Source organism: Microbulbifer hainanensis, assembly GCF_014904735.1.
GTDB lineage: Bacteria > Pseudomonadota > Gammaproteobacteria > Pseudomonadales > Cellvibrionaceae > Microbulbifer > Microbulbifer hainanensis.
Genome location: NZ_JACZCR010000021.1, coordinates 1 through 57,671, shown reverse-complemented (window position 1 = coordinate 57,671; position 57,671 = coordinate 1). Strand labels below are relative to the sequence as shown.

General features: G+C 60.8%; 57 protein-coding genes (1 of these 57 running past the window's edge). 18 read left to right on the top strand and 39 right to left on the bottom strand.

Features of this window, described 5'->3' with window-relative positions:
• The 3 genes from IG168_RS07960 to IG168_RS07950 all read right to left on the bottom strand — a co-directional run.
• On the bottom strand, positions 1-1,714 hold the beginning of the coding sequence (locus tag IG168_RS07960; protein ID WP_193163690.1) for a non-ribosomal peptide synthetase. Its footprint begins 4,088 nt before the window's first position; the window shows 1,714 of its 5,802 coding nt (coding positions 1-1,714); it begins with the start codon at positions 1,712-1,714; its stop codon lies beyond the left edge, outside the window.
• Positions 1,711-2,520 carry a CheR family methyltransferase gene (locus tag IG168_RS07955; protein WP_193163689.1) on the bottom strand — a complete coding sequence of 270 codons (810 nt, stop codon included), beginning with the start codon at positions 2,518-2,520 and terminating at the stop codon, positions 1,711-1,713. The genes IG168_RS07960 and IG168_RS07955 overlap by 4 nt, the downstream gene beginning before the upstream one ends.
• A gap of 244 nt (positions 2,521-2,764) precedes the next feature.
• On the bottom strand, positions 2,765-3,619 hold the full coding sequence (locus IG168_RS07950) for a DUF533 domain-containing protein (protein WP_193163688.1): 855 nt from the start codon (positions 3,617-3,619) through the stop codon (positions 2,765-2,767).
• Between the two features lie 242 nt (positions 3,620-3,861).
• Here IG168_RS07950 and IG168_RS07945 point away from each other — a divergent pair, with 242 nt between their 5' ends.
• Complete coding sequence (locus IG168_RS07945) at positions 3,862-4,845, top strand: calcium/sodium antiporter (RefSeq protein ID WP_193163687.1); 984 nt, start codon at positions 3,862-3,864, stop codon at positions 4,843-4,845.
• Between the two features lie 14 nt (positions 4,846-4,859).
• Here IG168_RS07945 and IG168_RS07940 read toward each other — a convergent pair whose 3' ends face one another.
• Positions 4,860-5,168, bottom strand: a complete 309-nt coding sequence (locus IG168_RS07940) for a chaperone modulator CbpM (RefSeq protein ID WP_193163686.1) — start codon at positions 5,166-5,168, stop codon at positions 4,860-4,862.
• 2 nt (positions 5,169-5,170) lie between these two features.
• The gene (locus IG168_RS07935; RefSeq protein ID WP_193163685.1) at positions 5,171-6,136 is read right to left on the bottom strand and encodes a DnaJ C-terminal domain-containing protein; all 966 of its coding nucleotides are present in this window, start codon (positions 6,134-6,136) and stop codon (positions 5,171-5,173) included.
• 132 nt (positions 6,137-6,268) lie between these two features.
• On the opposite strand from IG168_RS07935, the gene IG168_RS07930 reads away from it, so the two are divergent.
• On the top strand, positions 6,269-7,285 hold the full coding sequence (locus IG168_RS07930; protein ID WP_193163684.1) for an alpha/beta hydrolase: 1,017 nt from the start codon (positions 6,269-6,271) through the stop codon (positions 7,283-7,285).
• Between the two features lie 70 nt (positions 7,286-7,355).
• On the opposite strand, the gene IG168_RS07925 is transcribed toward IG168_RS07930, so the two are convergent.
• From IG168_RS07925 to IG168_RS07910, 4 genes are all read right to left on the bottom strand, one after another.
• On the bottom strand, positions 7,356-9,056 hold the full coding sequence (locus IG168_RS07925) for a flotillin family protein (protein ID WP_319024673.1): 1,701 nt from the start codon (positions 9,054-9,056) through the stop codon (positions 7,356-7,358).
• 17 nt (positions 9,057-9,073) lie between these two features.
• A complete protein-coding gene (locus IG168_RS07920; protein WP_193163683.1) occupies positions 9,074-9,733 on the bottom strand; it encodes a YqiJ family protein in 660 nt (219 codons plus the stop codon).
• Complete coding sequence (locus IG168_RS07915; RefSeq protein WP_193163682.1) at positions 9,733-10,395, bottom strand: PspA/IM30 family protein; 663 nt, start codon at positions 10,393-10,395, stop codon at positions 9,733-9,735. Before IG168_RS07915 ends, IG168_RS07920 begins: the two co-directional genes overlap by 1 nt.
• Before the next feature lie 176 nt (positions 10,396-10,571).
• Positions 10,572-11,027 carry a hypothetical protein gene (locus IG168_RS07910; RefSeq protein ID WP_193163681.1) on the bottom strand — a complete coding sequence of 152 codons (456 nt, stop codon included), beginning with the start codon at positions 11,025-11,027 and terminating at the stop codon, positions 10,572-10,574.
• A 173-nt stretch (positions 11,028-11,200) separates the two neighbouring features.
• Between IG168_RS07910 and IG168_RS07905 the strand changes: the two genes are divergently transcribed.
• From IG168_RS07905 to IG168_RS07860, 10 genes are all read left to right on the top strand, one after another.
• On the top strand, positions 11,201-12,583 hold the full coding sequence (locus IG168_RS07905; RefSeq protein ID WP_193163680.1) for a nicotinate phosphoribosyltransferase: 1,383 nt from the start codon (positions 11,201-11,203) through the stop codon (positions 12,581-12,583).
• 283 nt (positions 12,584-12,866) lie between these two features.
• Complete coding sequence (locus IG168_RS07900) at positions 12,867-14,498, top strand: TldD/PmbA family protein (protein ID WP_193163679.1); 1,632 nt, start codon at positions 12,867-12,869, stop codon at positions 14,496-14,498.
• A 52-nt stretch (positions 14,499-14,550) separates the two neighbouring features.
• Complete coding sequence (locus IG168_RS07895; RefSeq protein WP_193163678.1) at positions 14,551-15,882, top strand: TldD/PmbA family protein; 1,332 nt, start codon at positions 14,551-14,553, stop codon at positions 15,880-15,882.
• A 28-nt stretch (positions 15,883-15,910) separates the two neighbouring features.
• Complete coding sequence (locus IG168_RS07890; RefSeq protein ID WP_193163676.1) at positions 15,911-17,542, top strand: TldD/PmbA family protein; 1,632 nt, start codon at positions 15,911-15,913, stop codon at positions 17,540-17,542.
• A 97-nt stretch (positions 17,543-17,639) separates the two neighbouring features.
• On the top strand, positions 17,640-18,365 hold the full coding sequence (locus tag IG168_RS07885) for a DUF4159 domain-containing protein (protein WP_193163674.1): 726 nt from the start codon (positions 17,640-17,642) through the stop codon (positions 18,363-18,365).
• 6 nt (positions 18,366-18,371) lie between these two features.
• Positions 18,372-19,379: an AAA family ATPase gene (locus IG168_RS07880; protein WP_193163672.1), complete on the top strand. Its 1,008-nt coding sequence runs from the start codon at positions 18,372-18,374 to the stop codon at positions 19,377-19,379.
• Positions 19,380-19,392: 13 nt separating this feature from the next.
• Positions 19,393-20,277, top strand: a complete 885-nt coding sequence (locus IG168_RS07875; protein ID WP_226876686.1) for a DUF58 domain-containing protein — start codon at positions 19,393-19,395, stop codon at positions 20,275-20,277.
• A 1-nt stretch (position 20,278) separates the two neighbouring features.
• On the top strand, positions 20,279-21,463 hold the full coding sequence (locus IG168_RS07870; protein WP_193163668.1) for a BatA domain-containing protein: 1,185 nt from the start codon (positions 20,279-20,281) through the stop codon (positions 21,461-21,463).
• The gene (locus tag IG168_RS07865; protein WP_193163666.1) at positions 21,460-23,640 is read left to right on the top strand and encodes a hypothetical protein; all 2,181 of its coding nucleotides are present in this window, start codon (positions 21,460-21,462) and stop codon (positions 23,638-23,640) included. The genes IG168_RS07870 and IG168_RS07865 overlap by 4 nt, the downstream gene beginning before the upstream one ends.
• Entirely contained in the window at positions 23,637-25,328 is a 1,692-nt protein-coding gene (locus tag IG168_RS07860) for a hypothetical protein (RefSeq protein WP_193163664.1), read from the top strand. Before IG168_RS07865 ends, IG168_RS07860 begins: the two co-directional genes overlap by 4 nt.
• A gap of 57 nt (positions 25,329-25,385) precedes the next feature.
• On the opposite strand, the gene IG168_RS07855 is transcribed toward IG168_RS07860, so the two are convergent.
• Positions 25,386-25,916, bottom strand: coding sequence for a lipocalin family protein (locus IG168_RS07855; RefSeq protein ID WP_319024672.1), 531 nt, complete (start codon positions 25,914-25,916; stop codon positions 25,386-25,388).
• A gap of 350 nt (positions 25,917-26,266) precedes the next feature.
• Positions 26,267-27,043: a ferredoxin--NADP reductase gene (locus IG168_RS07850; RefSeq protein ID WP_193163662.1), complete on the bottom strand. Its 777-nt coding sequence runs from the start codon at positions 27,041-27,043 to the stop codon at positions 26,267-26,269.
• A gap of 124 nt (positions 27,044-27,167) precedes the next feature.
• On the opposite strand from IG168_RS07850, the gene IG168_RS07845 reads away from it, so the two are divergent.
• Positions 27,168-28,049, top strand: a complete 882-nt coding sequence (locus IG168_RS07845; RefSeq protein ID WP_193163660.1) for a LysR family transcriptional regulator — start codon at positions 27,168-27,170, stop codon at positions 28,047-28,049.
• 33 nt (positions 28,050-28,082) lie between these two features.
• On the opposite strand, the gene IG168_RS07840 is transcribed toward IG168_RS07845, so the two are convergent.
• Positions 28,083-29,558, bottom strand: a complete 1,476-nt coding sequence (locus IG168_RS07840) for a RimK family protein (protein WP_193163658.1) — start codon at positions 29,556-29,558, stop codon at positions 28,083-28,085.
• Positions 29,559-29,705: 147 nt separating this feature from the next.
• On the opposite strand from IG168_RS07840, the gene IG168_RS07835 reads away from it, so the two are divergent.
• The 3 genes from IG168_RS07835 (at position 29,706) to IG168_RS07825 (ending at position 32,070) form a co-directional block, all read left to right on the top strand.
• Complete coding sequence (locus IG168_RS07835) at positions 29,706-30,842, top strand: GNAT family N-acetyltransferase/peptidase C39 family protein (protein ID WP_193163656.1); 1,137 nt, start codon at positions 29,706-29,708, stop codon at positions 30,840-30,842.
• A 114-nt stretch (positions 30,843-30,956) separates the two neighbouring features.
• Positions 30,957-31,562 carry a hypothetical protein gene (locus IG168_RS07830; RefSeq protein ID WP_193163654.1) on the top strand — a complete coding sequence of 202 codons (606 nt, stop codon included), beginning with the start codon at positions 30,957-30,959 and terminating at the stop codon, positions 31,560-31,562.
• Between the two features lie 109 nt (positions 31,563-31,671).
• Positions 31,672-32,070, top strand: coding sequence for a hypothetical protein (locus IG168_RS07825; RefSeq protein ID WP_193163652.1), 399 nt, complete (start codon positions 31,672-31,674; stop codon positions 32,068-32,070).
• A gap of 45 nt (positions 32,071-32,115) precedes the next feature.
• On the opposite strand, the gene IG168_RS07820 is transcribed toward IG168_RS07825, so the two are convergent.
• From IG168_RS07820 to IG168_RS07725, 20 genes are all read right to left on the bottom strand, one after another.
• Complete coding sequence (locus IG168_RS07820; protein ID WP_193163650.1) at positions 32,116-32,760, bottom strand: sulfotransferase family protein; 645 nt, start codon at positions 32,758-32,760, stop codon at positions 32,116-32,118.
• A 41-nt stretch (positions 32,761-32,801) separates the two neighbouring features.
• Positions 32,802-33,335, bottom strand: coding sequence for an acyloxyacyl hydrolase (locus tag IG168_RS07815; protein WP_193163648.1), 534 nt, complete (start codon positions 33,333-33,335; stop codon positions 32,802-32,804).
• A 116-nt stretch (positions 33,336-33,451) separates the two neighbouring features.
• Positions 33,452-34,678, bottom strand: coding sequence for a beta-ketoacyl-ACP synthase (locus IG168_RS07810; RefSeq protein WP_193163646.1), 1,227 nt, complete (start codon positions 34,676-34,678; stop codon positions 33,452-33,454).
• Complete coding sequence (fabG, locus tag IG168_RS07805) at positions 34,678-35,406, bottom strand: 3-oxoacyl-ACP reductase FabG (protein ID WP_193163644.1); 729 nt, start codon at positions 35,404-35,406, stop codon at positions 34,678-34,680. The genes IG168_RS07810 and fabG overlap by 1 nt, the downstream gene beginning before the upstream one ends.
• Entirely contained in the window at positions 35,407-35,868 is a 462-nt protein-coding gene (locus tag IG168_RS07800; RefSeq protein WP_226876675.1) for a hotdog family protein, read from the bottom strand. It abuts the gene before it with no gap.
• Positions 35,868-37,034 (bottom strand): beta-ketoacyl-ACP synthase, encoded by a 1,167-nt coding sequence (locus IG168_RS07795; RefSeq protein ID WP_193163642.1) that lies wholly within the window; start codon positions 37,032-37,034, stop codon positions 35,868-35,870. The genes IG168_RS07800 and IG168_RS07795 overlap by 1 nt, the downstream gene beginning before the upstream one ends.
• A 6-nt stretch (positions 37,035-37,040) precedes the next feature.
• On the bottom strand, positions 37,041-37,535 hold the full coding sequence (locus IG168_RS07790) for a DUF3261 domain-containing protein (protein WP_193163640.1): 495 nt from the start codon (positions 37,533-37,535) through the stop codon (positions 37,041-37,043).
• A 53-nt stretch (positions 37,536-37,588) separates the two neighbouring features.
• On the bottom strand, positions 37,589-38,821 hold the full coding sequence (locus IG168_RS07785; RefSeq protein ID WP_193163638.1) for an NAD(P)/FAD-dependent oxidoreductase: 1,233 nt from the start codon (positions 38,819-38,821) through the stop codon (positions 37,589-37,591).
• Positions 38,818-41,088 (bottom strand): MMPL family transporter, encoded by a 2,271-nt coding sequence (locus tag IG168_RS07780; protein WP_193163636.1) that lies wholly within the window; start codon positions 41,086-41,088, stop codon positions 38,818-38,820. Before IG168_RS07780 ends, IG168_RS07785 begins: the two co-directional genes overlap by 4 nt.
• Before the next feature lie 5 nt (positions 41,089-41,093).
• Positions 41,094-41,696, bottom strand: a complete 603-nt coding sequence (locus tag IG168_RS07775) for an outer membrane lipoprotein carrier protein LolA (protein ID WP_193163634.1) — start codon at positions 41,694-41,696, stop codon at positions 41,094-41,096.
• On the bottom strand, positions 41,696-42,127 hold the full coding sequence (locus IG168_RS07770) for an acyl-CoA thioesterase (protein WP_193163632.1): 432 nt from the start codon (positions 42,125-42,127) through the stop codon (positions 41,696-41,698). Before IG168_RS07770 ends, IG168_RS07775 begins: the two co-directional genes overlap by 1 nt.
• On the bottom strand, positions 42,117-43,679 hold the full coding sequence (locus tag IG168_RS07765; RefSeq protein WP_193163630.1) for an HAL/PAL/TAL family ammonia-lyase: 1,563 nt from the start codon (positions 43,677-43,679) through the stop codon (positions 42,117-42,119). Before IG168_RS07765 ends, IG168_RS07770 begins: the two co-directional genes overlap by 11 nt.
• Positions 43,676-44,599, bottom strand: a complete 924-nt coding sequence (locus IG168_RS07760) for an LpxL/LpxP family acyltransferase (protein ID WP_193163628.1) — start codon at positions 44,597-44,599, stop codon at positions 43,676-43,678. The genes IG168_RS07765 and IG168_RS07760 overlap by 4 nt, the downstream gene beginning before the upstream one ends.
• Positions 44,596-45,336: a glycosyltransferase family 2 protein gene (locus IG168_RS07755; protein ID WP_193163626.1), complete on the bottom strand. Its 741-nt coding sequence runs from the start codon at positions 45,334-45,336 to the stop codon at positions 44,596-44,598. The genes IG168_RS07760 and IG168_RS07755 overlap by 4 nt, the downstream gene beginning before the upstream one ends.
• Entirely contained in the window at positions 45,329-47,032 is a 1,704-nt protein-coding gene (locus IG168_RS07750; RefSeq protein WP_193163624.1) for an AMP-binding protein, read from the bottom strand. Before IG168_RS07750 ends, IG168_RS07755 begins: the two co-directional genes overlap by 8 nt.
• Positions 47,033-47,037: 5 nt before the next feature.
• Positions 47,038-47,601: a COG4648 family protein gene (locus tag IG168_RS07745; protein ID WP_193163622.1), complete on the bottom strand. Its 564-nt coding sequence runs from the start codon at positions 47,599-47,601 to the stop codon at positions 47,038-47,040.
• A complete protein-coding gene (locus tag IG168_RS07740) occupies positions 47,598-47,852 on the bottom strand; it encodes an acyl carrier protein (RefSeq protein ID WP_193163601.1) in 255 nt (84 codons plus the stop codon). The genes IG168_RS07745 and IG168_RS07740 overlap by 4 nt, the downstream gene beginning before the upstream one ends.
• Positions 47,853-47,863: 11 nt before the next feature.
• A complete protein-coding gene (locus IG168_RS07735) occupies positions 47,864-48,121 on the bottom strand; it encodes a phosphopantetheine-binding protein (RefSeq protein ID WP_193163599.1) in 258 nt (85 codons plus the stop codon).
• The gene (locus IG168_RS07730; RefSeq protein ID WP_193163597.1) at positions 48,118-48,906 is read right to left on the bottom strand and encodes a lysophospholipid acyltransferase family protein; all 789 of its coding nucleotides are present in this window, start codon (positions 48,904-48,906) and stop codon (positions 48,118-48,120) included. The genes IG168_RS07735 and IG168_RS07730 overlap by 4 nt, the downstream gene beginning before the upstream one ends.
• Positions 48,896-49,639 carry a beta-ketoacyl synthase chain length factor gene (locus IG168_RS07725; RefSeq protein WP_193163595.1) on the bottom strand — a complete coding sequence of 248 codons (744 nt, stop codon included), beginning with the start codon at positions 49,637-49,639 and terminating at the stop codon, positions 48,896-48,898. Before IG168_RS07725 ends, IG168_RS07730 begins: the two co-directional genes overlap by 11 nt.
• 72 nt (positions 49,640-49,711) lie before the next feature.
• Here IG168_RS07725 and IG168_RS07720 point away from each other — a divergent pair, with 72 nt between their 5' ends.
• Both IG168_RS07720 and IG168_RS07715 read left to right on the top strand, forming a co-directional pair.
• Positions 49,712-50,380 (top strand): hypothetical protein, encoded by a 669-nt coding sequence (locus tag IG168_RS07720; protein ID WP_226876673.1) that lies wholly within the window; start codon positions 49,712-49,714, stop codon positions 50,378-50,380.
• A gap of 75 nt (positions 50,381-50,455) precedes the next feature.
• Complete coding sequence (locus IG168_RS07715; protein ID WP_193163593.1) at positions 50,456-51,094, top strand: 4'-phosphopantetheinyl transferase family protein; 639 nt, start codon at positions 50,456-50,458, stop codon at positions 51,092-51,094.
• Positions 51,095-51,125: 31 nt separating this feature from the next.
• Here IG168_RS07715 and IG168_RS07710 read toward each other — a convergent pair whose 3' ends face one another.
• From IG168_RS07710 to IG168_RS07680, 7 genes are all read right to left on the bottom strand, one after another.
• The gene (locus IG168_RS07710) at positions 51,126-52,754 is read right to left on the bottom strand and encodes a M28 family metallopeptidase (protein WP_193163591.1); all 1,629 of its coding nucleotides are present in this window, start codon (positions 52,752-52,754) and stop codon (positions 51,126-51,128) included.
• 119 nt (positions 52,755-52,873) lie between these two features.
• Complete coding sequence (locus IG168_RS07705; protein ID WP_193163589.1) at positions 52,874-54,220, bottom strand: SLC13 family permease; 1,347 nt, start codon at positions 54,218-54,220, stop codon at positions 52,874-52,876.
• A 78-nt stretch (positions 54,221-54,298) separates the two neighbouring features.
• Positions 54,299-55,045, bottom strand: coding sequence for a hypothetical protein (locus tag IG168_RS07700; protein ID WP_193163587.1), 747 nt, complete (start codon positions 55,043-55,045; stop codon positions 54,299-54,301).
• Positions 55,046-55,065: 20 nt separating this feature from the next.
• Positions 55,066-55,476 carry an ACT domain-containing protein gene (locus IG168_RS07695; protein ID WP_193163585.1) on the bottom strand — a complete coding sequence of 137 codons (411 nt, stop codon included), beginning with the start codon at positions 55,474-55,476 and terminating at the stop codon, positions 55,066-55,068.
• An 88-nt stretch (positions 55,477-55,564) separates the two neighbouring features.
• A complete protein-coding gene (locus IG168_RS07690) occupies positions 55,565-56,287 on the bottom strand; it encodes a hypothetical protein (protein WP_193163583.1) in 723 nt (240 codons plus the stop codon).
• 92 nt (positions 56,288-56,379) lie between these two features.
• Positions 56,380-56,931 carry a hypothetical protein gene (locus IG168_RS07685; RefSeq protein ID WP_226876671.1) on the bottom strand — a complete coding sequence of 184 codons (552 nt, stop codon included), beginning with the start codon at positions 56,929-56,931 and terminating at the stop codon, positions 56,380-56,382.
• 261 nt (positions 56,932-57,192) lie between these two features.
• Positions 57,193-57,671, bottom strand: a 479-nt coding sequence (locus IG168_RS07680) for an ecotin family protein (RefSeq protein ID WP_226876668.1), incomplete at its 5' end; no start/stop codon positions are given.

Below are 57,671 nucleotides of genomic sequence, written 5' to 3'. Positions count from 1 at the left end.
GCGTGGCACTCAGCGAGTGGCCGCCCAGATCAAAGAAGTTCTGGTTGATACCGACAGTGTCGCGCTCAAGCAGTTGCCGGCAGAACTCCACCAGGCGGGATTCGGTTTCGGACTGCGCCGGCTGCGCCTCGACGCCCGACAGTTCGTTGCGGGCATCCGGATCCGGCAGCGCGTTGCGATCCACTTTGTTATTCGGGGTTTTTGGCAGGCATTCGAGCTGCACCATGACCGTCGGGATCATGTAATAGTTGAGGTGTTCGCCGAGGGCGCTACGCAGCGATTCCACGGTCAACTCTGCCCCCTCGACTGCGACGAGGTAGGCAACCAGCTGTTGTTCTCCGTGAATTTCCCGCGCGACCACCACCGCGTCAGCGACGGATGGCTGGTCGAGAAGTCGCGCCTCGACTTCACCGACCTCGACGCGGAATCCGCGGATTTTGACCTGGAAGTCCTTGCGCCCACGGTGGTGCAGCAGACCGTCTTCCTCCATCTGGCCGAGGTCGCCGGTGTGGTAGAGGCGCAGCTCAGGATTTTCCGCATCGGTGGTAAATACTTTGTCGCTCGCCTCGCGGTTATTCCAGTAGCCCAGTGCCAGGTAGCGGCTGCGCACGGTGATCTCACCGACTTCCCCGGGCGCCACCTCGTTGCCGTTTTCATCCAGCAACAGGACTTCCATTCCCTCTACCGGGTACCCCAGTGGCACCACTTCGCCCTGTAGTTCCGTTTCCGGATCGATGGGGAAGTAGCGCATGGTGCCCGTCTCGGTAGAGCCCAGGCCGGTGTAGAAGGAGATATCGCGGGAGAATGTACGGCGTGCGAGTTCGACGTCGCTGGTCAGTACCCGCTCCCCACCGAAAGTCACCAGGCGTATATCAAACACGTCATCGGGGCCGCTGTAATCCCTCGCAAATTCGCGAAAGACCGATGCAATCGAGTGGTAAATCGTGATGCCACGGGAACGCAGCCAGTCGGCCAGATTGTCCACACCCTGGACGCGGAAGTCGTAAGGGAAAAGCGCGGCACCGTTGAGCAGCGCACCGAAGATGCAGTAGACGGACGCTATAACGCTGCAGGAATAAAACAAGGTCATGCGATCGCGGGGCGATACCTTCTGCAGGTTGGTGCGCCGCATGCAGCCGTGCAACAGGTTGCGGTGATTCTGGATCACCCCCTTCGGCTGCCCGGTGGAGCCGGACGTATAGATGATGTAGGCGAGCGCGTCCGCGCTTACCCTGACGTCCAGATTGTCGCCGGAAACACGTTCGGGCAATTCGTCCAGATTCATGATTTGCCCATCATCGCCGGCCAGTTCATCGGCCGTTCTAAGATGCGCGTCGTTGGTCAACAGCAGTTCCGCTTTCGTCTCGCGGTAAATGTGTCGATTGCGCGCCGAGGGGAAGTCCGGATCGATCGGCACATAGGTATGGCCACACTTGAGAACAGCGAGAATCGCCGCGATATGCTGGATGCCCTTTTCCATGCAAATGGCGATGCGCGCCGGGCGAGTGACGGGCACCGCCTCGAGGATGGTGCGCGCCATCCGGTTGGCAAGCTGATTCAGTGCGCCGTAGCTGATCGAGGCGTTGCTATCGGTAATTGCCAGCCGTTCGCCGTGCAAAAGGGCAATTTTTTCAAAGCGCTGGCCGACCGACTGCTCCGTTTCCTCGAGGGTGAAGCGGCTAAAAGTACTGTAAATCTGTTCGAGGAGTGTCATATCTGGGCCTTGCTGTAGATGGTGCAGTGCTCGCGAATCCATTCCCGTGACACCCGGCTGAACGGCTTCCGTCCCCAGTAGGCGGATGCCCAGCCATTGCCGCGATCGACCCTGGCATCGTTATGGATTTCTTCAATCAGGTATTCCACCGGGTCCAGGTAGAATTTCCGCGTCAACTTGACCCGCATATCCACGTCCATGCCGTTGATAAACAGCGCCGAACCCGGTTGCAGGAGCAGATTCAGATTGGCAAAAGCGAGTCGCGCATTGGTGGCCGGGAGGTGGAAGAGGACGTTCTGTGCGAAAACCAGATCGAATTTTCCAAGGCTGGCCATAAACGTCCTATCGAGCAGGTCCCCCACAGCGAAGGTAATGGTCGCCATGATCTCCGGCTTTACCCGAAAGCGCTCGCCCTCGACGACGAAATTCTCACGGACAAAGTCTTCTGTAACGAAAGGTCCCTGATAGACCTCTTCGCGGCTGTACGTCGGTTTTTGCGCCCGCTCGATGACCTCCGGCACTATGTCGTAAGCGGAAATATGAAAATCGAGCTCGGGAAAATTTTTGCGCAGTACAGCCGCAAGCGAAATTGGTTCGGCGCCGCTGCAACAACCGAACACCACGATATTCATCGGGCCCCGGCCACTCTCAATCAGCTTTGGCACGACTTTCTCGACGAGCGCGCGATATTGGTGCGGGAAGCGATAAAACTGTGTGTAAACGCGATTCTTACGCGGCGCTGTTTTCAGAATGAGCCAGTGTTTGATATGGCGTAGAAAATTTTTCAGGCGAGACGGCTTTTCCATTTCCTGAGAACGTCCTTGTTAAAGCTCTTGTGGTCGAACGGGATTGCAGTGCTGTGAATCGCGCCGCCCAAGGACCTTCACCGTCGGCGGAAGTCGCCGAAGGAATTGCCACAGAAAATTGTGCGACGTGCGGAGTTCCTTTCTCCGCCCGCCGACGAGACGCTTTTCACAGCGAAAAAATTATAGATAGCCAGCGTGATCTTTCCGCCGTGGGCAATGAATAGCCGGACATTAATTCAACTATTCACCGCGGGATCTGCTGTTCGATGACTTGTGCCGCCTGCTCGGAAATTCCGAGCTTCTGCGCCAGCCGATCCATATATTGTTTTTCGCGCGGATTATCTTCGTTGATGGTCATCGCGGATACCAGGTACAGGTTGAAGGCAGTGGCGGGATCATTGACGCCGGCCACCACCTGATCCAAATCGACAGGCGTGGTCAGGAACTGCTTGAATTCCTCCAGGTCGGTGCTGTCCAGTTGCCCTTCCAGGGCCTTGGCGATATTGCGCTGTTCGTCCGCATCAATGCGGCCGTCCGCCTGGGCGGCAGCGACCATACCGCGCAGCATGACGTCGGCCTGCTCCTCCCCGTGGGCGCCTGTGCGGCTTTCGGCGAAACCGAACAGCTGGCCGGAAGCGGCGGACCAGCCACCCGAACTGCCGCCGGGCCCGGCGGGGGCCTGCTGTCCGAATTTGCCGCTGGCACGGCCAAAGATCTGCCCGAGAATGTTCGCCAGGTCGCCGGCGGGCGCGCCGGCCCTTCCGGCACCCTGCTGCTGCATCTGCTGGAAAATGCGCCGGGCAATTTCAATCAACGCACCCGCGCCGGCACCCGCTGGAACTGCGCCACCGAAAATATCGCCGCCGGTGGCGCCTCCCCCTCCGGGGCTGGCGCCTCTCCGCTGCCCGGCGCGGGCGAGAATATCGTCAAGCTGGGTGTTATCCGGCCCTCCGTGACCGGGATCCGGCGGCGGCACACGGGAAAAATCTGGCGGCGGAATATCTGGAATCGGTGATTTTTGCGGTTGCTGCCGCAACTTCTTGTTGAGCATCGACATTCCGGCGCCAATCAGGGCGCCGAGCAGCAGTTTCTTGTTCATGGGAGTGTCCCTCGCTGACTCGGTCGGGTCTGTCTTCACTGTAGTCCAGCGCTGGCGGCAAATCCGTCTGACTGCGTGGACGGCTTCACGGCCGTGGCCCATTGCAGCCATTCGCTCTTCACGCCGGCTCGCAAGCCGGTACAATTCGCCCCCTTTGTCTCCACTGCTGCGCGGCAGCTGGCCGACGCGCTAGAATCCGCTGCTAGAGCATTGCCTATTCAAGCTGTACTTAAGGACAGAACATGATTCTCGCCGTACTCGCCATCATCGCCGGTTTTGCCCTGCTGGTCTGGAGCGCCGACCGTTTCGTCGAGGGCGCCGCCGCCACCGCCGGGCACGCGGGCATGCCGCCGCTGCTGATCGGTATGGTGATTGTAGGCTTTGGTACCTCGGCACCGGAGATGGTGGTGTCGGCCATGGCCGCACTGGACGGCAGCCCCGGCTTGGCGCTGGGTAATGCCTATGGCTCCAATATTGCCAATACCGGCCTGATTCTGGGCATCACCGCGCTGGCGATTCCGCTGACGGTGCACTCGAAAATCGTGCGCAAGGAACTGCCGCTGCTGCTGGCCATCAGCTGCCTGACCGGAGCCTTCCTGTGGAACGGCAGGCTGGATCGCTGGGAAGCATTCGTGCTGCTGGCGGGATTCTTCGGCCTGATCGGCTGGTCCATCGTGTCGGCGCTGCGCGGCAAGGGCGACGTGCTGGAAGGTGAAATGTCTGGGGAGCTGGAACAGCACACCATGCCCCTCAATCGCGCACTCTTCTGGGTTGCCGCCGGGCTGGCACTGTTGATCGTCAGTTCCCGCATTCTGGTGTGGGGCGCGGTGACCATCGCCCAGGCGCTAGGGGTCAGCGACCTGGTCATCGGCCTCACCATCGTGGCCCTGGGCACGTCACTGCCGGAACTGGCGGCAACGGTCATTGCCGCGCGCAAGGGCGAGCACGATATCGCCATCGGCAATGTGGTGGGTTCAAATATGTTCAACCTGCTAGCAGTGGTAGGTATTGCCGGCGCCATCGCCCCCATGTCCAACGTGCCGCCGGAAGTGCTGTCGCGGGACTGGCCGACAGTCGTCGGCCTCACCGTAGCGCTGTTCGTATTCGCCTACGGCTTTCGCGGCCAGGGACGCATCAATCGCTGGGAGGGCGGAGCACTGTTGCTGGCCTACATCGCCTACAACGCTTACCTGGTGATGCACATTACCCGCGCAGTTGCACAGTAGTGCGGCCAGGCGCGCTATTTGTGCTCCAAACGCGCCAGGCGCGCGCGCAGCTGTTCAATCTCCTCCAGTAACTCGATCGCCAGGGCCGCACCGGCAAGATTTACGCCCAGATCCCGCCTCAGGTGATAGACCCGTCGCACCCGGCGCACGCAGATACCGCTGAAACGCCAGTGTGCCTGGGGCCCGCGGGGCTCAATGATCCCCTCTTCCACCAGTGCCAGAATCTGCTCGGCGGGAATCCCGCAGGCACGGCACAGTTCCTTCAGCGTCAGCTCACTGTCCTCATCCAGGATAGTGATGTCCCCGTTCTGATTCTGTTGCATCACTATCCTCCCATGCCGCTACGCGGATCGAATGAAAAGGCCTGGCTGAACTGGCGGTAGGCTTCTTTTTCCTCGTCGCTGTTGGCCGGTGGCGTGACGATATTCAGCACCACGTAAAAGTCGCCGGGTTCCTTCGCGGGAATGCCACGGCCCTTCAGCCGCAGCTTGCCACCATTCCGGCTGTTGGGCGGAATAGTGACATTGACCGTGCCGTCCGGCGTCGGCACCGCCACCTTGTCGCCCAGCGCCGCCTCCCACGGTGTCAGGGGCAGGTCCAAATAGACGGTCTTGCCCTCGGCGTGATACAGCGGGTGCGGGTTGAAGGTGATTTCCAGGTACAGGTCACCGGGCTTGCCCTCGCCGATTCCGGGCTCGCCCTGCCCGGCCAGGCGGATCTGCTGGCCCTCGGTGACGCCCTTGGGAATCTTCACATTGAGCTTGCGCTCCTTGATCTCCGGCCGGCCATCCGCCCCCAGCACCGAGTGTTTGAGCGTGATCTGGCGCGTCGCGCCGCGATAGCTGTCCTCGATATTGATGGCAATTCTGGCGTGGGTATTCTCGCCCTCGGCGTGGAACTGACGGCGGGTGCCGGCGCCAAAACCCTGTGCGTGGGCGCCGCCAAACCCGCCGCGACCGAACAGGCTCTCGAAGAAATCGCTGAAGGCCTCCGGGTCCGCCTCGGTGTAACCACCGCCGTGGAACTCGAAGCCCTGGTCCCAGTTTGGCGGTGGACGGAAATCCTCCCCGGTGTGATAGCTGCTGCCGAGCTGGTCATAGGCCGCGCGTTTCTCCGGGTCCTTAAGCACCTCGTAGGCCTCGCTGACCTCCTTGAAGCGGTCCTCGGCCTGCTCCTCCTTGCTGACATCCGGATGGTATTTGCGCGCCAGCTTGCGGTAGGCGCGCTTGATCTCCGCCTGGTCGGCAGTGCGCTCCAAACCGAGTATCTGGTAGTAGTCCCTGTATTCCATAGGCCGCGGAATCCTTTCTCTCTACCGCCGTCCAGTGTCCCACTTTGCGCCCGGCAACAACGAAACTGGTGTCCGGCGGACGCGGTTTGTAGAGTCAAAAGTTCCTATAACTCTACAACACGACTGAGCCACATGTTCCGTATTCTCGTTTTCACCCTAATGGTGATGTTCGCCGGCCCACTTTGCGCCGTCGAAAACGCCAACGAAGTCCAGGTTCACAAAGCTGTTCCCTGGGCGAAGACTGCCGCCAAGACGCTGACGATGGATATTTACACGCCGCAAAACGGCCGTAGCCGCCTCCCGGTCGTGGTGATGGTGCACGGCGGGGGCTGGCTGATCAACGACAACCACATCATGGATTCGGCCGCCCGCTACCTGGCTGAACATGGCGACTTCGTTGTGGCTAACCTGAACTATCGACTCCTCGGTGACAACCACAATCGCACGACCATGAACAAGATCGTCGAGGACGTATTCGGTGGCGTACTGTGGGTCAAGGAGCATATCGCCGACTACGGTGGCGATCCGACCGAAGTGGCGGTCACAGGTGATAGCGCTGGCGGACACCTGAGCGCCATGGTGCTGACCGCCGGCCGGCGCCTGAGCAGTGAAGGGTTTCGCAGCGAGCCGCGTGGATTCAAGCCCACCTACCTGCCGTCGGGCAAAACGGCAGAGGAGGTGGCGGCAGAAGACGGACTGGCGGTACAGGCGGCCGCACTCAGCTACGGCGCTTTTGACTTGTATAGCGAGGCACAACATGGTTATGAAACGCCGGACAATATTTTCTGGAAGCTCGGCGGCGCCACCCCGCGGGGTATATTTGGCAACGACATAACGGCACAGGCGCATCCCGATTATTACCGCGCAGTATCTCCCCTCTACCTGATTCCGGCGAGATCCGACTACCGGCTAGCGCCCACCCTTGCGTTTGTCGGCAGTGAAGACAAGACCACACCGCCAGCGGCGGTGAAGCAGTTTGTGGACAAGATGCGCGCGGCCGGCCAGCCCATCACCTTCAAGATCTACCAGGGTAAAAACCACGCTTTTCTCGATAGCGGCTGCAACGAATTTCTCGGCAACTGTTTTGGCAGAGATGCGCCGGATACGCTGGACGACATGATCGCTTTCTTCAATCAGCACCTGCGCTGAGTCGCTGTTGTCTATTTGACACTCATAAAAAAGCCGCCCATCGGGCGGCTTCGACTTTTGCTGGTTAAACTCAATTTTCGGTTTCCGGCACCTTGGTGAAGTCGCCGACGCCGGCCTCCTTCAGCAGGGAATCGACCAGCGGTGCCATCGCGCGGTGCTTGAGCGCGCTGCCCACCAGCGCTTCTGGCAGGCTCTGTCCCTGGGCTTCGCTGTCGCCGTTGAGGATACCGCCGGGGGCACGGCCGTCGACGCCGCTCAGGCCCTCGACGGAAATGATCTTCATGCCCTCGATACTCTCCAGCGGCTTGACGCTCTCGCGGATGATGCCCGGCAGGTTCTCGTGCAGGCTGAGCACTTTCTTCAGTGCAATCTGCGCTTCGCTGAGGCTGTTGAAGGCCTCGTTCATCAGGCGCTGACCCTCGGCGTCCACGGCGTATTTCTCGCGGTCTGCTTCCACCTTGATACGCACGGCTTCGGCCTCGGCGCTGGCTTGCAGGCGCAGGGCCTCGGCCTTGTCTTCAGCCGCTGCCTTTTCCGCTTCGGCCGCCACCTTGATCGCGGTAGCCTGGCGCTCGGCTTCCTTCTGCGCCTCGATGATCTCGATACGCTTGTCGCGCTCGGCCACTTCCACATCCTTGGCGGTGCGCACCTGCTCTTCCGCCTTCACCGCTTCGGCCAGTGCCACGTGTGCCTGCTGATCGGCCACGGACTGATCCTTGGATTTTTCCGCTACCGCAATTGCGCGCTCCTGCTCGGCAATTTCCAGCGACTTTTGCTTGGAGATGCGCTGCTCCTCGAGAATGCGCTCGCGCTCGATCTCCTGCTCCTGCAGGCGTTTCTCTTTCTCGATTTCCAGCAGTTTGGTGGCCTGCTCGGCGGCGATGCGCGACTGGTCCACTTCGCGCTGGGCCTCGATTTCCGCCTGGCGCGCGGACCTTTCCTGTGCGGCCAGTTCCTTGGCCATATCCGCCTTCTGCGCCGCCTCGCGGTTTTCGATCTCGCGCTGCTGCTCGAGGTGGGCGTAGCGTTTCTCTTTTTCAATCTCCAGCCGCTGGCGCTCCGCCTCGAGGTTTTTTGTCTCAATCTGTACGCGGGTTTCCTGCTCGACGTCGTTCACTTCCTTGCGCCGCGCCTCGATGGAGCGGGTCATGCTGGCCAGACCCTCGGCGTCGAACACATTGTCCTGGTTGAAGAATTCCTTGTGGGTCTGGTCGAGACCAGTCAGGGAAACCGATTCCAGTTCCAGGCCGTTCTTCAACAGGTCTTCGGACACCACCTGCTGCACTTTCTGCACGAACTGGCTGCGCTGCTCGTGCAGTTCCGCCATCTCCATTTCTGCCGCCACCGAGCGCAGCGCGTCGACAAACTTGCCCTCGATCATGTCCTTGAGCGCTTCCGGATCCAGGGTGCGCACGCCGAGGGTCTGCGCCGCGTTGGCGATGGCATCGGTATCCGGCTTCACCCGCAGGTAGAATTCAGCCAGCACATCGACACGCATACGGTCTTTGGTAATCAGTGCCTGGTGCTCCTTGCGCGATACGGCGAGGCGCAGGGTATTCATGTTGACCGGAATGATTTCGTGCAACACCGGCAGCACCAGAGCGCCACCGTTCATGATGACTTTCTGCCCGCCCATGCCGGTACGCACAAAGGAGCGCTCCTTGGAAGCGCGGGTATAGAGGCGTGCGAAGATAGTGCCGATCACGATCAGGCCCACCAATACCGCGCCGGCCATAAATAAAATCGTGGATAAGTTTTCGATCAAATTCACTGTAATTAACTCCTTTTTTAATGGTTTCCTACCAGGTGCTTGCTGGTCGGGCGAATCGCGCGGAAACTGGCTCCGCGTTCCTCCACCAGCAGGACCTGCTCTCCCTGGCTGAAAGTTTCATCGTCTTCCGGCTCCACCATCACATAGTGGGTAGTTCCGAACTCATCGCTGAAGCGCGCCTCCGCCGGCGAACCGGCGGCGGCCTCGCCAATGGTGATGGTCGCCACGCGACCGATAAAAGATTTGCGCCCGACTGCTTCGGTTTCATCACCGATGGCAAAGCGCCGCAGCAGGTTGCCGACAAAACGTACCTGCGGCAGCGCCAGCAGCAGTACCGGAATCGCCAGCAACCAGGACGGCAGTAGGAAGCCGACCAGCCCAAGCACCAGCATCTGCAGCAGCAGACCGGTAATGCCGAAGGCGACCAGAAACGCGACCAGCAGAATTAGCGCCGGCACTTCACCGAAACGCAGCCAGCCGAGAAAGCGGGTCAACACGCCGCCGGCCTCGGTGTCCGGCGCGTCGAGATCGATATCTGTATCCGGCAGCAGATTGTCGAGCAGATCGGAGATACCGACTCCGATCAGCGTCATGACACCTTCCAGCGCCGCGATCATCAGCATCAATACCAGAGCGCCGGTGTACAGCAGGTTGCCGTCTTGAAGCAGGAAAGCCATTAAGCCTCCGACTTGATTTTGGCCAGCCGCTCCTTGATGCGGTTGCTGCGCGCCAGCTCTTCCAGCTCGGCAAGTTTGCTGGCATCGGCGTTGGACTGCGCAGTGGGCACACCGGCATTTTCCAGCACGCGATTGAAGGCGCCCTCGGCGTGGTCGACCTTGTCGGCGGTGGTGCGGCTGCTGCCGCGCTCTTCGCCACTGGCACCGTTGCTGACATGGTCACTGGCCTTGGCAAACTCGCGCAGCTGCTCGCGCATATCGCGTTTCTTACCCTGCAGTGCGCTGATGTAGGCGTTCAGTTCACTGATTTCTGCATCCGCTTCGGCAATGGCCTTTTCCAACACCGGCAGCTGCGCCTCGATATCCATCTGCTTGGCGATGGCGACTTCGGCCAGATCATCGCGGTTTTCTTTCACCGCGATATCGATCTGCTCGGCCAGCGCACTGTGGCGATTATTTTCACTGTTGAGAGTTTTACTGCTGAGATATTTGGCCGCTTCGGCCTTGCCCAGCTGATCGCGCACTTCGGCAATGGCGTCGTCGATCTCGCGGATCGCCTGCTCCATCACCATTTGCGGGGTGGCGTTTTCCACCGAATCCACCAGCGCGTTGGCGGAGGCGGATATCAAGCGGGAAATGCGTTTTACCAGTCCTTCTTTCATTGTTTTCTCCTTCCTTTCCGTTGATTTAACTATGGACACTTCTATAAATCTACTGTGCGGGCGCCTAGTGGCATCCGGCGGTGCTCGGAATGCTCAGGTACTACGTGTACATTCCGCTTCCTGTGCTCCGGCGGCTACCACCAGCCACCCGCTCGCTACGATTTTTAGAGGCGCCCCTATTTATTCAGCAGGCTATCGAGCTGTTTTTTAATTCGTGTGGCAGTGGCGGAATCGGCAGTACGGGGGCTGTCCTGCAGCGCGAGCAGCAGAATTTTTTCCAGAAAGGCCTCGATCGCCGGCAGTGACTTTTGCTCCAGCTGCGGCGCTATCGGTTCGTTATCCGCGCAGCTCTGCACGGCCGCGGCACTTTCTGCCAGCAGTTCCAGCAGCGCCTCCACCAGCAGGCTGCGGTTATCTTCTTCCACATAGCGGGCCTTGATCGGTAGCACCGCTTCGGAGGAGGAGATATAGGCACGTGCAAAGCTGTGCATGCCGACGGAATCGCGGGCTATGGCGATCAGCTCACGCACTTTTTCGCTCTGGGTAACCGCACCGTTGCGGTCGATGGACATCAGGTAGGCATAGTCGTCCGCTGACAGGCGCGCCGATATGGATTGGCTTTTATTGAGCATGACATTCCCTTCTCTGCGATGTATACAAAAGTACACACGCATATATGGGCGGTCAACGCTATCGGACGATAATATTTTCCTAAAAATGATTTATGCGCCAGGGCGGCAGCTTCTGGTCCTTGTGCTTTGCTTTCTAGATGAGCAATTGCAATTACCGGCAAGCGCCCGATTGAATGACCGCTCACAACCTGATCCTCAACGTCGACAGCTACAAGGCCAGCCACTACCTGCAATATCCGCCGGGGGCCGAAGCCGTCAGCAGTTATATCGAGTGCCGCGGCGGTGAGTTTGCGGAGGCGGTCTTTTTTGGGCTGCAGGCCTTTATCCGGGAATACCTGCTGACACCGATCCATATGGGGGATATCGACGAGGCGGAGGAAATGCTGCACGCCCACGGGCTGCCGTTTCACCGCGCCGGCTGGGAGCATATCCTGCAGGCCCACGATGGTCTGCTGCCGCTGGAGATCTCCGCGGTCCCCGAGGGCACGGTGGTCCCGCTGCACAACGTGATGCTGCAGGTCGTGAATACCTGCCCCAGCTGTTTCTGGCTGACCAGCTATATCGAGACGGCGCTGGTGCGCGCCATCTGGTATCCGATGACAGTCGCCACCCAGAGCCGTGAAATCAAAAAAGTCATCGCCCGCTACCTGGACGAGACCGCGGATTCCCGCGATAGCCTGCCCTTCAAGCTGCACGATTTCGGCGCCCGCGGCGCCAGCAGCCTGGAGAGCGCCATGCTCGGCGGCATGGCCCACCTGGTGAATTTCCAGGGCACGGATACGGTATCGGGATTGGTGGCGGCGCGGCGCTACTACGGCGCGGATATGGCCGGCTATTCGATTCCGGCCGCAGAACACAGCACCATGACCGCCTGGGGCCGCGAACGCGAGGCGGAGGCCTACGCCAACATGCTCGATCAGTTCGCCGGCCCGGACAAACTGGTGGCCGTGGTCAGCGACAGCTACGACCTGTGGTACGCGATCGAACAGATCTGGGGTGGCACGCTCAAAGAGCGGGTGACCAACAGCGGCGGCACTTTAGTCGTGCGCCCGGATTCCGGCGATCCGGTGGCGATCGTCACCGAGAGCCTGGAGCGACTGATGCGCATTTTCGGCGCCACTACCAATAGCAAGGGTTATCGCGTGCTGCCGGACTTTATCCGCGTGATCCAGGGGGATGGGGTCACGCGCCACTCGATCCCGCAGATACTGCAGGCGATGAAGGAACAGAAACAGAGCGTCGACAACATCACCTTCGGCATGGGCGGAGCCCTGCTGCAGAAACTCGACCGCGACCTGATGAGCTTTGCCATGAAGGCCAGCGCCATCCGCATCGACGGTCACTGGCACGACGTCTACAAGGACCCGGTGACCGGACCGGAAAAGAAATCCAAACGGGGGCGGCTGGCACTGATCCGGCAACCGTCGGGGGGATACGCTACGGTGCCGCTGGAACAGGTGAACCCGCAGCAGAACCTGCTGCAGCCAGTGTACCGGGACGGCCGCCTGCTGGCCGAGATCCACTTCGACGAGGTGCGCAGGCGGGCCGATATCTGATCCCGGTGCGCATTCCCGAAGCCATTGCCGGCGGCAGCCAGTTGAATAAGGCGCCAGTGGCCGGCGCCTCCATTCGCCTCCGCCACCGCTCCACTCAACGCCCAACCACTTTACAAGCCTCCCGCGGCGCGATTTGCTGTTGTGATCAGACGGCTGCATACCGGCGGCGCCAAGCGTGGTAGATTTAATCGCCACAGGCTGCCCAGGCAGCGAACAATAACAATAATCAGTCTCCCGACCCCCGCCCATGGCGGACCCTCGGCTCGGGACCTGGGGGAGGACAATGGATAGAAGACATTTCCTTAAAATGACCGGCGTCGGCGCCGGTGGAATCCTGTTGCCCATCTATGGCACACCGGTAACAGCCGCACAGCTCGTCAACAACGGCATGGATGTGCGCCGTAAAAAGACCCTCGCCGACGTGGTGCTGAATACCGCGCGCAAGGCGGGCGCCAGCTATACCGATGTGCGCATCGGCCGCTACCTGAACCAGTTCGTGCTGACGCGCGAGACCAACGTCGAAAATATCGTCAACACCGAGTCTCTCGGCGCCGGTATTCGCGTGATCGCGAACGGCACCTGGGGCTTCGCCGCCACCAATGATCTGACGCCGGATGGCATTGCCAGAGCCGCGCGCCAGGCCGTGGCCGTGGCCAGGGCCAACGCCAAATACCAGAGCGAGCCGGTACAGCTGGCGCCGGTAAAAGGCGTGGGAGAAGTAGCCTGGCAGACGCCGATCGAGAAGAACGCCATCGAGGTGCCCATCGGCGAGAAGGTCGACTTCCTGATGGACGTGAACAACAGCGCGCTGAAAGCCGGCGCCAGTTTCATCAATTCCGCGTTGTACCTGGTCAATGAGCAGAAATACTTCGCTTCCAGCGACGGCTCCTATATCGACCAGGATATCCATCGCCTGTGGGCACCGATGGAAGTGACCGTGGTGGACAAGCAGACCGGTGCTTTCAAGACCCGTGAAGGGCTGAGCACGCCGGTGGGTCTCGGTTACGAGTATCTGGACGGCCGCGAGGAAGACAAGATCCCAGGCCAGACCACGCTGTACCGGAACTCCTACGATATGGCCGAAGATGCGGTGCTGGCCGCCAAGCAGGCCAAGGCCAAACTCACAGCCAAGTCGATCGAGCCGGGCAAGTACGATCTGGTGCTCGAGCCGCTGCACCTGCGACTCACCATCCATGAATCTGTCGGTCACCCGCTGGAACTGGACCGCGTACTCGGCTACGAAGCCAACTACGCCGGCACCTCCTTCGCCACACTCGACAAGTGGCGCAGCGGCAAATTCAAGTACGGCAGTGACAAGGTCAATATTTTCGCCGACCGGGTGCAGCCGGGTTCCCTCGGTGCCGTGGGCTACGATGACGAGGGCGTGAAAGCCAAGCGCTGGGACCTGATCAAGGACGGCGTGCTGGTGAACTACCAGGCCACGCGCGACCAGGTGCATATGATCGACCAGAAAGAGTCCCAGGGTTGCTCCTATGCCGACAGCTGGTCCAGCGTGCAGTTTCAGCGCATGCCCAATGTGTCCCTGGCGCCGGGCGAGGAGAAATACTCGGTCAAAGACATGATCGGCGACGTCGAGAAAGGCATCTACATCGTCGGCCGCGGTTCCTATTCCATCGACCAGCAGCGCTACAACTTCCAGTTCGGCGGTCAGCTGTTCTACGAGATCAAGGACGGCGAGATTGTCGGCCAGGTGGAAGATGTCGCCTATCAATCCAACACCCAGGAATTCTGGAATTCCTGCACGGCGATCTGCGACAGCAGCGACTACCGCCTCGGCGGCACCTTCTTCGATGGCAAGGGACAACCGAGCCAGGTGAGCGCCGTGTCCCACGGCTGCGCCACCAGCCGGTTCGACAAGGTCAACGTCATTAACACCAAACGCAAAATCTCCTAATCAGGGAAGCCGGTGCGCAAGCGCATAACAATAATTTTTGGGAGCAGAAAACATGGCCATTTTATCCAGAAGTGAAGCGAAACAGATTCTCGACAAGGTGCTGAAATACAGCAAAGCCGAAGCGGCCAGCGCGCAGCTGAGCGGTGCCGAAACCGGCAATATCCGCTACGCCCGCAACAGCGTCTCCACCAGCGGTATCGTCAATGATATCGAACTGGCGGTAGAGGCGCGCTTCGGCAAGAAGTCCGGGGTCGCCACCATCAACGAATTCTCCGACGCATCGCTGGAAAAAGTCATGCGCCGCGCCGAAGAACTGGCCAAGCTGTCGCCGGACAATCCGGAGGCGATGCCGCTGCTGGGTGAACAGAAATACCTCCCGGTAGATGGCTTCGCCAAGTCCACCGCCGAAATCACCCCCGATGCACGCGCCAAGGCCGCGGCGGATTCCATCATCGCCGCGAAAGAGAAAAAAGTGATCGCCGCCGGCTACCTGGAGGACGCGCGTTCCTTTGCCGCCGTGGCCAACACCAAGGGCCTGTTCGGCTACCACGTTTCCACCTCCGCCAATTTCACCGTGACCATGCGCACCGAAAACGGCCTGGGCTCCGGCTGGGCGCAGTCCGACGTGACCGACTTTGCGGCGATGAACACCGGCGCGACCTCGAGTGTCGCGATCGACAAGGCGGTACTGTCACAGGAGGCGCGCGCCCTGGAGCCGGGCAAGTACACCGTCATCCTCGAGCCGAGCGCGGCATCCGGCCTGATCGGTTTTATGATGTGGAATTACGATGCGCGCAGCGCCGATGAAGGCCGCAGCTTCATGAGCAAGAAAGGCGGCGGCAACCGCATCGGCGAGCAGATGTTCGACAAGCGCGTGCATCTCTACTCCGATCCGGCGGACGCGGATGTGCCCGCACAGCCCTGGGCCGATGACGACCATATGGCGCTGGGTCGCGTCGACTGGATCAAGGACGGCATGGTGCAGAACCTGCCGCGCAGCCGCTACTGGGCCACCCAGTCCAAGGATCCGGCAATTCCCCAGCCCAACAACCTGATCATGGTAGGCGGCGACAAGTCCACCGCCGACCTGATCAAGAAAACCCGCCGCGGCGTGCTGGTGACGCGCACCTGGTATATCCGCATGGTGGATCCGCAGTCCCTGCTGCTGACCGGCCTGACCCGCGACGGCACCTTCTATATCGAAAACGGCAAGATCAAATACCCGATCAAGAATTTCCGCTTCAACGAGAGTCCGGTGATCATGCTGAACAACATCGAGGAACTCGGCCGGCCGGAACGCGTGGGCATGTGGGGTTATTCCGCGATGATCCCCGCACTGAAAGTGCGCGACTTCACCTTCAGCAGCCTTTCCGACGCCGTATAACGGCCACAGCGAACTCGAGGAACTCGATATGGACAGAAGAAAATTTCTCCAGCTGAGCGGCGCCGGCCTGGGCATTTCCATGCTGCCGCTCTCCGGCATTGTCGTGGCGGAAAGCAAACTCACGCAAAGCGGCATCGACCTGGCCGTCAAAAAAGAACTGGCAGACGCGGCGCTGAATACCGCCACCAAACTGGGAGCGAGTTACGCCGACGTGCGCATCGGCCGCTACCTGAACCAGTATGTGATCACCCGCGAACTGAAAGTGCAGAACGTCGTCAATACTGAATCCATTGGTATGGGTGTGCGGGTCATCGCCAACGGTACCTGGGGTTTCGGTGCTACCAACGACATGACCGTCGACGGCATTGCCCGCGCGACAGCACAGGCAGTCGCCACCGCCAAGGCCAACTCAAAGCATCAGAAAGAACCGGTACGGCTGGCGGAGCAGAAAGGTTTCGGTGAAGTCAGCTGGAAAACACCGATCCAGAAAAATGCGATGACGGTTCCATTGGCGGAAAAGGTCGACCTGCTGATGGAAGTGAACAAGTCGGCGCTCGATGCCGGTGCCAGCTTCGTCAATTCCATGCTGTATCTGGTTAACGAACAGAAATATTTCGCCTCCACCGACGGTTCCTATATCGACCAGGATGTGCACCGTCTGTGGTCACCGTTCAATGTTACTGCGGTAGATAAGAAAGACGGTGGCTTCCGCACCCGCCGGGGTCTGAGCCAACCGGTCGGACGCGGTTTCGAATATCTCGACGGCCGCGCGGAAGACAAGATCCAGTCGCAGACAGTGCTGTATCGCGACTCCTACGACATGGTCGAAGACGCCCGTCTGGCCGCACAGCAGGCACAGGAAAAGCTCAAGGCAAAATCGGTCAAGCCCGGCAAATACGATCTGGTGCTGGACCCCAGCCACCTGTGGCTCACCATCCACGAATCCGTCGGCCACCCGCTGGAACTCGACCGCGTGCTCGGTTACGAAGCCAACTATGCCGGCACCTCCTTTGCGACCATCGACAAGTGGCGCAGCGGCAAATTCCAGTACGGCAGCGACAAGGTCAACATCTTTGCCGACAAGATTCAGCCCGGTTCCCTCGGTGCAGTCGGTTACGACGACGAGGGCGTGAAAACCAAGAGCTGGGATCTGATCGAAGACGGCGTACTGATGAACTACCAGGCCATCCGCGACCAGGTCAGCATGCTCGGCCAGAAGGAATCCCACGGTTGCTGTTACGCGGACAGCTGGTCCAGCGTGCAATTCCAGCGCATGGCCAACGTGTCTCTGCTGCCCGGCAAGGAAGAGCTGAGTGTCGACGACATGATCAAGGATGTGGAAAAAGGGATCTACATTGTCGGCGACGGTTCCTTCTCCATCGACCAGCAGCGCTACAACTTCCAGTTCGGCGGGCAGCTGTTCTACGAAATCGAGGACGGCAAGATCACCGGCATGCTGGAAGACGTTGCCTACCAGTCGAACACCCAGGAATTCTGGAATTCCTGTGCGCAGATCTGCGACAAGCGGGATTACCGCCTGGGCGGCTCCTTCTTCGACGGCAAGGGCCAGCCGAGCCAGGTCAGCGCCGTGTCCCACGGCAGTTCGACGTCGCGTTTCAACGGTGTGAATGTGATCAATACGAAGCGCAAGCTTGGTTGATTATTGATGCCGATGACTCTTTCGCCATGCCGGCCCCGGCCGGCATGGCGATTGCATTTACTGAATTATCCACCCACGTAGTTCCAGAGCTGTAATCGTGTCCCTCACCCGCAAACAATTTCTGCAGAGCCTGTTGCTGGCCGGTTGCGGTATCGCACTGCCGGGTGGCCTGCGCGCGAAAGAGCGGGAGCGGGGACGAGAGAGGGAACACTTCGACTTCTATTTCACCCGCCTGATGTACGAATCCGGCGACTGGGATGTCGACCAGCGCATGCCGTCCAACCTGCTCAATTCCCTGGTGGAATACACCAACCTCAAGGTGGATCCCGAGGAGCACATTGTGCCGCTGGCGGATGCGGAAATGCTGCTGGCCCCCTTCTGCTACCTGGCCGGCCACAAGCTGGTGGAATTCACCGAGGCGGAGGCGCGCAATTTCCGCGACTACATCAATCGCGGCGGCTTTGTGTTCGTGGACGACTGCAACCACGATATCGACGGCCTGTTCGCCAAATCGTTTGAGGCGCAGATGGTGAAACTGTTCGGCGAGCAGTGCCTGCAGAAGCTGCCGGACAACCACGACCTGTACCGCTGTTTTTTCCAGTTCGACGATCTGCCGGTGACCAGTTTCGAACTGAACGGCTGGGGCGACGACCTGGTGCACGACTACCTGAAAGCCATCGTCGTCGACGGTCGCATCGCGCTGCTCTACAGCAACAAGGACTTCGGTTGCGAGTGGGATTACGACTACCGCAACAAGCGCTGGCTGGCCACCGACAACACGAAATTTGCCGTAAACATCGTTATCTACGCACTGACAAGCTGAATCGCCATGTCCAACACCACTGACAGCACCATTGAAGAAACCATCGAACAGCGCCTGAGCGGGCTGGCAACACTGAAGCGGGAGATCGGCAAGGTCATCGTCGGCCAGCACGAGGTGGTCGAGCAGATGCTGATCTGCCTGCTCGCCCGCGGCCATGTGCTGCTGGAGGGCGTGCCCGGCCTCGGCAAGACCCTGCTGGTAAAAACCCTCGCCGATGCGACGGACCTGGCCTTCAAGCGCGTGCAGTTCACCCCGGACCTGATGCCCGGCGATATTCTCGGCAGCGAGATTCTCGAAGAGGATCACTCCACCGGCAAACGCTTCTTCAAATTCCAGCGCGGGCCGATTTTCACCAATATCCTACTGGCGGATGAAATCAACCGCACCCCGCCGAAAACCCAGGCGGCGCTGCTGGAATCCATGCAGGAATATGCGGTGACCGTGGCGGGTGAAACCATGGCACTGCCGACCCCCTATTTCGTGCTGGCGACACAGAATCCGATCGAGCAGGCCGGCACCTATCCGCTGCCGGAAGCGCAGCTGGACCGCTTCCTGCTGAATATCCATATCGATTATCCGGACGAGGCGGACGAGGTCGCCATCCTGCGCGCGACCACCGGCGCCGCCGGTGCCGCCGCCGCGGCCTGCATGGACGCGGCGCAGCTACTGGAAATGCAGCAGCTGGTGCGCGAGATTTCCGTCAGCGACGACCTTTACCACTATGTCGCGCAGCTGGTGCGCGCCACCCGCGGCGGCGATGGCAGCGGCGAGTTGCAGCAGTGGATCAAGTGGGGCGCGGGCCCCCGCGCCGGCCAGGCGTTGATCCTCGCCGCCAAGGCCCGCGCGTTCCTGCACCAGCGCCTGGCAGTGACCCGCGCCGATATCCGCGCACTGCTGCTGCCGGTACTGCGCCACCGGATTCTGCTCAGTTTCCAGGCACAGGCCGACGGCGTCTCCATCGAGCACGTACTGGAGACACTGATCGCCAGTGTGGCGGAGCCCGGCCGGGACTGACACCGTGGAGCTGATGGATGCGCTGACGCTCGCGAGTACACGCGACCTGGTATGGCTGTCCCGGCATATTGCCGAGGGCATGCTGCTCGGTGCGCAGCACAGCCAGCGCCGCGGCGCCGGACTCGAATTCCAGCAGTACCGCAGTTACCAGGCCGGCGACCCGATTCGCCATATCGACTGGAAACTGTTTGCACGCTCTGACCGCTATTTCGTGCGCGAGGCGGAACAGGAGAGCCAGATGCACGTGTGCATCCTACTCGACACCAGCGCATCCATGGCCCAGCCGAGTTTCACCGTGCCGCAGCTGAGTAAACTGCAGTATGCCCGCTGCTGGATAGCCACCCTTTGCTGGCTGCTGCACAGCCAGGGCGATCGCTTTTCCCTGATCGCGCTGAACGACCGCGGCCCGCGCCGGGTGCCAGAGGGCCAGGGAGAAGACCACCACCGCCGCGTGGCACTGGAACTGGCGCGACTGGAGGCCGCCGGCCACTGGCCCGACCGGGCACAGATAGCCCCGCTCTGGTCTCTGTTCGAGCAACCCTGCCAGGTGGTGCTGGTGAGTGATTTTTTCGAGGGTGAGTCCGCGGACATCACCGGCTTTGCTGCGCGGCTGCACGCCGCCGGGCGCCCGTGCCTGCCGCTGCAGTTACTGGTGGACGCCGAACGTACTTTTCCCTTTGACGGCGAACTGAAAATCCACGATCCGGAAAGGCCCGGATTCACCGAACTCGCCGCCGGACCGCAGCGCGCGGATTACCTGCGCGCTTTCGCCGCCGCGCAGCGCACGCTCGCCAGCCGCTTTGCCGCGCAACAGTCGCCGCTGACCAGCGTTGCGGTAGAGGAACCGATCGAACTGTCCCTGCGCCGCTTTATCGACGCCCACGGGAGGATCGGCTGAGATGCAGTGGTTCACACAGCTTTCCAGTTCGCTCTGGCAGTCGCCGCAATGGCTGTGGGCACTGGCCGCCCTGGCGATTCCGCTGGTCATCCACCTGTTGCGGCGCAGCAACCCGCGGGAAATCACCTTCGCGGCGGTGTACTGGCTACAACAACAACCGGCGCAGGACTGGAAACGCGTACGGCTGCGCGACCGCCTGCTGCTGTTGCTGCGCCTGTTGCTGCTGACACTGCTGGCGGTGATGCTGGCGCGACCGTTGTTGCAGCAGGAGGCGCCGGCGACGAGCGCCACCCTGCTGGTGGATCCGCGCATCGAGCAGGCGGCCCTCGACCACTTTCTCGGCGAGCACAATGCATTTACCCGGGTTTTCTGGCTGCTGTCCGAACCGGTGCCGATCGATACACCGCGCCCCGCGGCGCCGGATCTCTGGCGCACCCTGTCCGCACTGGCGGATCGGGCCCGCTTCCGCGACGCCGACATCCTGCTGGCGTATGCGCGCAACCCGAGTGGTCACAGCGCGCTGCGAGTGAGTCCTCACTGGCGCTGGCACGCGCTGGAAAGCGGCGCCCCGCCGCCGGCATCACCTACCCTGGCACAGCTCGGTGACGGCCCGCCCTGGCTGGCTGTGGCTATCCGCTCCCTCGCGGAGGCGTCGCTGCCAGATATCGAACTGAAAAAATTATCCAACGCGAATAGCGTCGACGCTCAGCAGCTGGACTGGCTGATCTACGACACACCGGGGCGCCTGCCCGCCGCGCTGCAGGCATTTGTCGCCGATGGCGGCCTGCTGATCAGCGACCGGCGCGTCCACCCCCACGGCCAGCTGCCGTTCGCCGACATCGCCGGCAACGAGCCGCTGGAGGCCGCGGCGATCGGCCGCGGCAGCTGGCTGCGCTACAAGCGCGACTGGCATAGCGCGGCATTTTTCCGCCGCGCCGACCTGCCCCAGCAGCTGTGGCAACAGTGGGCCGCACAGGACTGGGCACTGCAGGCGCGCAACCGCGCCGAATGGTCGATCGACGCGGTGCCGGGTTTACCGGTGCCCGATAGCGCCGTGCAGTATGCCCGCTGGTTTTCGCCCGATCGCATATTGCTGTGGGTGTTCGCATTGTTGCTGGCACTGGAGCGCGGCATCGCGCTCGGCCGCCGGGCGGTGGCGCCAGCCGCGGGGGAGCAGCGCGCGTGACGAATTCGATTTCACAAAACCTGCGCCGCGCCCGGCGCCAATGGATTATCGGCGGCCTGCTGCACCACGGCGGGCTGGCGCTGGCTGCCGTTGCGGCCTTTGTCGCCTTCACCGCGCTGGGGCCGCTGCCGACCTGGCTGGCACCGGCGTTCGGCGTCATTGTGGTAACCGCGCTGGTGCTGGACGGGCACTGGCGCCCCCGCGCGCAAACCCTGTGCCGCTTGCTGGACGGGCGTTATCCGCAGTTGCAGGACAGCAGTCAGCTGCTACTGAGCGCACCCGAATCCCTCAAGCCCATTGAACGGCTGCAGCGCCAGCGCACGGTTGCGGCACTCGGGGCGCTGCTCGACAGCGGCGCTCTGCGATCTTTTCGCCCGCGCTGGCATCGCAGCCCGCTGGTGAACGCCGCCGGGGCCTGTCTCGGTCTGCTGCTGTTTACGCTGTGGCCGCAACTGCCGGACAAGTCCGCCACTGCTGCGCCCACCGCTGTTAGCGGCAACCCGGCAGCAGCGCTCGCCGTTGCGGCTGCGGTCACGCAGATAGCGCCGCCCGCATATACCGGCCTGCCGCCGCGCACCCAGGCGCTGCAGGTCAGTGCGCCGGAGGGATCCAGCATCACCTGGCAGGTCGACCTGAACGCGCCGGTGGACGGGCTCACGATGCTCGCCGCGGAAAGCGAATTCGGCTTCCGCACCGACGAAGCTCTGCCGAGCCGGCGCTGGTCGCTGACGCGCAGGGTCAACGCGACGGACTTTTACCAGTTGTCGGCCAGACGCGGCAGCGACGATGTATTGCTGCCGGAAATGCACAATATCGACATCGCCGCGGACCGTGCACCGGAATTCGCCTTCCGGGCGCCGCGCGACAACGTCACGGTGGTCAATGTGGATCGGGACCACCAGGCTGCATTGCTGCAGGTCAGCGTCGATGTCAGTGACGACTTTGCCGTGGCCGGCACTGACCTGCTGATTACCGTTGCCAGCGGCAGCGGCGAGAACGTGCAATTCCGCAACGACCGTATTGCCCTGACGCCAGAAAAGCGCGGTAGCGAGCGCCTGCGCCACTACCAGTTCGCGATTCCGGTGCACCGCTACCGCATCGAGGCCGGCGACGAGCTCTACTGGTTCCTGCAGGCCCGCGATAACCAGGCCCCGCAGGCCAATGTCAGCAAGAGCCAGCACTTTATCGTGCGCTGGCCACAGGAAGAGATTTTTGGCCTCAGTGACGCCGAAGGGATAGCCGTCAAGGTGTTGCCGGAATACTTCCGCAGCCAGCGCCAGCTGATCATCGACACCGAAGCACTGCTGGCGGAGCGCGAACAGATCAGCGATTCGGAATTCCGCAAGCGCTCGCAATCCCTCGCCTACGAGCAGAACCTTCTGCGCATGCGCTATGGACGCTTCCTCGGCGAGGAAGACTCGGCCATGGAACACCACGATACCGATGAAGATCACGGGGCGACCGGCGGTGATCACCATGACGGTCCGGCGGATCACCAGCAGCACGAGTTCGGCGACGCCACCGGCGTGGTCGCGGCAGCCGGTCACCAGCACGACAGCGCCGAGAACGCGACGCTGTTCGATCCGCAGACCAAGGAGCTGTTGCGCAGCGCGTTGAACGCTATGTGGAGCGCGCATCGGGATTTATCGATCGTGGAGCCGCGCGCTTCGCTGCCCAGTCAGCACACGGCTCTGCGCTACATCAAGCAGGTACAGCAGGCCACGCGCATTTACCTGCAGCGGGTCGGCTTTGAACCGCCGCCGCTGGACGAGCGCCGGCGCCTCAGCGGCGAACACGATGCGCTGACCCCGCCGCGTGTCAGCGCCGCCCGCGCGCCGGGCGAGCGGGGCGTCCTGCTGGAACTGCTCGCGCGTCTGCGCGGCGGCGCAAATCCGAGCGCCGAGGACGCCATGGCCCTGCGCGGACTATCCCTGGTCCGGGAGCAATCGCAGTTGCAGGTGCAACTGTCGAAGGCGTTGCGCCTGGTAAAACAACGGCCCGACTGCGCCGACTGCCGGCGCGAATTGACCGCACTGCTCTACCAGCTGACCCCGGCGCCGGCGGCGCAACCCTCCCTGCCGAGTGAGCGCGCAGCGGGCGGTCGCTTTGTCGACTGGCTGACAGCACAGCGCGATGCGGCGGACGACAATCCCGACAACAGCGGGGTGCAAAAATGAGCCCGTGGATGGCAATGCTGTGCGCAGCCGCGGCGACCGCGTCCGTACTGCTGATCCTGCGCGCGCGCGGGACTGTGCTGCAGCGGATTGCCAGCGCAGTACTGCAGGGCGCAATCTGGGCGCTGGTGTGGATCTTGTGGCAGCCCCCGGCCCTGCTGCCCCCGCACCACAGCGCCGCGCTCGACGGTGCCTTTACCGAAACCGACGACCCGGCAAGGCCGGTGCAGCCGCTGGCGCCCGCGTCTATCGCATCGCTGGATTTCGCCACAGTCGGCAGCGGCAACAGGGAGCGGGGCGCACTGCGGGACCTGCCGCCGGTGCGCCTGCATATCGTATCCGAGCCAGCTGGCGAGATCGGCTGGTCCGTGGACTGGCCGCGGGAAATCCAGCTCGGTGACGCGCTGTCCCTGTCGGTGAGTGGCGATAGCGGCGGCGCGACCACCCGTGTCACTTTGGAAGACCCGTTCGGGAACACAGTCGACAATGCGCTGGTTGCACCACCCGGGAACAAAGCCCGGATACAACTAGGCGACACCCCCAAACTGGCCGGCCACTGGCTCTATCACCTGCGCTTCGAAACCGGTTCGGAGGACGCTGCCCAGGTGCACCGCGAGCCATTGCCTGTGGTGGTGCGCGCGCCAGAACGCCCGGCAGTTCTGCTGTGGCTGGCGCGCCCCGGTTTCGAGACCGCCGCCCTGTCCCGCTGGCTGCGCCAGTCCGGTGTGGCGGCAGCGGTGGTCACCCAGCTGGCCCCGCAAATAGTGCGGCGCGAAGCCTTCAACGGCCTGGACAGCAGTACGCGCAATCCGCTGGATTCCGACGGCCCCTTCGACCTGCTGATCCTCGACAGCCACCTGTGGACGCAGTTGACGGCCGCCCAGAGACAACAGCTGAATGATCTCGCCGCGCGCAAGTCCCTGCTGTGGCTGGTGGGCGCCGACAGTCCCCGCGGTTTTCTCGATTATGCTCGCGACCGGGGCATGGCCCTGGCAAGCACCGCCCCGGTCGAAACCCCGGCACTTGTGGGCGACGCGCCGCCGCTGCTCTCCACCGGCTACCGGCCGGTCGGTGCGGCGCCGGAGGATATTCGCACGGGCACCGACGGCACCCCGCTGTACTGGTCCCCGGGCGGCCCCGGGCGCTCCCTGGGTTTCGTGCTGTTCGACCGCAGTTACCGCTGGATCACCGCCGGATTTGCGCCAGATTTTGCCCGCCTGTGGAAATCGGTGTTCGAGCGCCAGTTGCGCTATCGCGGCGGCCGCACCCCCATCGCCGTGCAGTCGCCGCTGCCGCGCGCGCGACAGCGTCTCACCCTGTGCGGTGCCGGCTTCGACCGCAACCAGCCTGCGCCCATTGCGCCGCTGGATGGGTCGGCGCCTGTGCGCGGTAGCGCCGCCGCGGACAGTGCCGGCGGCCCCTGCGCGAGCTACTGGCCACAGCGGGCCGGCTGGTATCAGCTGGAAGAAGCGGACGGGGATTTTGCGTTCTACGTCTTTCCCCGCGACGCCTGGCCCGGCTGGCAGCGCCGTATCGCGCGCGACGAGACGCGGCAAATGGCCACTGCGCGACTGGGTCCGGCCACGGACCTGCCCGCGCCACGGCGACCGCTGCCGTTACACTGGATCGCCCTGGTCCTGATCGGGTTGCTGGCGCTGACCTGGTGGCGTGAGCGCAGGTCGCTGCGCTGAACTGGCGTTGTTGCTAACTGGTGAGGGGGTCAGCCTGCTGGTACAGAGATCAGCCGCTCACTCCGCGGCCTGCTCCACCAACATCAGCTGGTCGGTATCAAAGCCCGCCTCGCGCGCCTTCGCCGCCAGCCGGTCAATCGTTGCTTTTGGTAGTTGCGGCTCGCGCGCCAGTATCCACAGGTAGTCCTTGTTGTAACCGCTCACCAGCGCGTAGTCGTAGTGATCGCGGTCCAGGGCGAAGACAATATAGGACGCGTAGAAGGGGCCGAAGAACGAGACCTTCAGTTGTCCGACATCGTCGGCGCCGGCGAACTTTGCCCGGCCCTCGGCCTGTTTCCACTTGCCCTTTTCCGCATCGAAGCCGCGATTGACTACCCGGACCGATCCATCGTCATTCAGCGTGTACTCCGCCGTGACCCGCGACAGGCCGCGCTCGAAACGGTTGTCGAGGCGCGCAATTTCAAACCACCGGCCCAGGTAGCGCTGTAACTCAAAATTCTCAACCGGCTTTACATTCTCCGGCACACCGGTGCAGCCGCCGACACAGAAACACAATGTGGCCAGCAGGGGCCGGAAAAAGGCTCTCACAGTAAAACTCCCGTCTGTTCGTTACCAATCAGCAACTTTAGATACGCGTTACCCACAGCTTAGGATCAATCCGGGAACCTGTTTCCGAAACTCCGCCCATAAAAAAACCACCCGTGCGGGTGGTTCAAAATAAGAAGACAACTTCTCTGGAAAGGTGTTTGCCGTTACAGCGTGACAGAACACTGGGGTCGACACTCCGAAAACGCGCGGCGACATCCGTGGCTATCCTTGCGCGCAGTCCATTGCGCAGGCGTTATCGAAGTACCGACGCCGGTACCCTGTCTGGAAAAACGGCGGGAAACCGGGGAGCAGTGCAGTGCGGTATTAATGCCGCACTGCACGGGCGTGGATTATTTCTCGACGAAAGCGCGCTCGATCACGTACTCGTGGGGGACGCCGGCGCGGGTTTCGCGGAAACCCCAGTCGTCCAGGATCGTGGTCAGGTCCTTCAGCATCGCCGGGCTGCCGCACAGCATAAAGCGGTCTTCCTCGACATTCGGCTGCGGCACGCCCAGATCCTTGAAGATCTTGCCCGACAGCATCAGGTCGGTCAGGCGGCCGTTGTTGCGATACGGCTCACGGGTTACCGTCGGGTAATAGAGCAGCTGGTCGCGCACCATTTCGCCGAAGTACTCGTGGTTCGGCAGCTCGTTCTCGATGTGATCCTGATAGGCCAGTTCAGAGACAAAGCGCACACCGTGGGTCAGAATCACCTGGTCGAATCGCTCGTAGACGTCCGGATCCTTGATGATGCTGAGGAACGGCGCCAGGCCAGTACCGGTAGACAACAGCCACAGACGCTTGCCCGGCAACAGGTGATCTGCCACCAGGGTGCCGGTGGGTTTGCGGCTGACGAAAATCTCGTCACCCGGTTTGATCTTCTGCAGCTGCGAGGTGAGGGGGCCATCCGGCACCTTGATGCTGAAGAACTCCAGCTCATCCTCGTAGTTGGCACTGGCAATAGAGTAGGCGCGCAGCAGCGGACGGCCATTGTCCTGCTGCAGTCCGATCATCGTAAAATGACCGTTCTCGAAGCGGAAACCCGGATCCCGGCTGGTCTTGAAGCTGAACAGCGTCTCATTCCAGTGATGGACTTCCAGCACCTTCTCTATATTCAAATTAGACATAAGCTTAGAACCACTTATTCCAGAAATCTCTTAATGATTGAATTTTAGCCCTAGAACATTCATAGGCAAAATGGGATATTTCGATACTGCTTATCGATTAAGTCGATCATTTTGAGGATCTATTTTGCGCTATTCCCTGCGCCAACTGGAAGTCTTTCTCGCCTGCGCCCATTTCGAGAATGTGAGCCGTGCGGCGGAGAGCCTGAATATGTCCCAGTCGGCGGCTTCCACCGCGCTCAAGGAGTTTGAGCAGCAGTTCGAACTGCGCCTGTTCGAGCGCACCGGCAAGCGCCTGCGCCTCAACGAGCTGGGCCGGCAGCTGTGGCCGCGCGCGGAGGAACTGCTGGAGCGTGCGCGCGAACTGGAGCAGACCCTCGCCGCCCACCGCGACCTGGGGCGCCTGAAGATCGGCGCGACCCTGACCATCGGCAACTATCTCGCCGCCGGTGTCATGGCCCGCTATATGGAAGAGCAGCCGGGGGCGCGGGTGCAACTGGATGTGGCCAACACTGCGGCCATTGCCGAGCGGGTGCTGAATTTCGAACTCGACCTGGGGCTGATCGAGGGCGAACTCAATCACCCCGACCTGGAGATGATCCCCTGGCGCGATGACGAGCTGGTGGTTTTCTGTGCGCCGGAGCACCCGCTGGCGGGGCGCAAGCGCCTGAGCGACAGGGACCTGTGCGCGGCGACCTGGATTGTGCGGGAGCACGGCTCCGGCACCCGCCAGACGTTTGAACGCGGCCTCGCCGGCCTGCTGCCACAGCTGCATATACTGCTGGAGCTGCAGCACACCGAGGCGATCAAGCGCGCGGTGGAAGCGGGGCTCGGTATCAGTTGCCTGTCGCGTGTATCGCTGACCGACGCGCTGAATCGCGGTTCGCTGGTGGAACTGCCGGTGCCGCAGCGAAACTTCAACCGCGAATTCTATTTTGCCCTGCACCGGCAGAAATACCGCAGCGCCGGTATCGAGCGCTGGCTGGAGCTGTGCCGGCAGATGCCGTGAGGCCGCCCGTCACCGGAACGAAGGGCCGGCAAATTACTCGTGCGCTTGACCCGAGCGCCGCGCATCCAGTCGGCGAGCAAATTCCTGCAGGATCAACCGGTAGAGTTCGCGGCCGAGGTATTTGTCTTCCACACCGCTATCGATAGACGGGTTGTCGTTCACCTCGATGACATAACCCCTGCCCGCCGACTCTTTCACATCCACACCGTAAAAACCGTTGCCGATTGGCTTGGTCGCCTTGAGCGCGGCCTGTAGCACGGCCTTCGGCACCTCAAAGGTCGGCAGCGTGGTGAAACTGCCACTGCTGTTTTTCTTGTTGCCGTGGTTGTAGATCTGCCAGTGGTTCTTGGCCATGTAATAGCGGCAGGCATACAGCGGCTTGTTGTTGAGCACACCGATGCGCCAGTCAAATTCCGTGTACAGGAATTCCTGTGCGAGCAGCAGGCTCGACTCGGCAAACAGCTCGCCGAGCTTGTCCCGCAGCGCCTCCTCGCTGTGCACCTTGACCACACCGCGGGAAAAGGAACCGTCGGGAATCTTGATCACCATCGGCAGCCCCAGCGTGGCCAGCGCCTTCTGCACCCCTTCCTCGTCGCCGCGGTGGAGGATACAGGTCTTCGGTGCCGGCACCTTGTGGGTAGTGAACAGGTCGGCTAGATAGATCTTGTTGGTGCAGCGCAGAATGCTGGTCGGGTCGTCGAGCACCACCAGTCCCTCCGCCTCGGCTTTCTTGGCAAAACGATAGGTGTGATGGTCGATGGCCGTGGTCTCGCGGATAAACAGCGCATCGAATTCCGGCAGGCGCATATAGTCCGCCGGCGTGATCATCTCCACGGCAAAACCCAGTTCGCGCCCGGCGCTGGCGAATTTTTTCAGCGCGCCCTGATCCGACGGCGGCAGTGCCTCTTCCGGGTTTACCAGAATGGCCAGGTCATAGCGGCTGTTGTCGCTCTTCTTGCGCTGGCGCCAGACCTGATTGCTGAAACTGTCGAGGGCCTCGGCAAACAGGGTTTCCTCCGCCTCGTCCAGCTCGCGGTGGGAGCAGATACGCAGGTCGGCAATCTCCCAGGCCGTGTCGCAGGCGAGGTGAATTTCCAGCACCGGGCAGGCAAAGCGGTCGAACAGCAGCCGCGCCAGCGGTTGCAGTGCCGGCTCGGCGCACTGGCCGAAATAGGACTTCACCACCAGGTGGGTGCCCGGCTCCTCCGGCGGGCGCAGTTTATTCAGCGCCGGCACCAGTGGCGCCAGTTGCAGCTTGTACAGCTGTGGCACCGACAGATCGTTCAGGGTGCGGACGCTGGGCAGTACGTGGTGGCTGCGGGCTTCCGCCAGCAGCGAACAGTAGTAACCCTCCGACCGGTAGTCGTAGTCGGCACACAGGTTGATGACGCGCACGCGCTGCTGGCGGGCGGGCAACTGCAGATAATCGGCAAAGGTGATCACGCGCTCACTGGGGTAGTAAGGCGTCCAGTCGCTCTGCTGGTCGATCACAATTAGCACCTGGGACATGAATTGAGGCGCCTCAAATGGGGGATGTTCAACAGGGCGAAAGATAGAAGAATTTTTGTCCAGCTCCTATCTTTTTTTAACGCTTTTGATAATGTGGCCGAGCCGCAGTTTCGCGGTGTTCACTGCCGCCCGGTGGCGGATCTCCACATGCCTGTTGCGAACGCTTTTCCCTCCCCTGCCAGCCCGCAGATCCGCGCTGTGACGGCAGCCGATGTGCCCGCGCTGCACGCGCTGGAACAGGTCTGTTTCGACGGTGACCGGCTGAGCCGGCGGCGCCTGCGCCACTGGGTCGCGGCGGATAACCGCGTCTTCCTGGTAGCGGAACGGGCCGGCCAGCTGCTCGGCTATATCCTGGTTTTGCTGCGCCGCGGCACCCGCCTGGCGCGACTCTACTCGCTGGCGGTGGGACCCGCCGGGCGCGGCCAGGGTATCGGCCGCGCGCTGCTCGCCGCCGCCGAGGAAGCCAGCAGTCACAGCGGCCGCCTGTTCATGCGCCTGGAAGTCGCCGAGGGCAACGAGGCCGCCATTGCCCTCTACCAGCAGCAGGGCTACCGCACCTTCGGCAGCTACCCGAATTACTACGAGGACGATGGCAATGCGCTGCGTATGCAAAAGCGCATCCGCTACCGGCCGGAAAACCTGCACCGCCTGAGCGTACCCTGGTATGGCCAGACCACCGAGTTTACCTGTGGTCCCGCCGCGGCCATGATGGCGATGGCCGCGCTAAGCGCGGACTACACCCCGTCGGTCAGCGAGGAACTGTCCCTGTGGCGCGAGGCCACTACCATCTTCATGGCTTCCGGCCACGGCGGCTGCCACCCTATCGGGCTGGCGCTGGCCATGCGCGCGCGCGGCTTCGATTGTGCAGTCTACCTGAACCAGCATACGCCGCTGTTTGTCGACGGCGTGCGCGCTGCGGCCAAAAAAGCGGTGGTGCAGCAGGTGGACGCGGACTACCGCGCGAATGCGCGGGCGCAGAAGATTCCGGTGATCGAGCAGGAGTTCACCCAGGTGCAACTGCAGGCGTGGCTCGAGGAGGGCGCGCTGGCGCTGCTGCTGATCAGCACTTACCGGCTGGACGGCAAAAAGGTGCCGCACTGGGTAACGCTGACCGGCATCGATGAAGAGTGCCTCTACGTGCACGACCCGGACAGTGACGACGAGTACAACCCGCTCGACAGCCAGTATCTGCCGATTGCGCGGGATGATTTCGCCAGGATGTCCCTGTTCGGCAAGGAGAAGCTGCGTACCGCGGTGGTGGTACGCAGGGCCCGCACTGGCTGAAAAGTCCCAATCCAGTCCCACATGATCAACTCCTTACCGTGAAACCATCTGTTTCTAAGCGGAAAAATTTGTCAAACTGGGCGAGCGCTTTTTATGACAAAAGGAGATAAGAAAATGATGCGCTTGTTAAAATTCCTGGTGGCTGGTTGTTCAATCTGGCTGGCCGCCTGTGCCGGCAATCCCATGGTTGCGAGCTCTAATCAAGTGGTTACTACGCCGGACCCCAGCAAAGCCCAGATCGTCTTTATGCGTTCCTCATTTTACGGTTCCGCGATCAATGCTTCGCTCTTTGAGGTCAATGGTGATCAAAACGAATTTATCGGCATTATGGCGAACGGCACCAAGATATCCAGAGAGGTCGCGCCTGGCGAACACACCTTTATGGTGGTTTCCGAAGCCGCCGATTTCATGAAAGCCAACCTGGAGGCCGGAAAGACCTATTACGCAATGGTGACTCCGCGAATGGGGGCATGGAAGGCGCGCTTCAGCTTCCAGCCGATCAAGACTGACGCAAATGCGAAATTCAACACTTCCTCCGACGACTTCGGCGATTGGGTAACCAATACCAAACTGGTGGAAAACTCCGAACAGTCTTTGCGCTGGGCTGAAAATAATGCAGCGAGCATCGATGCCAAACGCGACGCCTACTTCGCCAAGTGGATGGCTAAAGATGCAGATGAGATTGCCCGCCAGACACTGGATCCGTCTGACGGACTCTGATCTCTAGCGGTCGGGTGACAGTGATGCACAATATCCCGTCACTGTCACTCCTGTCCGCCGGGGTGATAATATTCGCCGCGCAAATTATCCGTCTTAAATTGGAAGAACCATGCAAGTTATGCGTACATTTTTCATCGCTGCAGTTAGCGCGATACTATTGTCAGCCTGCACCAGCCATGCGCTGATGAACCTGAATGACAGAACAGTACCCAACCGTCTCGATGGATCGACACAAACTGCCGATCGGGTTAAGACCGGTATTATGGCCGGTTGCCTGGACAAGGGCTGGACTTGCCGTGAAGTTTCTCCGGGATTGATTGAGGCTTCTATCCATGTCCGCAAACACTACGCCGTTGCTGACATCACCTTCGATACAGAGAACTACAGCATCACCTACAAGCGCAGTGAATTGCTGGACTACAACAGCCGTCGCAACACCATCCACAGAAATTATAATCGCTGGATCAACAACCTGGACGCGGCCATCCGCAAAAACCTGGCGATCTAGAAGGCATTTGTTGCGTCCCGGTTACGCCGGGCCGCACCGGAATTGTCACCCGTTGATCCGTTTGCGATGCAACGAACGCAACATCGCGAAGAACTCTCCCGCCGCATTCTCCTGTGGAAATTCAAAGTTCGGTTCGCGCACTTCGAGGAAATCGCACAGGGGCCCCCAGCCGTCTCTCACATCGAACATCAGCAGTTGTCCGGCCGGCACCTGACCGATGACCCTTTCGCGGTGGTTGTGGTATATCCGCTCAGCGGCAGCCCGCTCGAAATTTTCCCCGAAGGTTCTTTTCCCGATAATTTCTGCAGCAAACGCAATAAAGCCCGGCCTGTGTCCTGATCGCAACTGATTCGCCCAGCGCAGGGCCGGTACAATGGTCTCGTTGAGACTCCTAAACCAGCTGTCAAAGTCACGTTCGGTGTAAATCACTTTTGCGTCTGGCGCTAACGCCAAGAACTGTTCTACAAACAGGCAGCAGGGCCAGTCAAGCAATGAAGAGTTTTCACCAACCATGCTCTGCCAGTCAGGAAGTGGCCGATTCAGCTCATCCAGCCAGATCCGGCATAACGCGTTGTCGGTAACAAACTGGCTCATATGCAGGCAGGGACCAAAGCCGAGCAGCTCCAGTGCCAACTTCAGAGATAGCGTCCCTGTGCGACCAAAAGCGGCGCCGATCAATTGCAGTTTCAAGGGAATCTTATTATGAACAACGCGTACGGGTTATCGAGCTATTAGAAGTTCAGGCCGACATTGATAACAAAAGGCATGTCGATACCATCGTTATCGTTAAAAAGGTTGGCGTTCGAGAAATGCTTCCAGGAGACCATAATTACCAGGTCTTCCTTTGACTGCCAGTTGATCCGGGCCGCATAGCCCACTTGTGCCTGAAACGCGAAGTTATTGTCCTGGTGTCGATCGCCAAGCTGATTGCTACTGATATAACTCGGCCCCAGTGCGCGCACAAAGAAGTAAGGCTGGCCCCAGCTGCGTTGGCGGGGGTAGAGATTGAGCTGCGGATAAATAGAAATGGCATCAAACGACCGATGCGCATCTGTATCCGTTTCCACCCGGGTGTAGCTGACACCGAGATGTATATGCTGACGGTAGCTCTTCTCAAATTTTTTGAAAGAATAGTCTATTCCGTAAGTGCGATTGTTCTGATCCGAATGCGGCTGGGGCCCGCCGCCACCACTGAGTAACAATTCATCAGCAATCGCTGGTTGCACCAGCAATACGAAAGTGAATACAGCCAGTAGTATTCTCATGACGTTCCCTACTTTTTATTCTCAGTTTTGCTTCCAGAAAAACCCCCGAGCCATTTTCGGAATCTTTCCGCCCCCTCGCAAATGCCGGTCCGGGGCCGGGGCCCCGTCTCGGTAAATTATGTTCGACGCCGGAAAATCAACGAGGTATTGATACCGCCAAACGCGAAGTTGTTGCTCATTACGTATTCGGTATCGATATTGCGGCCTGCGCCATCAATGTAGTCCAGCTCCGCACAGTCAGGATCCACCTGCTCCAGGTTGATCGTCGGGTGGAACCAGCCTTCGCGCATCATCTGGATACTGGCCCAGGCCTCCAGTGCACCGCAGGCACCCAAAGTGTGTCCGGTATAACTTTTCATTGAACTGATAGGCACTGCACGGCCAATTGCTGCGAGTGTTGCATGGCTTTCGGCCACGTCGCCGCGATCGGTGGCGGTTCCGTGGGCGCTGACGTAACCGATGGCTCCGGCATCGACGCCCGCCTGCCCGAGCGCCTGTTTCAAAGCCACCTGCATGGTTGCCGACTGCGGCTGAGTCACATGGGCCCCATCGGAGTTGGTGCCAAAACCAACAATCTCCGCATAAATTTTCGCACCCCGGGCCACCGCGTGCTCGTAGTCCTCGAGAACCAGGGTACCGGCGCCCTCGCCAATAACCAGGCCATCGCGATTGCGGTCGAAGGGGCGGGGTGTAACGCCGGGCGAATCGTTTTTGGTGGACGTCGCGAAGAGCGTATCGAACACGGCGGCCTCGGTTGCACACAACTCTTCGGCGCCGCCGGCCACCATGACAGTCTGGCTGCCATTGCGAATGGCCTCGTAGGCATAGCCGATGCCCTGACTACCGGAAGTGCAGGCGGAACTGGTGGTATAGACGCGTCCACACAGGCCGAAAAACACCCCGATATTGACCGCGGTGGTGTGTGCCATCATCTTGATATAACTGGTGGCGTTCAGCCCGTCAGTACGATGATTGATCAGCATATTGCCGAAATCGCCGATCGCCGCCGGTGTGCCGGCAGAGGAGCCGTAGGCAACGCCGGTGGCACCGCTTTTGAGCACAGGGTCGTCGAGCAGGCCGGCATCTTCCAGTGCCAATTCAGTGGCACGCACGGCCATCAGGGACACGCGCCCCATACTGCGAACACGTTTGCGATTGTAATGGGCCGGTTTTTCGAAATCCCGCACCGGGGCGCCGAGGCGCGTCTCCAGTCCTTCGTATTTGTCCCAGTCTTCCATATAGGCGACGCCGGATACCCGCCCCATCAGGGACTCCTTGACCGCCTGCCAACCCTGGCCGATGGGCGAAATGCCAGCCATGCCGGTAACTACAACGCGCTTCATCAGTAGAGACCACCGTTTACGGAAATAACCTGGCGCGTGATATAGGCCGCGCGCTCATGCATCAGGAACGACACCGTCGCCGCCACCTCTTCGGGCTTACCGAGTCGGCGTGCCGGTATCATTTTCATGATTTCGTCCACCGGCAGATTGTCATCGACCATTTCCGTGTCGATCAAACCGGGGGCCACACAGTTGACGGTAATTTTGCGTTTGGCCAGCTCGAGGGCCAGTGCCTTGCTGGCGCCAATCAATCCCGCCTTGGACGCGGAGTAATTCACCTGGCCACGATTGCCCGCCAGCCCGGATACAGACGTCATTACCACAATACGGCCGGGGGCCTTGCGTCGCACCATTGGCATCGTCAACGGGTGCAGGACATTGTAGAAACCGTCCAGATTGGTGTGGACAACCCGGTCCCAGTCTTCTTCCGGCATTGCCGGGAACGCGTTGTCGGCGGTGAGTCCCGCGTTACAGACTACCCCGTAGTAGGCGCCGTGCGCCTCGACATCTGCCAGCAATGTATCGCGCGCGGCTGCGCGGTCGACAATATCGAACTGCAGTATGCGACACTGCCGATCCAGCTCTGCAATCTCAGCTGCAACCTTTTCCGCCTCTTCGCGACGACTGCGGCAGTGCAGCACGATGTTGTAGCCATCTTGAGCCAACTGCAATGCAATGGCGCGACCGATGCCCCGGCTCGAGCCAGTGACCAAAACCCACTCGGACATTCAGATTTTTTCCTTCAGATATGCTTCGATATTATCCGGCTGGTAAACGTTCAGGCGCGCGCTCTGCTGCGCACCATCACCACTCACCCGGCATTCAAAAGTGGCCATGCCATTTTCCGCCTGTAACAGCCGCTCGACTTCGACGGTAAGCTTGTCGCCACATAAAAAACTGTCAACACTGGTTTCGAATTTACGCGTGCCCAGCAGGAAGCCGAGACGGACCTCCTCGCCGCGCTGCTTCGCGTGATAACCGGAAAAGGCGGCCACCGCCTGGGCCATGTATTCGATTCCCACATAGCCGGGCACGCGCCCGTCCCGCGCAAAGATACCGTCGTCACGCACGTACAGCTCTGCCGTGAGTGTCTCTTCGCCTACAATGAGCACTCGGTCCAGCAGTGACATATCGCCGCTGTGTGGTACCAGATCTTCCGCCGCCAGTGCCTCCATAGAAAGGTTCTGCATTACTTCTCCCCCTGCAGTCCCAGAATCACAGAACAATTGCTGCCGCCGAAAGCGAAGGAATTGCTCATAGCATAGTGAAGCGCCGACGGCGCTGTCGTTTCACTGCACAGGTGCAGTGGTGGAATAGCCTGATCATAGTTGCCGTCGTAGCGGTGCGGCGGCAACTGCCCGCGTTGCAGGGCCAGCCAGCAGAAAGCCGCTTCGAGCGCACCGGCGGCACCCAGCGTGTGGCCGGTCAGCGGCTTTGTCGATGAGCAGGGCACATCGCCGCCAAGCACGCGCTGTACCGCCGCCCCTTCCATCGCATCATTGTGCGGCGTACCCGTGCCGTGCAGGTTCAGGTAATCGATCGACGCGGCATCCAGTCCGGCATCTGCGAGCGCGCCCCGCATGCTCGCCTCGGCACCCTCTCCCTGCGGATGCGGCGCCGACATGTGGTGGGCATCGGAACTGGCCGCAATGCCGCACAGCTGCACGGGACCGGGTATGCGCGTCATTGTGAATACGGCACCGGCCTCACCGAGATTGATACCGTCCCGGCTGGCGCTAAACGGCATGGAGTGCCCCGCGCTCAACGCACTCAACGAGTGGAAGCCCCTTACCGTCATACCACACAGTGTATCCACACCACCGACCACGACCGCATCGCAAACATCGAGCGCAAGCAGTCGCCGTCCGGTGGCCAGGGCATTGGCGCTCGATGAGCAGGCTGTTGAAACCGTCAGTTGCGGCCCCTGCAATTGGAGATACCTGGCGGTAAATGCCGTCAGGCTGCCCATCTGCTGCTGGTCGCGGTAGCTGTAGTTCCCGCTAGTGTCGCGTTGCAGACGCAGCTCGCCACTGTCGATTCCGGACGTAGAGGTTCCCATGACCACACCGATTCGCTCGGCGCCGTAAAGAGCGCGCAATGCGGCAACTTCATCTTCAATCTGCTGCAGGACCAGCATCGCCAGGCGGTTATTGCGGCAATTGTGGGCGTCCAAAGCGGGTGGCAGTGCCGGCAGCGGCGCGGTCACTTCACCGAAGCGGCCGTCGTAGTCCGGCAGCCAGCGGCTACCGGCGCGCATGCACGTGGTGTCACCGGCAAAAAGCGCCGCGGCAACGCTCTCCACATCGGCGCCGAGGGCGCAGGCCAGCCCCCTAAGATTCAGGTAGTAATTGCTCATAAACTTTTACAGATTTTTGATACTCAGCCCGTAGCCGAGCACTTTCTGGTCCAGCTGCACATCTGCACTCCAGATATCATCCGTACTGTAATGCACCACTGTATACAAGGTGCCGTCATAAAACAGCTGTCGGACTCTCCTGCCGTCAGCGCGATGTTCCGTTAATTGCCAGCCCTGCGGCAGGCTCTGCTCCAGCACGCGCAGTGGCCAGTACACCAGCTGAAAATCGGCCAGCAGCGCGCGGGGGGGTATCTGGCGCGCCCTACCGGATTCCCGCCCCAGGTGCTGCTGTGCCGACACGCTGCTGCCATCGTAGGCGATATCCAGCAGGCTCAGACCCTCCGGGGTCAGTAGCGAAACCCGCAGCTGTTGCGCCCCCAGCAATGAGGCGCCAATCAGGTCGCGCTGCGTGCCGTGATACTGCACGACGATATGTTGCATCAACTGGCGGCTGTCACCCTCGAGCAGAGGGGCCAGCGGACGCAGCGGCGGACGCAGCATAGCGGTCGGCTGAACGCTACAGCCAACGGCGAGCAGAAGACATACGCAAACGATCAGCCGGCGGCAGCACATATTTCCACCAGGGTATTCAGGCGCCGGTCGGCCGCGGCGACAAACGGATTCCGTTTATCCCAGGCATAGCCAGCCAGGATGGAGCAAATCATGCGCTTGATATCCTGCTGATCGGTTTCATAGAAAATGACATCCTGGAAGCGGCCGTCGTACCACGCGGTAACGTAAGTTTTGAACACGTCCACACCGTGCTTCAGCGGCGCCGCGAATTCTGCCGGCCAGTCAACTTCCTCGCCATTAAGCTGCCGATGCAGGCAATCTGCGGCCAGCTCTGCAGATTTCATCGCGATGGTTACACCGGAGGAAAATACCGGGTCAAGGAATTCACCGGCATTCCCCAGCAGAGCGAAACCCGGCCCGGTCAGTGAACTGACATCGCTGGAATAACCGGAAATACGCTGTACTGGTGTGTCGAATTCAGCGTTGTGCAGGGTGACAGCCAATTGCGGAGCTGCTTTCACCGCGTTGCGCAGTATCTCTTCGGGTTCTTCACCCATCGCGGCGATCTTTTCGCGCTCACCGACGACCCCAAGTGACGCGCGCCCCCCGGAAAACGGGATCAACCAGTACCAGATGTCCCGCTGCTCCGGGTGCACGGTAATCAGGATTTTATTCCGGTCAAACAGCGCATCGTCAATGTTGTCCTGCACATGGGTGAACACCGATTCCCGCGCCGGAAACTGGGAAGGTCTGTCCAGCTTCAACAGGCGCGGCAACACCCGCCCGAAGCCGCTCGCGTCCAGCACAAAGCGGCCGCGAAACAGGACTTCTTCTCCGTCAATCTCCGCGGTCAGGCGGGCCCCGTCCGAGTCGATATCCGCTGCGCGAATCGTATGGCGGTAGTAAATCTGTGCACCTTTCTTCTGCGCCTCATCCGCGAGAATTTTATCGAAGCGGGCGCGCTCTACCTGAAAGGTGGTTCCGTGACCGGCGGAGAATTTTTCCGTAAAGTCGAAGGCGGTACGCGCACCATCCCATTCAAAGGCAGCGCCGTTCTTGAACTGGAAGCCGGCGTCTTTGACGGCTTCGAGCATATCTGCGGCCTCGAGAAATTCCATACACTGCGGCAGCAGGCTCTCGCCGATGGAGAAGCGCGGAAACTCCTGGCGCTCCACCACATTGACGCTCCAGCCGCGCTGAACCAATAGTGCACTTACCACCGCGCCGGCCGGTCCGGCCCCGATGACGACCACATCCGATACCAATTCCCTCATCGGTTACCTTCCTCTACCGCTTTCGCAAAAAATAAAGTCGCCAGGAACATAGTCAGCGTCGTTCCCACACCCAGGGTCAGCCCGAAGTCGGCAAGCGCCGGCGTCGCCGACAGTGCCAGCAAACCAAATCCCAATAACGTCGTGATGCCTGCCATTGCGACGGCCAGCAGTGTGTAGCTGCGCTCACTGGCCGGGCTCAACTGGCAGAAAACCGCATAATCCACACCGATACCGAAAATCAGCAGCAGTGCGGCCACATGGAACAGGTTGACCGGTGAACCCGCCAGAATCGTGGTCGCCAATGTCGCGGTCACCGCCGCCATCGGCAGGGCGACGATATTAAATGCGCGACGGAGCCCGGTACGCAGTGCGACCACTGCGAGAACCACCAGTGCCACCAGCGGCAACAGCCGCAGCAACAGGTCGCGCTGTTGCGACATGACGGCGGCAATGGCACGCGGAGGGTCCACAAATTCAACTCCATCCATCGCCTCGGGCAATGGCAGTGAATGCTGCAAGCCAAAGAGGCGCACGACGGAGGCGCACCCGCCGGTGTCACAGCCCAGCCAGAGGCCGGCATACTGCCGACCGGCAACGGCGAGCCAATCCTGCAGTGTCACCTGTCGGAACGGCTGCTGCAGTGCGCTGACCAGTTGCTGTGTCTCCGCGGTGCCGTAGCCCAATTGGCGGTAAAACTCACTGACCGGTGCGCTACCGTAGAAGTTGCGCAACAGTTGCCAGTTGGCCCGTTGTACATCTTCCGGTGGAAACCGCTCGCTGATGGACTGAAAGTCCTCCAGCACGCCTGCGGTCTGCTGTGACTGCAGGTAGCCGGTCAATTTCCATTCGCGCTGCAACAGCTCCCGCCAGTCCCCGCCGTGAACCAGGAAGTAGCTGGATTCTGCACGCGATGGAAGAAGGCGGTTCAACTGTGCCTCGTCGTCCGCCAGGAACTGCGGCGGCTGGTAGAAGAGCTGTAGATCATCGCCAAATTCCATGCGCGGCAATGACGCCACACCGAGCAGCAGCAGAAAACCCAGTGCCGCGGTGTAATAGCCCGGTCGCACTTGCGGCAGGCGGGCTGCAAATTCCAGAGGCCGCTGGCGCAGCTTCAAAAAGAGCGGAAACAGCAACACAACGGTGAGCCAGGCACCAATCAGTCCCGCGCCGACAAACACGCCCATTTGCCGTAGCAGTGGGAAAGGTGTCAGAGCCAGGGCAAAGAACGCGAGACAGCTGGAGAGCAATCCCAGTGTCAGGCCCGGCATGATATCGCCATCATGCACCGGTCCCGGCCGCAACCGATTGCAGATAAAATGAAACGCGTAATCGATGGCCAGGCCCGTCACAGTTGTACCAAAGACAAACGCGAGAATATGCATATGCCCGAGCAGGGCAATGACCGTTGCCGCTCCGCAGGCGATGCCGCTCCCGATGGCAAACAAGGACAGCAGCAGTGGCCGCACCGAACGGAATACAAGCAGTGAAAGGAGACAAATGGCGGCCATCGACAAGCCGCCAATCAGGCGGATTTCCCGCTGCGCGCCGGCCGCGGCGTATTCGGTGTGCAGCGGTGCTCCCACACTCAGCAGTGTCATGCCGCGCTGTGCCGCCCACTGCTTCAGCGACTCGCGCAATTTCAGCAGTGGAGTGTCGATTTGGCCATTGAGCCGGGTCGACATCGCGGTGGATTGCACCAGGGTAAACGCGCGGTCATTGCGTTGCTGGACCGGGATCTGCCCGTAAACCCGGGTGGCCAGTTGCGGCCCATCGCTAAAGTAGCGTCGGAATGTTGCAAAGGGGTCATGCTGCAAATCCAGCCCCGCGCCCTCGGGTCCATACAGGGCGGCCAACTGGCGCTGCACCAGTTTGTCGGGCTCGTGGAGCAGCCGGTAGCGATCTGCCGGGACAAGCAGTTGCTGACGCAACGGAAACAGAGTCTTCCACTCTTTTGCGTAACCTGCGCTGTCTGCCCAGTGGTACTGCACACTGGTCACACTGGGCGATGCGCGTAATTTTTGCGCTAGCACCTCGGTGGCTTTCGCCAGTTCTGCCGCGTTGTCCGCCGGGGCCACCAGCATCCACAGCACGCCACCCTGCAGCTGTGCATTCAATTTGCGTTGCGCACCGGCAACGTCGGGCGATACGGAGCTATCCCCCGCCAGAGCGAGTATGTCCGTCTGCAACCATCCGGGTTGGTAGCGTGCAGTCGCCGTGAGTGCGAGCACCCCGGCGAAAAGTAGCCAGATTAGGAGCCGACGCATCATCTCAATTATTGTTCTTGTTGTGGGCTGTCGAACTCGGCGGACAGGGCGGGATCGCCCTGACGCACGGCGTGAAGATCCAGCAATTGCATCTCGGTAACCGCACTGTTTGCCTCGGCCAGCCGGATCTGCTCGATCTTGTCATCTCCCGAAACTTCGATCGAGGTGATGACTTTGGCTATCGACTCCGCCTTGGGTGTCAGTGTGACGCGCCACTGATCGGCTTCTGCCTTCGCCGCGACATCAAACAGATCGTCCAGGGCGAAAAAGTTGCCGCGAAAAATCTGCAGTAGCGGATAGGCAATCTGTCTGGCCATGGCATCGCCGCCTGCCTGCTCTTCACTCAGAATCCGGTGTGATGCAATAGGGTTTTGCACGCGCCAGCTGACGCCTTTATCTTGCGACAGAGCCACGACACCACTGGAGAGCAGGGGCCGTGGCAACATGGGCAGGGTTTTCTTCTGCTCGAAACGGCCCAGCATCTGCGGCGCTGTCTGCAGGCGCGCTTCAATGGTCCGCAATACCTGCTGCTGTTCCGGGGCCAGCGCTGATGCCAGGGGAGAAAGCGATGCAACCAGGCACAGAACGGCCGACGCCCACAGAATACGCATCACTCAACTCCCAGCTTTTGCAGCAGTACCGGAGGCGATGCGAACAGCATTTCCTCGCTGTGGATTTCCACTGCCACCTGTATGGTATGCCCCCGCGTCAGGCGGGTACCGGTAGCGCGATCGCGTACCTGGTAATTAATCTTGAAGCGGTTTTCATACTCTGCGACTTCCGCGCGTACCACCACCCACTGCTGAAACCGTAGCGGCTTGGCGTAGCGTATGCGCAGGTCGATCACCGGCCAGGCATAACCGGAGTCGCGCATTTGTGGATAGTTGTAATCCAGCTGGTCGAGTAACGCGCAGCGCGCGATCTCGAAATACTTGGCGTAGTGACCGTGCCAGGCGACTTCCATCATGTCCACGTCGTGAAACGGGACCTGCAGCTCAATTTCCGCCGCCCACAGTGCCGGTAAATCTTTTTTACTTTGCATCGTACAGGCGCCAGTGTCGCTGCTGGATTAGTTTAACGAAATTGCGCAGATCGCTTTCCAGTTCACGGTCCTGCTCCAGCAGGGCAAAGGTGTCGGCCACCTGCCTGATGCTCGAGCGCACGGCCGGGGAGAGGTTTTCTTCCTCCAGCTCACCTTCGCGCAAGCGCAGTTGTACACCCTGCCAGCCCATCATCAGTGCCGCCGCTGCTACCTGTTCTGTCAGCTGAAGTACGCGCGCGCAGTCTCGCGCGGCAATGGTTCCCATGCTGACCTTGTCCTGGTTGTGGCACTCGGTGGAACGGGAGAAAACACTCGCCGGCATCGTCTGTTTGAGCGCTTCCGCTGTCCAGGCGCTGGCCCCGATCTGTACCGCCTTGAACCCGTGATTGAGCGGGCGGCGTTCACCGGTGGCTCCCGTGAGGTTTGCGGGCAGACCGTTGTTGAATTTCGTATCGGCCAGTTGCGCGATCTGCCGGTCGAGCAGATCGGCGAGATTGGCGACGGCATTTTTCAGGCTATCCATGGCGAAGGCGATATGCCCACCGTAAAAGTGGCCGCCGTGCAATACGTGCTCTTGTTCGCCGTCAATAATCGGATTGTCATTGGCGCTGTTCAGCTCGTTTTCGATAAATTGGCGTAGCCACGGCAGGGAATCCTGGGTCACACCGATCACGTGCGGCGCACAGCGCAGGGAATAGCGGTCCTGTAGTCGATCGCTCTGGCGGGGCGCCTCTCCCGCATTCAGGTCTTCGTGGATCCAGCGTGCAATCTGATTCTGGCCCGGGTGCGGTTTTACCGCGAACAGCGCATTGTCGAAGTGGTAGGCGTTGCCCTGCAGCGCAATACTCACCAGTGCGGTAATGCGCGCGCTCAGTTGGCACAGGTATTCAGCCCGGTCATAGGCGATACACGCGAGGCCAGTCATGGCCGCCGTGCCGTTCATGATTGCCAGGCCCTCTTTCGGGCGCAGCTTCAGCGGCTGAATACCCAGCTCGGCGAATACCTCGGCGGTGCCGCGCTGCTCGCCGCGATACCAGACCTTGCGCTCGCCAGCGACCACTGCGGCCACATAGGACAATGGCGTCAGGTCTCCACTGGCGCCGACGGAACCCTCCTGGGGAATCACCGGAATCACATCGAGCTGCAGTAGACGCGCCAGCTGCTGGAGCAGTTCATAGCGCACACCGGAGCTGCCGCGGGCCAGGCTCGCCAGGCGCGCGCCGACAATGGCGCGGCTCTGTTCGAGACTGAAGACTTCGCCGAGACCACAGCCGTGGAAGGTGTACAGGTGACGCGGCAACTCCTCCACCAGATCACCGGGAATATTTACCGTGCAGGAATCACCGTAGCCGGTGGTTACGCCGTAGATGACCCCTTCCTGCTGCCAGAGCCGGTCGAGGAACTCGACCCCGCGATTGATGCGCGCAACAAAAGCCCGGTCGGTGGACAGCTGCACTTCGGCACGTCCACGGGCGATTTCGTTGATCTGTGCAATTGTCAGCTCACTGCCGTCAAAGACGACCTTGTTGCGCTGCAACACTGCTGTATTCATTGTTGTTGATCCCAGAACGGATAGAAGTTGTACCACTGGAGGGGCGCCATCCGGCAGTAATGTTCGAGGCGCTCGGCAAAGCCTGCCACCAGCTCGCGAATATGGGCTTCGCGGTCACCGCGCTTCATTTGCACCCGATCGCACAGTTTTTCCATATAAATGTCGTAGCCATTGCGGCTGCGCAGGCAAAACAGGGTATACACCGGACATTTGAGCAGTGCGGCGAGAATGTAGGGCCCCTGGGGAAACGGCGCAGGACGTCCGAGAAATTCTGCCTCGCAAGTGCGCCCGATGGAGTTGATGGGAGTGCGATCACCAACAATAACCACCAGCTCGCCGCGCTCCACCGCTTCCGACAACTGCATTGCCAGGGTGGGCGTTACTTCGGTGACCTGGATCAGGCAGACCTGGCTCTTGGGGTTGAGCATCTGCATCATGCGGTTGAATTTTTTCGCATGTTTGGTGTGAACCAGCACATTCACGCGTACATCCGTCAGGCTGCCGAGCGCGCGGCAGACTTCCAGATTGCCCAGATGGGAACCAATCAGTACACCACCCTGGCCGCTGGACGCAATTTGATGCAAAAACGCGCGCTCGGGAAAGTTAACCTGGCTCTGCGGAATACCCACAAACCACGCCTCGAGTTTTTCCCGCGCGCTGTTGGCGAAATTGAGAAAAATGCGGAAGCCGGTAGTCCAATTCGGAACGATACCGGCATCCGGATAGCGGGCCGCAAAAAGCTGCAAATATTCCCGCGTCGCCGCGCGGCCACGGCGATTCTTCAGGTAGTAACAGAGCACCACCGGATACACCGCGAGTTTGAATGCGATGGGCCCAAGGCGGTGATGCAACCAGAACAGGAAACGAATGCCGAGGAAAAACCCCTGCTCACGATAGCGCGACCAGTGCAGACTACTCACAGCGCCGTCTCCGGTTTCAGCCGGCGCAATTGACGCGCGAGCATGCCGAAAAACAGGCGTGTGTGCATGGCGGAAATCAGCATGTTGTCCTGCAGGCCCCGGAAATGCGAAACCCCATCTACCGGGTAGCGGACTTTTACCGGCACCTGTACCAGCGGCTCTCCGCGCCAGTGCCACCGCACGAGGACTTCCGGATCGAAATCCATCCGGTCGCCAGTGTACTCCTCGTCGATCAGCGCCACTGCACTCGCGAGTGGATAGCAGCGCAGTCCGCACATGGAATCCTTGATTTCCAGTGACAGGGTATTGATCCAGACCCACAAGTGGGTCAGGTATCGGCCCAGCAGACGCGCCGTGGGTACCGATTCGTCGTACACCGGATAACCGCAGATCAGCGCATCCGGGCGCGCCTTGCAGTGTTGGATAAACTGCGGAATATCCGCCGGATTGTGCTGTCCGTCGGCGTCCACCTGTATACCGTGGCTAAAGCCGAGTTTTCTGGCGGCGCGCAGCCCGGTCTTGACCGCAGCACCCTTGCCACCATTCTCTTCGCGCACCACAAGGTGTAACCAGTCGCTCTGTTCACGCGCCAGCCGCTGCAGCTCTGCGCTGCACGAATTATTGCAGCCATCGTCCACCAGCACACACGGCAGGGCGAACGCGCGCAGAGACTCGAGCGTACCGGCAATCGCGCGCTCGTGGTTGTAAACGGGAATAACGAAACAGGGATTAGCCATGGTCAAAACACAGTTTTCCGCTGCTGTACTCGCGATCATCGCCGTCGCTGCGGAAACAGAACTCCAGTTTGTTTTTCGCCGGATTGAATTCCAGCTCCAGCACAGCGCTTTCACCCGGCACCAGTAGCTGTTTGAACTTGATCACTTCCATTGCGATAAAACGCCCGGTAAGCCCCAGCAGTTCACGCCCGTAGTGCATGGCCCAGTCGATCTGAACAACGCCCGGCACCACCGGCGCGCTGCCAAAGTGTCCCGGCAGGCAGGGGAGATCCGCAGGAATCTGCAGTTCAACCCGCGCAGTATTTTCTGCGATTTCGCGTTTCGCCACACGCGGCAGCATCTTCGCCGGTGTAGCATCAAACAATTGCATCAACAGCTCTCTCGGGCTCTTGCCCTGCTGATTGGTCGGAATGGCATCGACAAATCGCCACAGGCGCGGCAGCGCCACCCCCTCCAGATCCGGCGCGAGGAACAGGCGCAGCGCACGCACCAGTGCGGCCCTGCCCTCGCGCATATATTTTTCCCGGCCGGCATCGCTGAGTACAATCGCGGCGGTGACACATTGCCGCGTACGCTGCACGGTCACTGTGCGCGCCTCAGCAATCCAGTCACTGCTCTCAAGCAGCGTTTCAATTTGAGTCAGTGAGATGCGCTTTTCTTCAATTTTTACGATCCGGTCGACTCGCCCGAGCAAGTGAAAACGCCCGTCTGGCTCGACCTGTACACGATCCTGGCCGATAAAAATGCTGTCCAGCCATGGGGAATCCACCCGCATAAGGCCCTCGGTATCGGCATCGACCTTTACGCCCGGGAGCGGCTGCCAGCGTGGTTCTGCAACCTGATTACGCCAGGCGATACCACCGGTTTCGGTACTGCCAAATATCTCGTGTGGCGCGATGCCGCTGAGTTGTTCGATTGCCTCGGCATCCTGTAGCGCCAGGGGTCCACCGGAAGAAAAAATGGCGCGCAGTGAACTACTCAATTGCCAGGGCCAATCGTCGATTCGGCGACTCAGCTGCGCGGGGCTCGCGATCCACAGTGCCGGGGAACGCTGCGCAGCGTCGCGCAACAATCCGGCGACATCCAAATACGTCTTGCTGACAAATGCGCGCCCCTGCGCCAGTGGCCACAGCACCTTGAACAGCAAGCCGTAAATATGCTGGTGGCTCACGGTCGCGAGCACCGTCGCACCTTCCATCAGGGATCCCCAGTGACGTTGCTGCGCTTCCATCTCACCCAGTAATTGGGCCAGTGTTTTATCCACGCGCTGAGGTTCGCCACTGCTGCCGGAAGTAAACAGCTGTATCGCACCGCTAAATTTCCGCGGTGCTTCTGCCACAGTGGCAGAACCGTCGTTAGCCAGGTCTTTCAGGCCCAGGGCGTTGTCCAGTGGCCAGTCGCCGAGCCACAGGCTCACATCGCCGATAGTGTGCGCCGTGCTGCGCTTGTTGTTGGCCGGGACCACTACCTGGGCGTTGCACGCGAGCGCGGCAAACAGCAGTACACTGAATTCGTAACTGTCCTCGCAGTACAGTGCCAGTTGCCGCGCCGCCCCTGTCGACTGCAGTTGCGCCCGCAGCGCCGCAGTGGCCGTGGCGAGCTGGTGCTTGAACCGGTCGAAGGTAACATCGCCATCCCGGGCGTGACATACCAGATCGCGCCCATCGCAATAGCCAAAAATGGTGTCAAACTGCATTCTGGTCAGACTCCACCGGCAGTGCCCCTACGGACACGAAGACGCACCAGCCATTCGACCGCCAGTAGCAGGCCCATCAGTCCATAGGAGATCAGGCCGTTATACAGGGTCCAGAGCTGCATATCGCCGTACAACACGGTCGCTGTCGCCACGGCGCCATTGCCAATAAAAAACAGGCACCAGACCTGCGTCACGCGGCGGGTATAGGCGACCCCCTCCGGCGGTAGATCCGGTTCCCGCAGGCGCGCAAGTCGCTCGATCACCGTCTGCGGCTGGCGCAGGCTAAAGGCGAACACCGCCAGGAGAATCGCGTTGCACACTACCGGGTACCACAAGAGTCCATTGGCATCACCGCGCAGCCACGACATGGCTACGACAACGGCCAGGGCCATGGACACCAGTTTGGCGCCGACCCGGCCACTGCTACCACCAACCAACAGCCGCATGGCGGCGACAGCCAGCAGCACAAAGAGCAGGCTTCCCAGCGACAGATACTGGATACCGAAATAGACCGCCAGCGGATAAATCGCGACGATCAATGCCAGTAACAGCTGTGCCAGTTTGCTCACTGTTCTGCCATCACCTTCTGGATCGCATCAACTACATCGCCGACGGTCCTTACACTCTTGAATTCTTCCGGCGCTATTTTTTTGCCGGTTAACTCCTTCAGGCGCACGATCAGATCGACGGCGTCGATGCTGTCGATATCGAGATCGTCAGACAGGTGCGCATCCGCGGTCACATCGGCCGCGTCCACTTCAAACATTTCAACCAGGATGCCGGTCAGTTCCGACAGAATATCGTCTTTGTTGTTCAACATTGTTGTTTCTCTCAACCGCGGCTGTCCGCTACAAACTTGGCCAGGTTACTGACACTGGCAAAATGGGTTTTGGTAGTTTCGCTCTCCGCGTCGATGGAAATGTTATATTTTTTCTGCAGGGCCAGGCCCAGCTCCAGCGCGTCGATGGAATCAAGTCCCAGGCCCTCGCCGAACAGGGCCTCATCTGCCTGAATTTCTTCCGGGGTAATATCTTCGAGGTTCAGCACGTCGATGATCAGGGTCTTTATTTCTTCTACCAGCTCGCTCACGCGGCACACTCCTCAGTAAAAAACGCTTTCAATTTATGGGTTATTTCCCGGGCCGCCAATGGCGATTCGTCGGTACCACGCAGCTGCAGCAGATGTTCGGCGTCAGCGATATCAAACTGAAAGTGCGGCCGGGACAGGGGGATGCTGTACCAGGGTATATTTTTCATCAGCATCGGCGGGTTACACCGGATGGTAACCAATGTCGGTTTTACCTGGGCACGCAGCGCCATATAGGCAGCGCCACGTTGAAACTTGAAGGGACGCCCGGGCACCGAACGGGTACCTTCCGGAAACAGCACTACGGACTCGCCACGCTGCAGGGACTGCGCAGCCAGTTCAATAATCTTTTCCGGGTCGTCATTTGGAATGTAATCCGCGGTCGTCACGGCACCGCGCATAAAGGGATTGCGGAATAAGCTCGCCTTCACGATGCAGTTCGCGTTTGGAATACGCGAAATTAGGAACACCACATCAATCAGCGATGGGTGATTGGCCAGGACCAGCTGCCCCGGCCGACGCAGGCGCTCCTCATCACGGAAACTGTAGGTATAAATTCCCGTGATGTGCATAAAGCCGATAAAGGCACGGAATGCATGGTGAATCAACAGGCGCGCCTTGCGCTTGCGCACTTCCGCATCGCGGTAAATGAACCTTAACGGCGGAAAGAGGACAAAGCGCAACACCAGGCCACCGAACCCAAACAGGCTGAACGCGCTCGCCGTCGCCAGCAAGCGCACCCAGTAATAGTCCCTGCGCTTCCGCACGGAGGATTTGTCATTCGCCATGGATACAGAGCTCCCAGCCTTGCCCCACTGGCATCCGCCCGTCGCCATCGACCAGTGCAGAGATCAGGGGCAGCTGGTAATCGGCAGCTGCAAACGCCGAGCTGGAGGGCGCGGCGGCCAGGCCTTCACGGGGAGAGGTAAGAGTGGCTTTTAAACCCGCGGCACCGGCGGCAGATGTGCTCAGGTGCAGCGCTGTGGCGCAGATAAACTGTGGACTGCGCGCACTCGACAGATACATCTCCGGCAGCGGCTCTTCGCAGAAGAGCAGCACCAGCTCCGGGACACCTTCGGCCAGCATGCCGGCGGCCTCGAGCAGCCCCGCCTGCAATGGGTAATCCCCGCCGGCCAGTGCCAGCGCCGGCGATTTTATGTCGCACAGGATCGAAAGCTGACCGGCAATAGCGTTGTGCACCGACAGCCCGAATGCTGTGGGCGACAGCGCTTCGCCGGCGGCCGCATCCCGTAACAGCGAATAGGTGCGCAGGGCCTCGCCGTGCACGGAGCAGCACACCAACGGGATATCACGTTCGTTGATCAGGGGATAGGCAGTGGCAAAGGCGGCCTTCGCCATGGGGCTCAGGCGGCGGCGCTGCATCGCCGGCAGGAAAGAAACATCGGGCTGACCGTTATCAGCAACAGTCTTTTCCCCCGTGCGCCAAAGCAGCCAATCGTCCCCGTCAGCAAGCCCTGGCGCCCAGGCACGCCAGGCAGAGATAACAAAATCAATAGACACCGATGATCATGGGACCCGGCCCACACCCCCAAAGAAAAACAAGAATTCGCCAGCGACCACCCATGGCTCTCAGTGAAATCGGCCATTTCGGGCTCCCAGCCGGCCGGCGACAAAGGCGGAAATGGTACACAAACTGTGCAATTTCCGCCAGCAGCACAGACCTTCTCGCCCGCCCGTCGAGGAACTGGCACACACGCTGACCGTTTACTGCGCTTTTTCCGCGTGCCCCGCTTGCGTATCATTCAGGCGACACTCGTCCGTACGGATGCTTTCGGCAATGAGACAGGGATTCGCCAAATGCGCAAAACATCATTCCTTGCTTTGCTGGTTGCGGTTTTTTTGATCGCCGCCAGTCCTTCGGAGGCGCGAGACACGCGTCATATGCTGTCCATTCAACGGGCCCTGGCCACGGCGGATGCCCGGGCGAAACTGGAAAGCGATGTACAGTTTGTATTCGGTCGCGCAGCGGGTGGCGAAGCGCTGCGACACCTGGGTACTTTTACCGCGAACCGCAAGACCAATGCATTCAATAAAAGCGATACTGAAGCCTGCAATTGGGTGTTTCTGTCGGCGCTGATTGCCCTGCAAGAGCGCGCGCGCAGGGAGGGCGGGAACGCGGTGGTTAATATCCGCAGCTATTACAAGAAGAATGAGGTCGCTAGCGAAACCCAATTTGAATGTGGTGCCGGAACAATGGTAGCCGGCGTCACATTGAAGGGCGATGTGGTCAGCCTGGAGTAATCCCGCCTGTTATATCCAATCTGGTCAGACTTCAGTTGCTGGCAAGGTAACTGGAGAGAGCACTCGCGTCGTTGCTTGGGCGATGGCGAGCAAAAACGTCTAGCGCGGATTCGCAATTCTGCGAGACGCGATCAATTTTTGGCCGGCCGGCTGTTGCTGCGGGAGTGTGTGGCGGAATACTTTCAGCTCGCACCAAAAAATATCCAGCTCGACGCCCAGGCACCGGTACGCGCGCTGGCCCCCGACGGCAGCACCCTCTGCTTCGTGTCTATCAGCCACAGCGGCCGGTATCTCGCGGTCGCATTTGCAGACTGTGCCGTGGGTATCGATTGCGAACAGGTTGTTCGCCGGCGGGACTGGTGCGCCATCGCAGATGCTTATTTCGCCAAAGCCGAAGCCGACTACTTAAAACGACTGCCACCGGAACAGGCACAGCGAGAATTTGCATTGATCTGGAGCTGCAAAGAGGCGCAAACAAAGTGTACCGGTATCGAACTGGGCAAGCTGCTCAATCGCGCCTTGCCAATACGCGGAGTCGGTCTTACCTCAAGCGCGTTGATCGAACACGGTGGCTGGTGGGGCGTTCTGACCGACGATTTACTCGTGACTCTGGTCTCTGCAGACAGAATTCTGGAGGCTCCAACTTGCCACTATCGGCTGATGAACTGCCGGAAAAGCCCTCCCCAATCGATAACGCTGGAAGCGCTCTGGTGACCGGTCGCTGCGCTGCCGGCCACCACGATACCTACCGCCGGCCAAAAAGGTCACCGAAGAAATCCCCCTTGTACCAGCGGGGTTTGCGGTCAGCATCGGCCACGTCGCGGGCAATAGCATAGTTCACTTCGGTAAACTGCTTGGCCGCCTCGTAATTCACCTGTGCGTCCGCCTCGTCGGAGGGGCGGTGGTAGCGTTCGCGCAAAAACCGGTTCTGCATCGCAGTGCCATCGATCGCCGGATCCACGGCCTCGCGGCCGGTGATCAGGTAGATAGACGGGATGCCCTGACGCACGAAGTTGTAGTGATCACTGCGCACAAAGATCACCTCTTCCGGCATCGGGTCCGGGCTCAGTTTCAGGCCGGTGCGCTTTGCCGCGCGGGCGGCAGTCTTGCCAAGCGTCGAGTGGTTGGCGCCGAAGGCGATGATGTCCTTGAACGGGTACAGCAGCATCGGCATATCCAGGTTGATATCCGCCACCATGGATTGCGGCGGCACCGGCGGGTGCTGGGCGAAGTAGTCGGAGCCCAGCAGGCCTTTTTCCTCGCCGGTGACGGCGACGAACAGCAGTGAGCGGCGCGGCGCGCGGCCGGACTCCCGGAACAGGCGCGCGGTTTCCAGCATCACGGCAATACCCGCGGCATTGTCCTGGGCGCCGTTATTGATCTGGTCGCCCTCGCCTTCCGTCACGCCGATATGGTCGAGGTGCGCGGACAACACCACGTATTCATTTTTCAGCTTCGGATCGCTGCCCGGCAATACCGCCACCACATTGGGGCTGGTGATGTTCTTGTGCACCGAGCCACTGGTCATGGCGACCCGGTACGGGAGGGCAAACCCCTGCGGGATCAGGCCATTTTCCATCTCGGTAAAGATGGTATCCAGGCTGCGCTTGGCGCCCATGAACAGCTGGCGCCCGGCGGGCATATCGAGCATCACGCCCGGGTGCAGACCGGGAATTGCAGCGCCGGGAATACCGTCGGCGGCGACCCAGTCGAAATTGTCGTCGTGCAGGTGTTCCAGCGAGCGCTTGAAGGTCCGGCGCTTTTCCCGCTCGGGCGTATTCAGCAGGATGTAGCCCACGGCGCCGTGGCGCGCAGCGGTCTCGCGCTTGGTGCGGCTGGATGAGTAGTGGGCACCCACTTCGCTGGGCAGGCGCTGCGGACGGCCGCTCAGGATCACGACCACTTTGCCGCGCACATCCAGCTTGGCGTAGTCATCAATGCCGAAGTCCGGTGCATCGATGCCGTAACCGACAAACACCAGGCCGGCGGTGGTTGCCGTGTCTTCGCTGATGGTCGGCGGCGAGGCGATAAAGTCCTCGCCGAATTTAAAGCTGATGTCGCCGTCGCTGCCCTGCAATACCAGCGTCGGCTCGCGGCCGTTCCAGCTGGCCCGGCGGAACGGCACTTCCTGCAGATAGCCGCCGTCACCGACCGGCTGCAGGCCCAGCGCCTGGAACTGCTGTGCGACATACTCGGCCGCCTGGCGATAGGTTTCACTGCCGGTTTCGCGCCCGGCCAACTCGTCCGCAGCGAGATATTCCACCGTCGCGCGCATATTCTCGCTGTTGGCACTGGGAATCGGCGCAAAGGAAGTCGTGGCACAGGCCACCAGGGCGCCCGCCATCAGGGCGCCGAGCAGGGTTTTTATTTTCATCAGTACGTCGTTCTAGTTTGCGTTGTAGCCAGCAGGCCGGAGCGATTCACCCATTGTGAAAAACACCGCAATCAACGCAGCGAACGTTAGCGCCCGGCGCGCAGTCGCGTTAACGGCCTTTAAGCGAGCAAGCTTACCATGATCCACAACAGCGGAATGGCGGCCAGATTCAGAATCAGGCCGGCGCGCAACATCTGGCTCTGGAGGACTGCACCGGTGCCGAAAGCGAGTGCATTGGGCGGCGTGGCCACCGGCAGCATGAAGGCGCAGGTGGCCGCGAGGCCGACACCGAAAACCAGCGCGTAGCTGATCGCCGGGTCAAACTGCTGCGCCAGCGCGTATATCACCGGCACCAGGATGGCGGCACTGCCGGTATTGGAAGCAAGCTCAGTGAGAAAGATCATCAGCGTGATACAGGCGATGATCAGCAGCCAGCCCGGTGCCCCATCGAGTCCACTCAGAATTGACTGTGCCAGCCACACCGAGGTGCCGGTCTGCTGCAGTATCGCCGACAGGCACAGGCCGCCGCCGAACAGCAAGAGGATGCCCCAGTTGATCTCGGCCTGCAGCCGCTCCCAACTGATCAGGCCAAACAGCGGGGCAACAGCGGTGATGGTGAGCCCCACTATCGCGTCGAAACTCTTACCGAGCCCCAGCCAGCGGGTGATCACTGCGGAAAAACTCCAGGCAAAAACGGCACCGGCAAACAACAACGCTGCGCCCAGTGCGCCCGCATGCCATTCGCGCGCCTGCAACTCTACTTTGCCGATGACCGCGCGCTCGCGGTCGGGGCGCATTACCAGCCACAGCGCCGCCAGCACCAGCGGGAACAGGGCCAGGGTCACTGGCAGGCCCACCTTCAGCCAGGTGACAAAATCCAGGTTCAGAGTGCGCGCGGCAATGGCATTGGGGGGGCTGCCGACGATGGTGGCAAGCCCGCCGATATTGGCGGCGTAGGCAGTACCGAGCACAACAAAGGCGCGGGTACGCGGGTGTTCATCGTCCACCAGTGACAGCGCGATCGGCAACATCATGGCCGTAGTGGCGGTGTTACTCATCCACATGGACAGGAAGGAAACCGTGGCGAGGAAACCGATCACTGTCGGCCACAGGTGGCCGCGCCCGAGCCGCAGTACCCGCGCCGCCAGGCGGCGGTCGATACCGTGGACATGCAGGACCGCGGCCAGGGTGAACCCCCCCATGAACAGGAAAATGATCGTGTTGGCGAAGGGAGCCAGTGCCTCTTTTGCCGGCATCAGGTTGCTGAAATAGGCCGCCGCCGGCACCAGTAACGCGGTAACCGGCAGCGGAATGATAGCGCTCATCCACAGGCCCGCGGCCGCGAGCAGGATAAACAGGCCGAGACGCTCGGGCCCTTCGCCCACCAGTGCGTGGGCCAGTAACTGGGCGAGCAGCAGCCAGGCGACAATGACCGCCAATCTGATCGGCAGGGAAAGAGAATGCACCGCAGAACTCCACGTTTTTCTTATCGTTGCCCGCTAAAGATACCAAACAACGGCGCACAGACGCCCGCGTATCCTCTTTCAGGCTGCGCGGCGAATATCCGGGAAGGCACGGCACACGGCCGCAACAATTTTTTCGCCGGCGGTATCCGCACAGAATTCGCCGTGGGCCGCCATGAAGTGGCAGACGGGCAAATGCAGCAAGCGCTCGAAATCTTCCTGTAGCCAATGCGCGGGATCACAACCTTCCGGCGTCATCTGCAGTCGCCACGTCGGCGCTACCTGCATGCCACGGCGGAAACCCGACAGCCGCAGCAGGTTGCGCCCGCACCAGGTACAGCCCCGCCACGACTGCCAGTACTGCAGGGCGTCGCAGGCCAGCAGCAGGCCGCCATTTTGTGGCACCCACAACACGGCTTCGGGAAACTGCGCGCTGCGAAACTCGATAAATTGACCACCGGGCACCGGACACTCGCCACCGTCACACAACACCTGGTCCGGGGCCGGCGCCGGATAGAGGTCTGAGTTCGGCTGGCGCCAGAAAGTGAGATTGTATTTGTCGCGGTAGTAGAGATCATCGCAGCCGTGGTGATAGCCGAGCCGCACCGCGTGGCGGATATTACCCAGGTCCTGCAACTGCTCTTCCTGGGTCCGGCGCAGGCGCACCGGATTGACCAGGATCAGGTCTTCCCCGCTGCGCACGATGGCCATGTTGCGATTGATTACGGTCGCCGGCGCGAGTCGCACGGTACCCGGTACGGCGAAAAAGTCCGGCAACAGTCGACATATCTGGCCGTGCGGTTGCGGCAGGGGATAATCGATCTGCATGGCCGCGCTGCCGGATCCGGTTAACTGTACTGGGCCCGGTTGCTGATGCCGCGCAGCAACTGCAGAGCGCGCTGCGCGTCCTGCTCGGGCACAAACACATGATCGTGGCGCAGTGCGGCTACCATGTTGGCACTGATGCCCGCCGCCGCCAGCTCGCCACAGACCGCGGCGGTGAGACCCACGGCGTCGAGACTGGAATAGACCTGCAGGCTGATCTGGCAGAAACCCCTGCTCGCCTCCAGGCCCTCGCGCTCAGCCACGGCGCGCGGCAATATCGCGCTGATGCCTTCGCGTTCGCGGAAAACGCACAGACATTCTTCCACCAGCGCCTGCAGCTGCTCACTCTGCAGCGCGCAGAATACGTACACCTCGCCGTGCAGATGTGGGGCGATATTTTGCAGCAGTTTTTCCAGGCGCACTTCTGCATTCATAGGCAACTTCTTCGAAATTTAATTTTTGTCAGGGGGCCGTGCCTATAGTTGCGCAGGCGACGCCTTAGCGCAAATGGCACTGCCGCCTTCAACGGGCGGACTTTTCGCCCGGACGCGCACCGCGATCGGGCGCCGCCGTTTTAGTCTCACCAAAATCCTCGCCGTCAAACTCGGGCTCGCCCTCCACCGGCGTCGTGTCCACGGCGGCCGCTTCCGCTTCCCGGCGGGCTTCCCGGTCCCAGCGGTCCAGCGCCACGTCAATGTCTTTTTCCAGACTCATCTGCGGAAACTCGGGACAGGGCGCATCCTTGGCCGGATTGTGCCAGGCGGACAGCGGCGCGACGAACACCACCAGGGATTTGTGCAGATAGTTCTGACCGATACTGGCCTCGGTCCAGGTGGTCTGCCAGGCAAACTTGCCCTTCACTGCGTAGTCGCTTTCGTAGGATTTCAGTGTCAGGAAATACGGATACACACGGCCGTTGCGACAGACGATGCGCCGCTCGGTTTTGATGTTGGCCATCTGGGTGAAGGGGTCGAAATACCAGTGAATGTCGTAACCGAACGCGAAGCGCAATTTGCCATGATGCCGGATAAAAGCGTAGGAGCGGCCGGTACCGTCGGCCTTCAGACTCCACACATGGCGCGCCTCGCCATCGCGGGAGATCAGCCAGTTTCCGACCCACTGGGATGCCTCGAAACGGGATTGTGCCTCCCAGCCCTCATCCTCATCATTGCCACTGTCGGCGGCCACCGCAGTGCCGCCGGCGAAGAAAATAATCAGCGCGAGAATAAAGCGTCGCTGTATCACAGCTTTACTCCAAATCCGCTTTACTCTTCCCTGAAAGGGTTGTCCTTATATTTGTGCCGAACTGGCGCCGGTGGACAGCCGGCGCGCGCTCTTCAACTCTTGATAGCCGGGCATTCGCTGCCCGCCCGCGGAGTCGTCCAGCTCGCCAGGCGTCGCTGGAAACTCAGCAGTGCACCACCATCCTGCAACCAGTGACGGCCGTCCACTACGGCAAATTTTAGGGTGACCGGACTCCAACCGGTAAAGGCGACCTTAACAACGCCCGCGTTGCAACGCACCGAGGCACCCGTGCGCACCTGCACGCGATCTCCCTCCAGCTTCCAGCTGATGGCGAAACCGTGAGACAGTCGGCCGTCGGGCTGAAACCCATAGGCGAAACCAGTGCCGTCGGCCTGCAATTGCCACACCAGCTGTTCATCGCCCTCGCCGACCACGAGCCAGTTTCCGGCCCATTGCCGCTGTCCGGATTCGGCGGCGGCAGCCAGCGGTAACAGTAAAAACAGCACGAAAATAACCACATAGGCCTGGCACATGGGCCAGAGGACCGATCGGCCGACGCCAGGAGAAGGGTGGGACTTCTCTGTGGTCTGGACGGCGGAGGACGGAGTTTTCTGGGGGGACGGCTGGCGACGCAAAAACTTCATGCGGATTCCACTACTGCTGGTGACTGCGGCTGGTGGCAGGTGGCCCGCCACCGGTTTTCCTGTCCGGCGCGCGGACATCACCACAGTGCGCCGGTATGAAAAATTGCGCGTAGCGCGTTTTTCACGTCCTTCTCAACAAAGGCTAGACGCAAAAACCCACCATGGCAGCGTAAGCGTCAAAAATATTTATTCAGCCGCCAAAAAGTTGATAGGGGCGCCGGCGGACGAAGCAGCGCTACGGGAATCAGCCCGGCAGTCCGGTCAGCGATCGGCCTCAGACAGTGTTTTGTCGGCGCGCCAGATACGGTATTTGAGTTGCACGTCGCGGGGCAGGTAGACCACCAGCGGCAGGTGGCTGTTATAAGGCACAAGCAGACCATCACCGCGCACGCGGACAAAGCGGCGCGTCTGGCTGCCTTCAGGGCAGGCTTTGTTGGTTTTCGGGCCGGGTTCGGGTTCCGCCAGCACGTAAAACGGATAACCCCAGCCGGCCAGGGTACGGCGCTCGAGGGCGGCGCGATAACTGCGCAGATTGCAGTCCGCCAGCTCGGTCTTGCCCGGCACCAGTTCGACCATAAAGCGGCTTTCATCGACCACCTTCGGCAGAGCGATGACATGTCTCTCGCGACCGTCCACGGTCGTCGGGTATACGCTCATATCCACCGCTCCAGCGCTTACAGCAACGCAGGCGAGGAACAAAAACAGCAGGTGACGCAGAGACATGACGGACTCCCGGCAGA

Bases quoted from the DNA above. Each gene is read 5' to 3' on its own strand.
- IG168_RS07790 (WP_193163640.1), bottom strand. From the start codon at position 37,535: ATGCTGCGTCCGCCGCTGCGTCCGCTGGCCCCTCTGCTCGAGGGTGAC.
- IG168_RS07765 (WP_193163630.1), bottom strand. From the start codon at position 43,679: ATGAATACAGCAGTGTTGCAGCGCAACAAGGTCGTCTTTGACGGCAGT.
- IG168_RS07785 (WP_193163638.1), bottom strand. From the start codon at position 38,821: ATGAGGGAATTGGTATCGGATGTGGTCGTCATCGGGGCCGGACCGGCC.
- IG168_RS07730 (WP_193163597.1), bottom strand. From the start codon at position 48,906: ATGGCGAATGACAAATCCTCCGTGCGGAAGCGCAGGGACTATTACTGG.
- IG168_RS07895 (WP_193163678.1), top strand. From the start codon at position 14,551: ATGGCCATTTTATCCAGAAGTGAAGCGAAACAGATTCTCGACAAGGTG.
- IG168_RS07825 (WP_193163652.1), top strand. From the start codon at position 31,672: ATGCAAGTTATGCGTACATTTTTCATCGCTGCAGTTAGCGCGATACTA.
- IG168_RS07810 (WP_193163646.1), bottom strand. From the start codon at position 34,678: ATGAAGCGCGTTGTAGTTACCGGCATGGCTGGCATTTCGCCCATCGGC.
- IG168_RS07870 (WP_193163668.1), top strand. From the start codon at position 20,279: ATGCAGTGGTTCACACAGCTTTCCAGTTCGCTCTGGCAGTCGCCGCAA.
- IG168_RS07890 (WP_193163676.1), top strand. From the start codon at position 15,911: ATGGACAGAAGAAAATTTCTCCAGCTGAGCGGCGCCGGCCTGGGCATT.
- IG168_RS07755 (WP_193163626.1), bottom strand. From the start codon at position 45,336: ATGGCTAATCCCTGTTTCGTTATTCCCGTTTACAACCACGAGCGCGCG.
- IG168_RS07710 (WP_193163591.1), bottom strand. From the start codon at position 52,754: ATGAAAATAAAAACCCTGCTCGGCGCCCTGATGGCGGGCGCCCTGGTG.
- IG168_RS07815 (WP_193163648.1), bottom strand. From the start codon at position 33,335: ATGAGAATACTACTGGCTGTATTCACTTTCGTATTGCTGGTGCAACCA.
- IG168_RS07740 (WP_193163601.1), bottom strand. From the start codon at position 47,852: ATGTTGAACAACAAAGACGATATTCTGTCGGAACTGACCGGCATCCTG.
- IG168_RS07695 (WP_193163585.1), bottom strand. From the start codon at position 55,476: ATGAATGCAGAAGTGCGCCTGGAAAAACTGCTGCAAAATATCGCCCCA.
- IG168_RS07830 (WP_193163654.1), top strand. From the start codon at position 30,957: ATGATGCGCTTGTTAAAATTCCTGGTGGCTGGTTGTTCAATCTGGCTG.
- IG168_RS07750 (WP_193163624.1), bottom strand. From the start codon at position 47,032: ATGCAGTTTGACACCATTTTTGGCTATTGCGATGGGCGCGATCTGGTA.
- IG168_RS07920 (WP_193163683.1), bottom strand. From the start codon at position 9,733: ATGGCTTTCCTGCTTCAAGACGGCAACCTGCTGTACACCGGCGCTCTG.
- fabG (WP_193163644.1), bottom strand. From the start codon at position 35,406: ATGTCCGAGTGGGTTTTGGTCACTGGCTCGAGCCGGGGCATCGGTCGC.
- IG168_RS07685 (WP_226876671.1), bottom strand. From the start codon at position 56,931: ATGAAGTTTTTGCGTCGCCAGCCGTCCCCCCAGAAAACTCCGTCCTCC.
- IG168_RS07905 (WP_193163680.1), top strand. From the start codon at position 11,201: ATGACCGCTCACAACCTGATCCTCAACGTCGACAGCTACAAGGCCAGC.
- IG168_RS07935 (WP_193163685.1), bottom strand. From the start codon at position 6,136: ATGGAATACAGGGACTACTACCAGATACTCGGTTTGGAGCGCACTGCC.
- IG168_RS07850 (WP_193163662.1), bottom strand. From the start codon at position 27,043: ATGTCTAATTTGAATATAGAGAAGGTGCTGGAAGTCCATCACTGGAAT.
- IG168_RS07700 (WP_193163587.1), bottom strand. From the start codon at position 55,045: ATGCAGATCGATTATCCCCTGCCGCAACCGCACGGCCAGATATGTCGA.
- IG168_RS07770 (WP_193163632.1), bottom strand. From the start codon at position 42,127: ATGCAAAGTAAAAAAGATTTACCGGCACTGTGGGCGGCGGAAATTGAG.
- IG168_RS07780 (WP_193163636.1), bottom strand. From the start codon at position 41,088: ATGATGCGTCGGCTCCTAATCTGGCTACTTTTCGCCGGGGTGCTCGCA.
- IG168_RS07795 (WP_193163642.1), bottom strand. From the start codon at position 37,034: ATGAGCAATTACTACCTGAATCTTAGGGGGCTGGCCTGCGCCCTCGGC.
- IG168_RS07840 (WP_193163658.1), bottom strand. From the start codon at position 29,558: ATGTCCCAGGTGCTAATTGTGATCGACCAGCAGAGCGACTGGACGCCT.
- IG168_RS07900 (WP_193163679.1), top strand. From the start codon at position 12,867: ATGGATAGAAGACATTTCCTTAAAATGACCGGCGTCGGCGCCGGTGGA.
- IG168_RS07910 (WP_193163681.1), bottom strand. From the start codon at position 11,027: ATGCTCAATAAAAGCCAATCCATATCGGCGCGCCTGTCAGCGGACGAC.
- IG168_RS07930 (WP_193163684.1), top strand. From the start codon at position 6,269: ATGTTCCGTATTCTCGTTTTCACCCTAATGGTGATGTTCGCCGGCCCA.
- IG168_RS07940 (WP_193163686.1), bottom strand. From the start codon at position 5,168: ATGCAACAGAATCAGAACGGGGACATCACTATCCTGGATGAGGACAGT.
- IG168_RS07950 (WP_193163688.1), bottom strand. From the start codon at position 3,619: ATGAACAAGAAACTGCTGCTCGGCGCCCTGATTGGCGCCGGAATGTCG.
- IG168_RS07880 (WP_193163672.1), top strand. From the start codon at position 18,372: ATGTCCAACACCACTGACAGCACCATTGAAGAAACCATCGAACAGCGC.
- IG168_RS07875 (WP_226876686.1), top strand. From the start codon at position 19,393: ATGGATGCGCTGACGCTCGCGAGTACACGCGACCTGGTATGGCTGTCC.
- IG168_RS07915 (WP_193163682.1), bottom strand. From the start codon at position 10,395: ATGAAAGAAGGACTGGTAAAACGCATTTCCCGCTTGATATCCGCCTCC.
- IG168_RS07800 (WP_226876675.1), bottom strand. From the start codon at position 35,868: ATGCAGAACCTTTCTATGGAGGCACTGGCGGCGGAAGATCTGGTACCA.
- IG168_RS07775 (WP_193163634.1), bottom strand. From the start codon at position 41,696: ATGCGTATTCTGTGGGCGTCGGCCGTTCTGTGCCTGGTTGCATCGCTT.
- IG168_RS07955 (WP_193163689.1), bottom strand. From the start codon at position 2,520: ATGGAAAAGCCGTCTCGCCTGAAAAATTTTCTACGCCATATCAAACAC.
- IG168_RS07945 (WP_193163687.1), top strand. From the start codon at position 3,862: ATGATTCTCGCCGTACTCGCCATCATCGCCGGTTTTGCCCTGCTGGTC.
- IG168_RS07860 (WP_193163664.1), top strand. From the start codon at position 23,637: ATGAGCCCGTGGATGGCAATGCTGTGCGCAGCCGCGGCGACCGCGTCC.
- IG168_RS07835 (WP_193163656.1), top strand. From the start codon at position 29,706: ATGCCTGTTGCGAACGCTTTTCCCTCCCCTGCCAGCCCGCAGATCCGC.